The organism is Microbacterium sp., from assembly GCF_041641055.1.
GTDB lineage: Bacteria > Actinomycetota > Actinomycetes > Actinomycetales > Microbacteriaceae > Microbacterium.
Map to the genome: position 1 here is coordinate 55,951 of NZ_JBEPZB010000011.1, position 56,058 is coordinate 112,008.

Sequence of the window (56,058 nt, forward strand, 5' to 3'; positions counted from 1 at the left end):
CGCGACACCGAGGTAGCCACCGGGGACGAGGCGGGGATCGAGGAACGGATACGGGTACCACCAGGCGTTCCCCGTCGACGGGGCCGTGATCAGGTTCGCGCGGATCATCGTGTAGACGGCCCAGACGAGCGGGAAGATCGCGGTGACGGCGACCGTCCGCCAGCCGAGAGCCCGGCGGCGCGGAGCGACCAGCACGTCGATCAGGAGGAAGAGCGGGAACACGACGTGCAGCACCTCGTTCGACCAGGGCACGGTCGTGCCCTGCGGCAGTTCGACTCCCCGAAGAAGGGTGTTGTAGACGACGCCGGTGACGATCATGTAGGTGCTGACGCAGGCGAGGAGCACGGCCAGCCATGTCGGCTCCGGCTCGTCGTCGCGCCGGTGTCGCAGGGCCCAGATCGCCGCGGTGATCAGGACGATCGCGGCGAGCAGGTTCGAGAGGATCGTGAAGAAGCTGAGGAAGTTCGCCGCGACCGTCGGGAGGTGCTGACCCCACTCGGTCGTGGCGGCGAGGGCATTCTCGATGCTGCGGGCGAGCTGGGCGATGATCGCCGCGAGTCCGAGCGCTGCCGCTGCCAGTCGTGCGTAGGGCCACCAGGTCGTCATATTCGCCTCCGGGCACACTTTATCGGTCAGGATGCCCGCGGATGCTAGACCGAAATGCCGGTATGTCGATAGCGTCGGCGCAAGAGCACAGCGCGCGGCGGCCGGAGGGGCACATGAGCGAGGGCACGACGGGGACGACCACCGAGAACAGACGACGGAGATGGCGCGGGAGGGTCGGGCTCAGCATCCAGTCGAAACTGCTCATCATGCTGCTCGCGGTCAGCCTCGTCTCGTCGGTGATCGTCGGCGCGATCGGCTTCCTCAACGGCCGGCAGTCGCTGCACGACTCGGCCGTGGATCAGCTCATCACCATCCGGTCGATGCGCGCGGCGGAGATCACGCATTCGCTGGAGACCGTCAAGCGCGACGCTTCGCTGCATTCGCGGAACCTGAGCGCGCAGACCCTCTCGACCGCGATCAACGCCGGCTTCGAGGCGCTGCAGCAGGAGCAGCCCGAGCCCGGCGAGCGGGAGGAGATCGAGGCATACTACGCCGACGTCTTCATCCCCCAGCTCGAGGCTCGCACCGGGGACCAGTACGGAGACAGCGCCTTCATCCCGGACTCGGTCGCGGGCCAGCACCTGCAGGCGCACTTCACGACGCAGAACCAGGACTTCGACAAGGACTACGACACCCTCCTCGAGGACAACGATCCCGACGACGGCACGGAGTACGGGGCCGCGGCTGAAAGATACGGCGACTACTTCACCCGGCTCGTGCGCGAGGCGGAGTACGAGGATGCGTTGCTGCTCAACCTCGACGGCGACGTGGTCTTCTCCGCCTACAAGGGGCCGGAGCTCGGCACGAACCTGTTCACCGGGCCGTACCGCGACACCTCGCTGGCGAGCGCGTACTCGGAAGCGATCGCCACGAACTCGGTGAGCACCGTGGTCCTCACGGACTTCGAGCGCTGGATCCCCTCGCTCAACGTCCCCACGATGTGGGTCATCTCGCCGGTGGGAAACGACCGGCGCGTCACGGGCGCCATCGCGTTCCAGGTCTCGCTTGCGACCATCAACGGACTCACCACGGGCAACGAGGGCTGGAAGGAGCAGGGACTCGGCGACACGGGCGAGGTCTACCTCGTCGGGCGTGACGATCTGATGCGCAGCAACTCCCGCCGACTGATCGAGAACCCCGACACGTATGCCGACATCGCGATCAACGGCGGCGTGCCGCCGAGCGTCGCCCAGCGGGCTGTCGAGGTCAAGGGCACCGTGCTGCTGCAGCAGGTCAACACGCAGGCGGTGACGGATGCTCAGGCGGGCCGCACCGGCACCACTATCGGCCGCGACTACCTCGGCCGGGAGAGCGTCACGGCGTATGCGCCGCTCGAGGTCGAGGGTCTCGACTGGGTCATCATCGCCCGCATCGACTCGGAGGAGGCGTTCGCGCCCGTCAGTGACTTCACCCGCACCGTGCTGCTGTCGCTGCTCGGCATCCTGCTCGGAGTCTCGCTCCTGTCGCTGCTGCTGGCGCAGGTGTTCACACGTCCCGTGCACCGCCTCGTCGGCGCCGTGCACCGGGTCGCGGAAGGCGATCTCGACGTGCAGGTGCCGCAGGGCTCGCGCGACGAGTTCGGGGATCTCGGCAGTGCCTTCAACGACATGGCGTCGAGTCTGCGCATCAAGCAGGAACTGATCGACGAGCAGCAGGCGGAGAACGAGAAGCTGCTGCTGACCCTGATGCCCGAGAGCGTCGCGGCGAAGTACAAGCAGGGCGACGAGGCGATCTCCGAAGCGCATGAGAACGTGTCCGTCGTGTTCGCCGAGCTGGTGGACTTCGACGAGTACGCGCGCGGTCTGAGCCCCGAGCAGGAGATCGGGCACCTCAACACGCTCATGAGGGGCTTCGACGAGGCGGCGGAGAAAGCCGGAGTGGAGAAGGTCCGCACGCTGCGGGGCGGCTATCTCGCGTCATCCGGTCTCGTCATCCCCCGGGTCGACAACGTGCGTCGCAGCGTCGAGTTCGCGCGCAGTCTGCTCGGCGTCGTCGAGCGGTTCAACGCGCAGAACGGCGCCTCGATCGGTCTGCGGGCCGGCGTCGACACCGGCACGGTCACCAGCGGCCTGGTCGCGCGGACGAGCCTCGCATACGACCTGTGGGGCGATGCGGTGAACCTCGCGTACCGGGTGCGCTCGGTCACCGGTGAACCGGGCGTGTACGTGAGCCAGACGGTCTACGACCGCACGCGCGAGATCTTCACGTTCACCGAGGCGGGCGCCGTCGAGACCCACGGCAAGAGCGAGACCGTCTGGAAGGTGGGCTGACATGCTCGATGACGCGTTCCGCGACGGCTGGGGCTGGTGGGTCATCGCCCTCGCCGTCGGTGTGCCGGTGCTGCTCGTCGTCCTCACCGAGCTGATCAACGGGCTCCGCCGCCGCAACAACCCCCTCGCGGGTCCGCTGCGCCTGCTCCGCAACGGCGTGATCCCGGTCGGGGCGCTCTTCGCGCTGCTGGCCTTCGCGATCCAGTCTCCGGCCGACCAGGTCTGGACGCGTGTCGTCGCGACGATCTTCGGATTCCTCGTCATCCTGCTGCTGCTGTCCTCGTTCAACGTGGCGCTGTTCGCCAACGCCGCCGAAGACTCGTGGCGCAAGCGCATCCCGACGATCTTCGTCGAGATCGCCCGGCTGGTGCTCGTCGCCCTCGGACTCGCGCTGCTGTTCTCCTGGGTGTGGGATGCCGATGTCGGTGGCCTCTTCACGGCCCTCGGCGTCGGATCGATCGTCATCGGTCTCGCATTGCAGAACGCGGTCGGAGGGGTGATCTCCGGGCTGCTCCTCCTGTTCGAGCAGCCGTTCAAGATCGGCGACTTCCTCGACGCGGCCGGGGTGCGGGGGCGTGTGGTCGAGGTGAACTGGCGCGCCGTGCACATCGACACCGGATCGGGCATCCAGATCGTGCCGAACTCCAGCCTGTCGGGGGCGTCGTTCACGAACCTCTCCGAGCCCGAGGGGCCGTACTCGGCATCCACCGACGTGAAGTTCGCGACGGATGATCCCCCGCACGAGGTCATGGCGCTGCTGGTCGAGGTCGCGGACGCGCTGCCCATGCTCGCCGACCGCGAGCGTGCGTCCGTGAGCTATGCGGGCGGTGGCGCCTACGGCGTCTCGATCCCCGTCGCAGGGCCGGCGGATGCGGGACGAGCCCTCTCCACCTACCTGTCGTGGCTCTGGTACGCGGCCCGCCGTCACGGATTCGCGCTCGATGGCGACTCGACCGACCCCATCTCCGAACCGGGGCGGCTCGCGGAGGCGCTGACGACCATCGCCGGCACGCTGCACCTGCACGACGACGACCTGGAGGCGATGCTGCAGTCGTCGCACCTCGAGCGCTACGGCGTCGGCGAGATCGTGCTGCCCAGCGGCGTCGTGCCGGACGAGGTGCGCGTGGTCGTGTCGGGGCGCGCTCTGCTCGCGGTCGAGGTCGACGGCGGACGGGTCGAGTTCGCGGCCGCGGAGAAGGGCGACATCATCGGGCAGACCGCGCTGACCCGGGAGCGCACGCAGGCCGTCACGGTCGCCGGCGAGATCCTGACCGTCGTGGTCCTGCCGCTCGCGACCGTCGACGAGCTGATCCGCACCCGTCCGCGCCTCGCGGCGGAGATCGGCGAATCGCTCGAGCTCAAGCGCAAGCTCGCCACCGAGATGCTCAGCAGCATCGAGGGCACGCGCGGATCGCTTCGCCCGGGGCGGTTCGTGTCGCCGCGCTGAGTCGCGATTCTCGCCGCCGTGGCGGTGGTGCGGGGTCAGTTGTGCATCTGGATCGCGGCTTTGGGGTGCGTATTTGACCACGCACGGTCCGGGTGGGCGCGGGGCGCGAGCGCGGTGTGTGGTGCGGGGATGCGGTGCGGGGTCAGTTGTGCATCTGGAACGCGGCTTTGGGGTGCGTATTTGGCCACGCATGGTTGGGATGGGTGCGGGGCGCGAGCGCGGCCGGTACGGGGATGTGGTGCGTGGTCAGTTGTGCATCTGGAAGGCGGCTTTGGGGTGCGTTTGTGACCACGCACTGTTCAGTCGCAGTGCGGGCGCAGAGCGGCCAGACAGCGAGCGGCCCGACGCGATGGCGCGCAGCCAGAGCCGAGTCAGCGCAAGCGGCGCCCCGGGGCGCATCGCGTCAGCCGGGATGGATCAGGCGCGGCGGCCCCAGCGCATCCGTGTGACGAGCACGCCGAGAAGGCACAGCGCGCCGCCCACGAACATGAGCGGAGTGGGAACCTCGCCGAGGATCGCCCACGACATCAGGATGGCGATCGCCGGGACCACATAGGTCGTGGCGGAGGTCTGCCCGGCGGTGCTGCGCTGCAGCACATAGGCCCAGGTCGTGAACGCGATCGCGGTCGGGAAGATGCCGAGGTAGACGACCCAGAGCGTCGAGTCGAGAGGAGCGGTCTGGAGGGCGCCGATCAGGCTGCCCGTCCACGGGAGCAGTGCGAGGGTGCCGGCCAGCGCACCGAACCAGGTCAGCGTCGTCGCGTCGGATCCGGCGCTGAGCAGATGCTTCTGCAGCAAGGTGCATCCGGCATACATCACCGCCGCGAGCAGGGCGAGGAGCAACCCGGTGATATCCGGTCCCTCGCTCGTGGACGAGTTCATGCCGATCAGCACGACGCCGAGGAAGGCGATCGGCGCCCCGATGATGAGCGGCTTCGGGAAGCCCTCGCGCAGGAACAGCCCGCTGAAGACCACGACCATGAGCGGTGCGAGGTTCACGACCATCGCGGCCGTCCCCGCATCGAGGGTGCGCTCGGCGGCGTTCAGCGCCAGGTTGTAGACGCAGAACCATCCGACACCCCACACGACGACCAGCCACCAGTGCCGCCGGTCGGGAAGACGGATGCCGTGCCGCACCGCGATGATCGCGAGCGCGGCGCTGCCGACGGCCATGCGCAGCAGCGCCAGGGCTCCGGGGTCGAAGTGCGGTCCTGCACCGCGGATGCCGATGAACGCCGACGCCCACAGCACGACCGTCACGATGGCGGCGACGAGCACGAGCGGTCCCTGGCGGCGGGGCTGCTCGGAGTGGAGGATGTCGTCGCGATTCGCGCGACCGGTCTTCGGCATCCTCTGATCGTGCCACCGGCCACGGACATCGGCGATGCGCCGAAGCGACAGCATCCGGTCGATTCCCGCCATCGGTCCGCTTCGCCGTGAGACGAGTGTCCGGACCGCAGCAGTCCGTGGCCCGGACGGCCCGGAACAACCCTTCGATAGGATGGAGCCGCCCGAAGAGGGCCAGCTCATCAGCCGGTGCAAACCCGGCGGAAGCAAGGGGGATACCCATGCCAGGAATCGTTATCGTCGGCGTCCAGTGGGGCGATGAGGGCAAGGGCAAGGCCACCGACCTGCTCGGCGAGCGCACCGACTGGGTCGTGAAGTTCAACGGCGGCAACAACGCGGGCCACACCGTCGTGGTCGGCAACGAGAAGTACGCCCTGCACCTGCTCCCCTCCGGCATCCTCTCGCCCGGGGTCACGCCGGTCATCGGCAACGGCGTCGTGATCGATCTCGAAGTGCTCTTCAGCGAGCTCGAGGCCCTCGGCGGGCGCGGCATCGACGTCTCCCGCCTGAAGGTGAGTGCCAACGCGCACATCATCACCCAGTACCACCGCACGCTCGACAAGGTGACCGAGCGCTTCCTCGGCAAGCGGATGATCGGCACCACCGGACGCGGCATCGGACCGGCCTACGCCGACAAGATCAACCGCGTCGGCATCCGCGTGCAGGACCTGTTCGACGAGAACATCCTCCGCCAGAAGGTCGAAGGCGCCCTCGATCAGAAGAACCACCTGCTGGTGAAGATCTTCAACCGTCGCGCGATCACGGCCGACGAGGTCGTCGAGGACCTGCTGTCGTACGCCGAGCGCCTGCGTCCGATGGTCGCCGACACCGGCTACCTGCTCGACGAGGCGCTGCGTCGCGACGAGGTCGTCGTCTTCGAGGGCGGCCAGGCCACCATGCTCGACGTCGACCACGGCACCTACCCGTTCGTCACGTCGTCGTCGGCGACCGCCGGCGGCGCCTCCACCGGATCGGGCGTCGGCCCCGGCGCGCTCGACCGCATCGTCGGAATCGTCAAGGCCTACACGACCCGCGTCGGCTCGGGTCCGTTCCCGACCGAGCTGTTCGACGAGCAGGGCGAATGGCTGCGCTCGCGCGGCTTCGAGTTCGGCACCACCACCGGCCGCCCGCGCCGGGTCGGCTGGTACGACGCGCCGATCACCCGCTACGCCACCCGCGTGAACGGCATCACCGATCTCGTCCTCACCAAGCTCGACATCCTCACCGGTCTCGAGCAGATCCCGGTGTGCGTGGCGTACGACGTCGACGGTCGTCGCTTCGACGAGGTGCCGGTCAACCAGACCGACTTCCACCACGCGACGCCGGTCCTCGAGTACTTCCCGGGCTGGAGCGAGGACATCTCGACCGCACGCACGTTCGACGACCTGCCGAAGAACGCGCAGGACTACGTTCTCGCCCTCGAGGCCATGAGCAACACCCGCATCTCGGTCATCGGCGTCGGCCCCGAGCGCGACCAGGTCGTCGTGCGCCACGACCTCCTGGACTGAGGCTGACATGACCCGGTTCTGGCTCGGCGGGTACGGACCCGCGATGGACGGCTCTGCCGACGGCATCGGCCTGCTCGCGGGCGACGAGAGCGCGCCGACGGCTCTGGAGTACCGCGGCGCGGTGACGCAGACGCCGTCGCCGTCGTGGCTGGCGCAGCATCCGACCCTCGACGTCGTCTATGCGGCGCTCGAAGGGGATGCCGCGGTGCAGGCGTTCGCGCGCAGCGGCGAGTCGGAACTTCGCCCTCTCGGAGACCCCGTCGAGGCGGGTGACGGAGTCTGCCACGTGGCCGTCTCCTCCAGCGGATCGTTCCTCATCGCGAGCTGCTACGGCGACGGCCGGGTCGTCCGCATCGGCATCGACGGGCAGGGCCGCCTGGTGCCGGATGCCGTGAACAAAGCCGCCGAGCTGCGCGCCGCACTGCTGGGCGAGCCCATCGAAGCCTCGGCTCCTGCGGGGGTCGCCGCCGCGGCATCCGATCCGCATCCGGGCGAGCGCACGGCCACCGGCGAGGAGCGGGCCTCGCACGCGCACTCAGCCGCCTTCCTCGCGGACGGCCGCATCGCGACGACCGATCTCGGATTCGACCTCGTGCGCATCTGGCGTCCGACCGGCGGCGCGCTGGTGCTCGACCACGAGGTCGTTCTTCCCGCAGGCACCGGTCCTCGCCACATGGTCGTGCACCCCAGCGGGCACCTGCACATCGTCACCGAGTACTCGTGCGAGGTCTTCACCCTCGCGGCGGGCCCCGACGGCACCTGGGCTGTCGTGTCGTCGGTGCTGGCGAGTCCGATCGCCGAGATCGGGGTCGACTTCCCGGCAGAACTCGTCCGCAGTCGTGACGGTCAGTTCCTCTACACGGCACTGCGCGGCAGCAACACGATCGCAGCTCTGCGCGTGCGGGGCCAGGGCGAGAGCCTCGAGCCGATCGCCCTCGCCGACTCGGGCGTCGACTGGCCGCGTCATCACCTCGTGCACGAGGGCAAGCTGCTCGTCGCAGGTCAGCGGTCCGACACGATCGCATTGCTCGACCTCGACGAGCGGACGGGGGCCCCGCTCGGCATCCGGCACACGGCCCAGGTCCCGTCCCCCACGCACTTCCTGCCGGCTCGCTGACACTCGGCGCGACCTCGACTTGACCTCAACCTTTGTTGAGGTTCTACGGTCGAGCACATGACCACTGACACCGGCGGGGCGCAGACCGCCCAGGCCACCCCCGGCATCCTGGGCAGCGCCTACGTGTGGATCACGATCGGCGCATGTGCGCTGGTGTTCCTCGGGGCGTTCGAATCCCTCGCCGTCACGACCGTGATGCCGGCGGTGAGCGCCGACCTCGACGGGGAGCGCCTCTACGCCCTCGCGTTCGCGGGGCCCCTCGCCACGGGCGTGATCGGCATGGCGGTCGCGGGCAACTGGGCGGATCGCCGCGGACCCGTTGCTCCCCTCCACGCGTCCGTGGCGCTGTTCGTCCTCGGCCTGGTCGTCGCCGGACTCGCGCCCACCATGGAGGTGCTCGTCGCCGGGCGCTTCGCGCAGGGGCTCGGAAACGGCGGATTGATGGTCGCCCTCTACGTCGTCGTCGCCCGCGTCTACCCGCGCAGTCTGCATCCCGCGATCTTCGCCGGATTCGCCGCCGCCTGGGTCGTGCCTTCCCTCGTCGGCCCGACCGTGGCGGGTGCCGTCACCGAATTGTGGAGCTGGCACTGGGTGTTCCTCGGCGTCGTCTTCCTCGTCGTGCCCGCTCTGCTCATGGTCGTCCCCGCCCTTCGGGGCCTCTCCGGCGACGGTGATGCGACGACGCCGTGGGCCCTCGGTCGAATCGGATGGTCGGTGCTCGCGGCGGTCGCTGTGCTCGCGCTGAACCTGGTGGGTGATGTGCCGATGGCGGGGCCTGTTCTCGCCGTCGTCGCGGTCATCGCCGCGCTCATCGCGGTTCGGGCGCTGCTACCCTCGGGCACCCTGCGTGCCCGGCGCGGACTCCCTTCCGTCCTCCTCGTTCGAGGGCTCGCAGCGGCCGGATTCTTCGGCGCCCAGGTCTACATCCCGTACCTGCTGACCGAGCGCTACGAGGTGTCGCCGACCGTCGCGGGGCTCTCCCTCACAGGCGGAGCGCTGGCCTGGTCGGCCGCCGCCACCCTGCAGGGACGCATGGGTGTCCGACTCTCGAGTGTCGTCGCCGTGAAGATCGGAACGGTGCTCGTCGTCGGGGGAGTCGTGCTGGCGCTCGCCGCCACCGTGCTCACCGCACCGGTCGCCGTGATCATCGTCGCGTGGATCGTCGCCGGTGCGGGCATGGGGCTCATGAGCCCACGGACGAGCGCGCTGACTCTCGAGATGTCGGCACCCGAGAACCAGGGCTTCAACAGTTCGGCCATGACCGTGGCCGACTCCTTCGGCAGCGCGCTCGCGCTCGCGATCACAGGGGTGCTCTTCACAGGACTGGCGGGAGTGGGCGACCCGTTCGTCGCGGTGTTCGCGTTCGCCGGGATCATCGCGCTCGCCGCAGCGGTGCTCGCGCCAAGGGTCGCGCCGCGGGTCGCGCCGCTGGTCGCGCCGCAGGGTGCCTGACCTGGCGTTCACAACTCAGTCCGAATGTGGGCGGCGAGGTCGGAGAGGGGTGTTCCGGGCGGATTCGACACGTTCATGCTGACTTGTGAACCGAGGCCGCGCCACAACTCCGGAGAATCGGCATCGTGTCCCGGGATCGGCCCGGTTTCGGGGGCCAGTCGAGCTGAATTTCCGGAGTTGTGGAGGACGAAGACGCCTGCCGCGGCGCGCCCGGCGACGCGCCGACGGAACAATCGCCCCGTGACTCGACGTTGCTCTTGAGCAAGACTGGGCGACGGAGAGGCGCATCCCATGACTGCTGACAAGACCGACGAATACGACCTGATCGTCCTGGGCGGTGGGCCGGTGGGCGAGAACGTCGCCGACCGCGCCGTGCAGGGCGGCCTGACCGCGATCATCGTGGAGAGCGAGCTGGTCGGCGGCGAGTGCTCGTACTGGGCGTGCATGCCGTCGAAGGCGCTGCTGCGTCCGGCCCAGGCGCTGCGCGCGGCGCAGAACGTCAAGGGGTCGGCCGAGGCCGTGACCGGGAGACTCGACGTGCGCGCGGTGTTCGACCGCCGCGACTCGTTCACGAGCAACTGGTCCGACGACGGACAGGTGAAGTGGCTCGACTCGGCCGGCATCGACCTCGCCCGCGGGCACGGACGCCTCTCGGGCGAGCGCGAGGTGACGGTCACGGATGCCGACGGCGGCACCCGCGTGCTGCATGCCCGCCACGCCGTCGCGATCAGCACCGGATCGGATGCCGTGATCCCGCCGATCCCGGGTCTTCGCGAGTCCTCTCCCTGGACCAGCCGTGAGGCCACCAGCGCGGAGGAGCTGCCTGACTCGCTGGCGGTGATCGGCGGAGGCGTCGTCGCGGTCGAGATGGCGACCGCGTACGCGGCGCTCGGCTCGACGGTGACTCTGATCGCCCGTAGCGGGCTGCTCGGATCGATGGAGCCGTTCGCGGGTGAGCGCGTCGCCGCAGGGCTGGCTGAGCTCGGCGTCGACGTGCGCACCGACACCGGCACGACGAGCGTCTCCCGTGACGGCGACGGGGTGTCGATCGTGCTCGATGACGGATCGACGGTCACGGCGACCGAGGTGCTGGTGGCGACCGGCCGTTCCCCGCGCAGCGGCGACATCGGCCTCGACGTCGTCGGCCTCGAGGCGGGACGGTGGATCACGGTCGACGACACCCTGCGGGTGCCCGGATCCGACTGGCTGTACGCCGTCGGCGACGTGAACGGACGTGTGCTGCTGACTCACCAGGGCAAGTACCAGGCCAGGGCGGCGGGAGATGTGATCGTGGCGCGCGCCCAGGATGCCGAGGTGGACGACGCCGCCTGGGGTCGTCACGCCGCGACGGCCGACCACGCAGCCGCCCCGCAGGTGACGTTCTCGTTCCCGGAGGTCGCCTCCGTCGGTCTCACCGAGGCGGATGCGCGCGCAGCGGGACACGAGGTCGCCGTGATCGACTACGACCTCGGCGGCGTCGCCGGCGCGAGCCTCTACGAGGACGGCTTCGAGGGACAGGCCCGACTCGTGATCGACTCCGAGCGCGACGTCATCCTCGGCGCGACCTTCGTCGGTCCGGAGGTCGCCGAGCTCGTGCAGACGGCGACCGTGGCGATCGTCGGCGAGGTGCCGATCGCACGGCTCTGGCACGCGGTTCCGGCGTATCCGACCATCAGCGAGGTGTGGCTTCGCCTGCTCGAGAGCTACGGGCGGGACTCGGCATGAGCCGCGAAGAGCGGATGCCGCGGGCGGCCATCCGTTCCGGCATCCGCTCCGAACAGGCTGTGAGACCTGGCGCGTCGCGCGCGCCCGGAGCAGGATTGTTTCCCACATTGACGGCATCCGGCGCTCGCTGAGCCGAATGTCGCACACCTCTAATACGCTCGAACCCACCGAGGAGGCAGGACCATGAAGGCTGTACTCGCAGGAACCGTCATCGCTGAAGCAGACGAGAACGATCTCGCGCGCATCGAGGGCAACTGGTACTTCCCACCGGCATCCATCACGGAGGGCGTGCTCGTCGAGAGCCCCACCCCGTACACCTGCCCGTGGAAGGGCGCTGCCCAGTACTTCTCCGTCCAGGCGGGCGGCGAGCTGCACACGGACTACGCCTGGTCGTATCCGAACCCGTACCCGAGCGCCTTCGACCGCGTGGGCAAGGACTTCTCGGGCTTCGTCGCCTTCGACCCGCGGGTCGAGGTCTCTGCATGACCTCTGTATGCCGCAGCCGAGGCGCTGATGCCCGCCTCGTCGATCGATCGACCGGAGAGTAAATCGTGATCGAGTTCCGCAACGTCACCAAGCAGTTCCCCGACGGGACGACCGCCGTCAAGGACTTCAGTCTGGTGCTGCCGTCACGCAAGACGACGGTCTTCGTCGGATCCTCGGGATGCGGCAAGACCACTCTGCTCCGCATGATCAACCGCATGGTCGAGCCGACGTCGGGCGAGGTCGAGATCGACGGCGAGAGCGTGCTGGGCGGGGACCCGGTCGCGCTGCGTCGACGCATCGGCTACGTCATGCAGAACTCCGGCCTGATGCCGCACTTCACGGTGATCGACAACGTCGCCACCGTGCTGCGGCTGACCGGCGTCAAGAAGGCGCCGGCGCACGAGCGCGCGCGTGAGCTGCTCAAGACGGTCGGTCTCGACCAGTCGCTCGCCGAGCGCTATCCGAGCCAGCTCTCGGGCGGACAGCAGCAGCGTGTGGGCGTGGCCCGCGGACTCGCGGCAGACCCGAACATCCTGCTGATGGACGAGCCGTTCGGGGCCGTCGACCCGATCGTCCGCGCTGATCTGCAGCAGGAGACGCTGCGGCTGCAGCACGAGCTCGACAAGACCGTCGTGTTCGTGACGCACGACATCGACGAGGCTTTCCTGCTCGGCGATCAGGTCGTGATCCTCGACAAGGGTGCCCGCATCGTGCAGGTGGGCAGCCCGAGCGAGATCATCGAGAGCCCGGCTGATGACTTCGTGGCGTCCTTCATCGGCGCTGACCGAGGTCGCCGCGCGCTGCACCTCAAGGAGACCCCGCACGGAACCGTCGTGGTCGATTCCGAGGGGCGCACCCAGGGCGCGATCGTGACGGCGCCCGAGAAGTCGGACGGACCTCTCGCCGGACCGGATGCCGCCGCCCTCGGCGCGGTGCAGGGCGGGCTCACGTGAACTGGGTCGTCGACAACCTCGGGCTGATCCTCGAGTTGACTCTGGTGCATCTGCGCCAGAGCATCATCCCGATCATCCTGGGATTCGTGCTGTCGCTCCCGCTGGGATGGGTCGCCTGGCGGTTCCGCCTCGTGCGCGGTCCCATCATCGTGCTCACCGGACTGCTGTACACGATCCCGTCGCTCGCGCTGCTGATCCTGCTCCCCTCGGTCGCCGGCTACTCGGCGCGCAGCGAGGCCAATCTCGTGATCGCCCTCACGATCTACGCCATCGCGATCCTGGTGCGTGCCGTCTCCGACGGGCTCGACTCCGTCGACGACGACGTGAGACAGGCCGCCACCGCCACCGGGTTCGCGTCGTTCCGCCGCTTCTGGGCGGTGGAGTTCCCACTCGCGGGACCGGTGATCCTCGCGGGCCTGCGCGTGACGGCGGTGAGCACCATCTCGCTCGCCACGGTCGGCATCCTGATCGGTGTGACGAACCTCGGGTACCTCTTCACCAACGGACTCGACCGCCGCATCATCGCCGAGGTGTTCGCCGGTGTCATCGCGGTGGTCGTCATCGCGCTGCTGATCGACCTCATCCTGCTGCTCCTCGGCCGGGCGCTCATGCCCTGGACGCGAGCGGCGTCGAAGAAGGCGACGGCTCGCCCGGTGATCGTGGGGGCTCCCGCATGAACCTCTTCGCCGAGGCCTTCGCCTGGATGCTCGCTCCCGCCCAGTGGACGGGCAACTACGCGCTTCCCAAGCTGCTGGGCGAGCATCTCGCGCTGACCGCGATCTCGGTGCTGATCGCCGCGGTCATCGCGGTGCCGATCGGCTGGCTCATCGGACACACCGGCAAGGGTCGGGAGGTCGCCGTCGCGATCTCCGGCGCCGCACGCGCGATCCCCGCGTTCGGTCTCATGATCCTGCTCGTGCTCCTGCTCGGGGTGCTCCGCGTCCCCCAGGCCGCCATCATCACGTTCGTGCTGCTCGCGATCCCTTCGCTGCTCGCCGGTGCCTACACGGGCCTGGAGGCGATCGATCGTCGGGTGATCGACTCGGCCAAGGCGATGGGCATGACCGGCTGGCAGATCTTCTGGAAGGTCGAGGTGCCTCTCGGGCTGCCGCTGCTCGTCGGCGGCATCCGCTCCGCCCTCCTGCAGGTCATCGCGACCGTCACGATCGCCGCCTACGTGAATCTCGGCGGACTCGGATGGCCGATCATCCAGGGCATCCCGCTGCAGAAGTTCGACCAGGTGCTCGCCGGTGCGATCCTCGTCGCCGCGCTGGCCCTCCTCGTCGACCTGATCCTCGCCGCCGTGCAGCACGCTGCAGTCCCGGCAGGACTCCGCACCGGTCGCCCGACCGGCCGCCGCTCACGCGACCTGAACCCCGCCGCCGCGCCCGTCACCGCGTGAGCCACCCGCAGATCTCCCCGTCCCCACAGCAGTCCCAGAGAAGAGGAAAGTCCATGTTCACAGCACGAGGCAAGCGTTCTGTCTTCGCCGTCGGTCTTGTCGCCGCGGCCGCACTCGCCCTGTCCGCCTGCTCGTCGAGCAACCCGCTCGACGAGCCGTCGTCCGACTCGGGCGAGGGCTCGGGCAACGGCGAGACCATCGTCGTCGGCTCGCAGGCGTACTACTCGAACGAGATCATCGCCGAGATCTACGCCCAGGCGCTCGAGGCCGCGGGCTTCGACGTCGAGAAGCAGCTCAGCATCGGCCAGCGCGACGCGTACATGCCCGACGTCGAGTCCGGCGACATCGATGTCTTCCCGGAGTACACGGGCAGCCTGCTCGAGTACATCTCGGATGACGAGATCGACGTCACCAGCCCCGACGACGTGTACGCCGCGCTGCAGGATGCGCTGCCCGAGAGCCTCACGGCGCTCGACTACGCCGAGGCATCCGACCAGGACTCCTACACGGTGCTGAAGAGCTTCGCCGAGGAGAACGATCTGAAGACCATCGGCGACCTCGCCGACGTGACCTCGCCGGTGACGATCGGTGCGGCTCCCGAGTTCGAGCAGCGCCCGTACAGCCCGGCCGCCGCCAAGGAGGTCTACGGCGTCGACCTGACGTTCTCGGCCACCGGCCCGACGACGCTCGAGTCGCTGCTCGCCGGCCAGATCCAGGTCGCCGACATCTACACCGCCGACCCGGCGTTCGAGACCGAGGACATCGTGGCCCTGGAGGACCCCGAGAACCTGATCATCTCGTCGAACGTCGTGCCGATCGTCTCGAGCGACATCGCCGATGACGTGTCCGACGTCCTCAACGCCATCAGCGCCAAGCTGACCGCCGAGGAGCTCGTATCCCTCAACGTGCTGAGCACGGTCGAGGAGCAGTCGTCCGCTGACATCGCCAAGAAGTGGCTGGAAGACAACGACCTGGTCTGATCCGGAGTCAGCTGCATCCAGAAGTGCCCGGCCCCTCAGGGGGTCGGGCACTTCGTCGTGCGAAGGGCGCTAGACCCTGGCATCCTGCCGGGGCACGAGCACCTGCTTGATGATGATGAGGATGGATGCCGCCACCGGCACGGCGACGAGCGCGCCGAGCAGACCGAGCAGGGTTCCGCCGGCGAGGGCGCCGATCACGACGAGCGAGCCGGGGATGGCGATGGCGCGGTTCATCACGCGTGGGGTGATCACGTACGCCTCGATCTGCATGTAGACGAGGTAGATGAGCGCGAAGACGAGCGCGGCGATCGGGTCGGTGAAGAGCGCGAGGCCGGTGCCGATGATCCAGAACAGGACAGACCCGACCAGTGGGATGAGCGTGATGCAGAACGCCACGGTCGCCATCAGCGGGGGGAACGGCAGGTCGAGGAACAGGTAGAGCAGGAACGCGAGAAGGGCATTGCAGAACGCGAGAACGACCATCCCCATGACGTAGGCCCCGACCGAGTCGGTGATCTGCTCGGTGATGTCGGCGGCGCGTGCGCGGTCGCGTGCGGGGGCGAGACGCAGCAGGCCCGACTTGATCGACGGCAGCGTCGCGACGAAGTAGAGCGTGAGCACCAGGACGACGATGATCCCCGAGATGGCGTTCGCGATCGAGGCTCCGACCTGCAGGGCGCCGCCGCCGATCGCGGCGATGTTGCCCGGGTCGGTGAGGAAGGTCTGCACGTCGGCGACGAGCGACTCGAACTGGTCGCCGAACTGGTCCTCGAGGGTCGCGTAGACGTCGCTGCGGGTGAATTCCTGGATCATCCCCGGCACGGATCGCACGAAGCCGGAGATCTGCTCGATCACGACGGGCAGCACCATCCAGAGCACGAGTCCCGCGGCGACGATGAGGGCCAGGATCGCGACGACCACGGAGATCGCCCGCGAGAGGCCGCGTCGTTCGAGGAAGCGGACCGTGGGGTCCAGGCCGAGGGCGGCGAACAGAGCGAGCGCGATGTAGATCAGCACCGTCGACAGGTTCGCGACGGCCAGCCCCAGCACGAGGGCAGCGAGGCCGCCGAGCGTGACGAGGAAGCCGAACGCGAAGGGGCGGTCGATGCGGGTCCAGAACGAACGACTGGGCGTCATCGGCTCGACGAGCACCGTGCGGGGCGCGGCCGGCGCCGGCGCGACGGCCGGAGGGCCGACAGGCGCTGCGGCTTCGCCGGAAGGCGCGACCGTCTGCTCCACCGTCTGGTCCCCTGCGGTGACGGCGTCGGATGCGGCAGCGGACGCGCTCGGAGACGGTTCCTGCTCTTCTCGGCTCATCTGCTCACGATAGCGTCCACCTGCGCGCCCACCGCGTCGTCCGAGGTCGGCGGAACGGGTGCTCGAGCCGCGTGTTTCCGTAGAGTAGGGGGCATGACCGCTGCCGAAGACCCCCGGGCTGAACTCCTCAGACTCCGCTCCAGCATCGACAACATCGATGCCGCACTCATCTTCATGCTGGCCGAGCGTTTCCGGGCCACGCAGCAGGTCGGCCAGCTCAAGGCCGAGCATGAGATGCCGGCATCCGATCCCGGCCGCGAGGAGCAGCAGGTCTCGCGACTGAGGGCCCTCGCCGAGGAAGCTCATCTCGACCCGGAGTTCGCCGAGAAGTGGTTCAACTTCGTCGTGGCCGAGGTGATCCGTCACCACACGGAGGCTGCGGAAGGACGATGATCCGGCCTTCCGGGCGAGTGACAGTGTGTGCAGCACTCACTCGCCCGGGGGCCGAACTAAGTTTATTGAATAAACTATGACCGAGGGTACGCACGACATCCTCGTCTGTCAACCGAATCCGATACCGGGACCCGATCCATGCTGAACGGCGACGACGCACTCGACACGCAGGCGTCGGTTCGTCGTGCGAATCTGCGGCGGGCGCTGCAGCTCGTGTTCCGCGCCCCGGGCGCGCAGACCCGGGCGGGAATCGCCCGCGGCACGGGACTCACCGCCGCGACAGCCTCCTCGCTCGTCGCGGAGCTCATCGAGCTCCGCCTCATCGTCGACGGTGAGCAGGCCGCGAGCACCGGAGGGAAACGGGCGACGACGCTGAGCATCGACGCCGACCACCACCTGATCGTCGTGATCGTGATCCGCCCCACGGACGCGCGGATCGCACTCGTCGCCCTCGACGGCACCGAGGTCGAGACGCACCGGGTCACGTACACCGAGAAGACCAGAGACCGGATGCTCGACGAGGCCGTCGCAGACCTGGCGCGCGAGCACGCCGGCCGGCTGCTCGTCGCGGGAGTGCAGCTGCCGGGGACGACCGACGGACGCCGCGTCTTCGAGAGCGTGCAGCTGGACTGGACCGACGTGCCGCTGGCCGATCGCTTCGAGCGGCTGCTCGCCGTACCCGTGCTGCTGGTCAACGACGTCGATGCCGAGGCCATCGCGGAGGCGGCCAGGGAAGACGAGTCCGCCGGGTATCGGCTGTTCATCCACATCGGCACCGGGATCGGCGCTGCGGTCACCCTCGACGGTGAGCTCGCGCCGGGGCCCCGCGACCGTGCGGGCGAGATCGGTCACGTGCAGGTCGTGTTCAGTGATGACGCGCGCACCTGTCGATGCGGACGCGTGGGATGCCTCGAATCCGTGGCGTCCATGACGGCGATGCTCGGGGACGACTTCGACGATGCGCTGGACGACGCGGCCATCGCCGGCCTGGCCGCCGCTGCCGATCAGGCCGGGCTGGCCGACGGCGCCCGCGCGCTCGCGCGCACGATCAAGCTCATCGCCGCGGTGCTGGATGCCGCGGAGGTGGTGATCGGGGGCCCGGCTCGTGCTCTCGGCGCACCGTTCCTCGAGCTCGTCCAGGCGGAGATCGACTACACGGCGACCGGTACGACGCGGGTCCCCGTCCGGTTCGCCGACGCGGGAGCATCGATCTCGACCGGCGTCGCCCAGGTCGCGCTGTCCAGCGCACTGGGAGTCCGGTGGAGTCCGGCGCAGCTGCGCGCGGCATCCGCTCTCCGCGACTGAGTCGCCCGCCCGCCGCCCCTGCCCGCCCCCGCCCCTGCCCGTTCTCGGCCCCTGCCCGCCCGCCCGCCGGAGCGCTCGCGCCGGTCCGTGCGGGGTCAAGAACGCACCCGGAATGCCCGATTCGGATGCGAAATCGACCACCGCACAGAGGGCGCGGACCGCAGGCCCGACTTCCCGCCGAGCCGCGCGGCACCTTCGACCAACCCGCGAACGCGAATTGTTGACCTTCGTCCAAAAATAGGTCAACGTTCGGCGGATCGCGTTGACTCGTCCTCGCGAGCGCCGTTACGTTGAGCGAGCTTCGGCACCGTCGGCGACGCAAGGATGCTCACCGATCGGCCGGAGCCCGCTCGCCGATCAGGCGCGCGGAATCGCTCTGCAAAGGACACCGAAGTGCGAATCATGAGAAACCTTGCGCTCGCCGCCACCGCGGCCGCAGCGCTCTGCCTCGGCACCGTCATCCCGGCCGCCGGTGCGACACCCGTTCCGGACGACAACGGCGACGTTCCCTCCTACCAGGAGTTCGCGGCGTCGACCTATCGCGACGTCGACGGCGCCTACGTCGTCAACGGAGACGAGGTGATCTCCACCAAGCGCGAGCTGCGCGAGTTCTACGAGCAGCTCCTCGGCCCCGAGACCATGAATGACGGCCTCATCGTCAATACGGTCAACAGCGTGGATGACAAGTGGTCGGCCAGCCGCGCGGCGAACCTCACCTACTGCGTGAGCACCAAGTTCGGCGCCCGTCACACGGATGTCGTGAACGCGATGGCCAGCGGCGCCGCACTCTGGGAGTCCGCGTCGTCGAAGATCAACTTCGTCTACGTCCCGAGCGCCGACGGCAACTGCACGACGCGCAACAACGCGGTGCTGTTCTCGGTCGAGCCTGTCCAGACTTCGCAGTACATCGCACGGGCGTTCTTCCCGAGCACGCCGGACCGTCAGCAGAACGTCCTGATCGATGACTCGATCTGGTCGTCCGGCTCCTGGACCCCGACGAACATCATCGGCCACGAGCTCGGCCACGTGCTGGGCTTCCGTCACGAGCACACCCGCCCCGAGGCCGGGACCTGCTTCGAGGACAACAACTGGCGTCCGCTGACCCCGTACGACTCGTCGTCGGTCATGCACTACCCGCAGTGCAACGGCACCTCGGACGACCTGTCGATGACCAGCGTCGACGTCGCCGGTGTGGTCGCCCTCTACGGGAACTGACACCGCGCGCCTGAGCACAGACACGCAGCACAGACACACAGCACAGGCACACAGAGGGGTCCGGTCGATGTCGACCGGACCCCTCTTCGCTGTCAGTGCCTCGCGCCCTACTTCACGCTGCCGGCGGTGAGACCGCCGACCAGGCGCTTCTCGATGAGCATGAACAGGATGACGACAGGCAGGATCGCGACGATCGAGACGCCGAACACGTACTGCCAGCTCGTCTCGTACTGACCGACGAACTTGGTCAGCGCCACTGAGAGCGGCTGGTTCTTGTCGGTGGACAGGATCACGAGCGACGCGGCGAACTCGTTCCAGCAGGCCACGAACGTGAAGACGATCGCGGTGACGATGCCGGGCCAGACGAGCGGCAGGTTGATCTTGAACAGCACCGTGAAGCGTCCTGCTCCGTCGATCTGCGCGGCCTCGTCGATCTCCTTCGGGATGCCGGCGAAGAACGAGTGCATGATCCACACCGCGAATGACAGGTTGAATGCCGCGTTGATGAAGATCATCGCCGCCCACGTGTCTCCGAGCCCGAGCACCGTGAACTGCCGGAACAGGCCGGAGGTCAGCACGGCCGGCTGCAGCATCTGCGTGACGATCACGAGGAACAGGAACACCATGCGACCGGGGAACTTGAACCGGGCGGTGTAGTACGCGGCCGGCAGTGAGACGAGCAGCACGAGCAGCGTCGCGAAGACGGCGATGATGATCGTCGAGATCAGGTTGTACGGCAGCGGCGTCTCGGGGGTCGACCACATCGAGATGTAGTTCTCCCAGTGCCACTCGATCGGGAAGTAGGTCGGGTCGACCGAACGGATCTGCGGCTTCGTCTTCACGGAGCCGAAGAACATGATCAGGTACGGCAGCACGAAGATCGCGAGCACGAGGATGCCGGCGGCCATGCGGAGGATGACCCGGGGCAGCGTCACCTGGTCTTCGGTGTACCGGCGCTTGCGGCCGGGGATGCGGGGAGCGGCGTCGTCACCGGCAGTCGTGACGAGGGCGGTCTCGGTCAGGGTCATGATCAGACCTCCTTCATGGGCTTGACGGCCTTGACGTAGATCGCGACGATCACGATCACGATGAGGAACGCGACGACCGACAGGGCGCTGGCGACGTCGACCTTCTTCTGCAGCTCGATGTACTTGAAGATCATCGTCATGATCGTGTCGGCGCCGTAGCCGGGGATCGACCCGGTCATGACCTTGAGGATCGGCAGCGAGTTGAACACGTTGATGATGTTGATGAGCACCGCGACGGCGAGGGCGCTGCGCAGTTGCGGGAGCACGATCGTCCAGTAGGTGCGGGTGGCGCCGGCGCCGTCCATCTTGGCGGCCTCGAGGGTGTCGGACGGGACCGTCTGGAGTCCGGCCAGGATCGTGTAGGTCGTGAAGGGCAGCGAGACGAAGATGGCGATCACGATCGACCAGGCGAACGCGGTCGCGGGATTCTTCGTCCAGCCGTAGCCGACCGCGTCATCGGACAGTCCGATGTCGTAGAGGAACTTGTTGAGGACCCCGAAGTACGGCTCGAGGCTGTAGTAGAAGACCATCGTCGTCATCACGACGGATGCCGCCCACGGCACGATCACGGCCATGCGCACGATCTGGCGGCCGGGGAACGCCTTGTTGAGGATCTGCGCGAGTCCGAGCGAGATCATCACGGTGAATCCGACGACCACCACGACCCAGACGACCGTGCGGAAGATGATCGGCCAGAACTCGGCGAACGTGAAGACGGTGACGAAGTTGTCGAAGCCGACCGATCCCTTGTCGAGACCGGACAGCGAGATGTCACGCGTGGAGTTGAAGAACATCACTCCGGCGGGGAACAGCACGACGCCGATGATGAGCAGGAGCGCCGGGGCGATCCAGGGCAGGGCCTGCAGGAGGTCCTTGCCCCCCGGCCTGCCCCGCGTCGCCTTCGCAGCGCCCGGGGTGCGGGGGCGGCCGGTGGCCGCCCCCGCGAGGTTCGGGGATTCTGTCGTCTGGCTCATGGGAATATCCGAACCTCTCCGTCGGCGGGGCTCAGCCCGCGTCGACCTGTGCCTGGATCTCGGTCAGCACGTCCTGTGCCGACTTCGTCTGGAGCTGACCGAACAGCGACTTGAACGCACCGTCGGTGGCGGACCACTTCGGGTTCGTCGACGGGTAGAACTGGGCGTCGGGCAGGACCTCGAGGAACGGCGCGAGCGCCTCCTCGCCGGCGAGCTGCTCGGCACCGGACTTGGTGACCGGCAGGAAGCCCTCCGCCTGCACCCACGGCACGTACACGTCGGCCGAGTAGTAGTAGTCGAAGAACTTGGTGATCGCCTCCTGCTTGTCGCCGTCGTTCTGGAACGCCATCAGCTGGTCCATGACGCCGAGCGTGAACGGCGAGCCGTCCTCGGTCGGGATCGGGACGATGGAGTAGTCGAGCTCGGGGTTGCCCTCCTCGATCTGGCCCACCGTCGGCGGCAGACCGACCTGCATGCCGATCTTGCCCTGGATGAAGATGTCCATCAGAGGGGACCGCTGGGTGGAACCGGGGTCGGCCTGAGTGGCGCCCGCGTCGATCATCTTCTTGATCTGCTCGGCACCGGCGAGGTTCTCGGGGGTGTCGATCGTGATCTCGGATGCGTCACCGAAGGATCCGCCGCCGCCCCACAGCCACACGGCTGCCTCGGCCTGCGCCTCTTCAGAGCCGAGCGGCATGCCGTATCCGGCGACACCGCCACCGAGAGCGGACACCTTGGTCGCGGCATCCAGCAGCTCGTCCCAGTCGGTCGGCGCCTCGACGCCGGCCTGCTCGAGCAGGGCGTTGTTCACGAACAGCGCGCGAGCGGATGCGATCAGCGGCAGTGCGTATGCGGTGCCGTCGACCTCGGCGTTCGCGAGGAACGACTCCTGGAAGTCGGCGAGCGTGTCCTCGGACACGACGTCGGAGACCGGGTAGAGCAGCTCGTCGGAGACGAATCCGGCGAACGGACCTCCGTTGTAGATGTCGGGTGCCTCGCCCGCCTGGATCTTGGTGGAGACGACCTTCTCGAGGTTGTCCCAGGACTGCACCTCGAGGTCGACCTTGATGTCGGGGTTCTCCTTCTGGAAACCGTCGATCACGTCCTCCCACAGCCCCTTGGTGGCGTCGGAGTAGCTCGGCACGAGGAGGTTGAGCGTGGTCTCGCCGTCGGCGTCGCCTCCGCCGCCTCCGGTCGTGCCGCCGAACCCGCACGAAGCGAGCGTGAGCGTGGCGGTGGCCGCAAGAGCGGCGGCGCCGAATCGCAGTGACTTCTTCATGTGTATTGCATTCCTCACTGTGTAGGTGGTGCACAGTCGCAAGCACAACACGCGACGGTGCGTGTGACCGCCTCCCCCGGTGGAGGGACGATCGGGTCAAGCCGGGTCGGCTCGGGGAACCCTCCTTGGACCGGATCGCCGGAGGGGGCGTGGAACTTGTTCGATTATTTGTCAGGAGAATAAACAAATCAAGAGGAACCTTGCAACAGTTCCTTGTTTCGAAATACTATGATCGAATAAGCCTCTAAACAATCACAAACCTGCAACATCTGGTCCGGAGGGTCCGACATGACTGAACTTCTGCCCGGCGCACACATGCGCGAAGAGCTCACCTCGCAGCCCGAGACCTGGGCGCGCGCGGCCGAGCTGCGCACCGAGCAGGCGCTGCTGCCGGCATCCGGAGCACGGGTCGCGGTCGTCGGCTGCGGCACCTCCTGGTTCATGGCGCAGTCGTACGCGTTCCTCCGCGAGAGCTCGGGGCAGGGCGAGACCGATGCCTTCGCCGCCTCCGAGTCGTTCGTCGATCGCGGCTACGACGCTGTCGTCGCCCTCACCCGATCGGGGACCACCACCGAGGTGCTCGAGCTCGTCGACCGCATCCGCGGTCGCGTCCGCACCATCGGCGTGATCGGCGATGAGACCTCCCCGCTGGTCTCGCTCGTCGACGACGCGGTGCTGCTGCCCTTCGCGGACGAGAAGTCTGTCGTGCAGACGCGCTTCGCCACCACGGCACTGGCGCTCTTCCGCGCCTCGCTCGGTGAGGACCTCACCGGGGCGATCGACGACGCTGCCGCCGTGCTCGCCGCCTCTGACGACGATGATGAGCTCCGCGATGCGGAGCAGTACTCGTTCCTCGGTCGCGGCTGGACCGTGGGCCTCGCCCACGAGGCGGCTCTCAAGATGCGCGAGTCGTCGCAGTCGTGGACCGAGTCGTACCCGTCGATGGAGTACCGTCACGGCCCGATCGCGATCGCCGCTCCCGGCCGCGTCACCTGGCAGTTCGGAGAGGCTCCCGAGGGGCTCGCCGCACAGGTCGAGTCCACCGGAGCGCGCTTCGTGCAGCATCCGATCGACCCGCTCGCCGACCTCGTGCGCCTGCACCGCGTGGCGCTCGACAGGGCGGTCGCCCGAGGCCTCGACCCCGACCAGCCGCGCAACCTCACGCGATCCGTCATCCTGGATGCATGACCCGAGCCACCTGCGGAGCAGCCGATGACCATGCCTGAGGACGCCGCGCGCATCGACGACGTCCTGCGCGACGCATCGGGCGAGACGCTCGCCGCCGCACGGACGATGGGGGCCGGTGCCCCGGTGCTCGCCTTCGACGTGGGCGGAACCGACATCAAGTCGGCGCTGTTCGACGCCGACGGCGTGGCCCTCGGACTCCGGCGCACACCGACTCCGGTGGCCGACGGCGATCGCACCGAGGTGCTCATCGAGCGACTCGGGGTGCTGGCCGCCGAGCTGACGGCCGACCACCCCGACGTCGTGCCGCAGGCCGCCGGACTCGTCGTGCCCGGCATCGTCGACGCGGAGGCGGGGCTCGGCGTGTTCGCCAGCAACCTCGGGTGGCACGACTCCCCGCTCCGTGACCTCGCCTCCGCGAAGCTCGGGCTGCCCGTCGCCTTCGACCACGACGTGCGGGCGGCCAGCTGGGCCGAGCACCGTCTCGGCGGGGCGAGGGCCTACGCGAACTCGGTGGTGCTGGTGATCGGCACCGGGATCGCCGGGGCACTGCTCGTGGGGGGAGAGCCGTACACGGCGGGCGGGTACGCCGGCGAGATCGGCCATTCGCCGATCGCCGACGGGCCCGTGTGCGCGTGCGGGGCTCGAGGCTGCCTCGAGATGGTGGCGTCCGCCGGCGCCATCGCGCGACGGTACCGCGAGGCGACGGGTGTGAACCCGGACGGTGCGAAGGACGTGATCGCCCGGGCCGCCGCGGGCGACCGGATCGCCGCCGAGATCTGGAACTCGGCCCTCGACGCCCTCACCCTGTCCCTCGCCCAGCTCACGGCGGTGGTCGCGCCGGAGGCGATCGTGATCGGCGGAGGACTCTCCCGAGCCGGGGGCGCTCTCTTCGACGAGCTACGCGCGCGCCTGGCCGAACGGCTCAGCTTCCACCGCATCCCCGAGCTGGTCCCCGCGGAGCTGTCCGGCAACGCCGGCATCCTGGGGGCGGCGCTGCGCGCCAGGGAGCTCGCATGATCCTCACCGTCACCCCGAACCCCGCGCTCGATCTCACCTGGCGCATCGACCGGCTCGTGCCAGGCGCGACGCACCGAGCGGATGCCGGGGTGGTCCGTGCCGGCGGCAAGGGCCTCAACGTCGCCAGAGTGGCGCACGCGCAGGGCGCCTCGGTACTGGCCGTGTCGACGGCGGGCGGTCGCAGCGGCATCGAGCTCGCCGCCGAGCTCGCGACCAGCGGCGTGCCGCACCGGCTCGTCCAGGTCGCCGGAGCCACCCGGCAGAGCATCGCCCTCGTCGACGAGTCGCTCGGCGACACGACGATCGTGAACGAACGCGGCGTGAACCCCTCCGACCCCGAATGGGCGGCCCTGCTCGGCGAGGTCGTCGACGCGCTCCCGGGCGCGCAGGTGCTGGTCGTGTCCGGCAGTCTTCCGCCCGGTGCGCCGGGGACGCTCCTGCCGCTGCTGATCGGCACCGCACGGGATGCCGGCGTGCCGGTGATCGTCGACACGTCAGGACCCGCCCTGCTCCAGGCGGCGGATGCGGGAGCATCCGTCCTCAAACCCAACGCCGCCGAGCTGGTCGAGGCGACCGGGATCGCCGACCCGATCGACGGCGCCCGCTCGCTGATCGCCCGCGGCGCCGAGCTCGTGCTCCTCTCGCTTGGAGCAGACGGCATGCTCGCCGTCACCGGATCGGAGGCGCTGCACGCGCGCCTGGACGCGCCGCTGTCGGGCAACCCGACCGGCGCGGGGGATGCCGGTGTCGCCGCGTGCGCCGTGCTGTACGCCGACGGCATCCGCGATCCCGAGACTCTCCTGCGTCGAGCGACGGCCTGGTCGGCCGCGGCCGTGCTGATGCCGCTCGCCGGCGAGATCTCCGACGACTGGGTGGCGTTCGAGGAGCGTCTGGTCGTCGCTCCCTTCCCCCGCACCGTTCGAGAGGACCCCCTGTGACCCTGGTCTCCGCCCGTGAACTCGTGACGGATGCCGCTGCCCGCGGCATCGGCATCGGCGCCTTCAACGTGATCCACCTCGAGACGGCCGAAGGACTCGTGCGTGCCTCGGCCGAGGCCGGACTGCCGGTCATCCTGCAGATCTCGCAGAACTGCGCCGACTATCACGGCGGACTCGAGCCGATCGCGCTCGCGACCCTGGCGGTGGCCAGACGGGCCGAGACGCCCGTGGCGGTGCACCTCGATCATGCCGAGCGCCCCGAGCTCGTCGATGAGGCGATCGCTCTGGGATTCGGCTCGGTCATGTTCGACGGCGGTGCGCTGCCCTACGACGAGAACGTCGCCGTCACGGCGGCGGTCGCCGAGCGCGCGCACGCGGCGGGCGTCTACCTCGAGGGCGAGCTGGGCGAGGTCGGCGGCAAGGACGGAGCGCACGCGCCCGGTGTGCGCACCGATCCCGACGAGGCCCGGGCGTTCGTCGCGGCGACCGGAGTCGATGCGCTCGCCGTGGCCGTCGGCTCGTCGCACGCGATGACCGATCGCACGGCATCCCTCGATCTCGACCTCATCGCCCGCCTGCGGGACGCACTCCCGGTGCCCCTGGTGCTGCACGGCTCGTCCGGAGTGGCCGACGCGGTGATCGCCGACGCCGTGCGGGCGGGCATGACCAAGATCAACGTGTCGACGCACCTCAACGGATTCTTCACCCGCGCCATCCGCTCGACGCTCGATGCGGATGCCAAGCTCGTCGACTCGCGCAAGTACCTGTCTCCGGCCCGCGCCGCGCTCGCCGGAGAGGCCGCACGACTGCTGCGCCTGTTCGCGCTCGACGACGTCCAGGTGCCGACGTGATCGCGGTGCCGAGGTGATGGTGGTCGGCGAGCCGCGATCGACACCGGCAGGATGGTGACATGAAACGCGCCGCCCGTCTGAACGCGATCCTCGACCTACTGGCCGCGGACGGCGAGGTGAACGTCGACGAGCTCGTGGAGCGCTTCGCGGCCTCCGCCGCGACCACCCGGCGCGACCTCGACTCGCTCGCCGAGCAGCGTCTGCTCACGCGCACGCATGGAGGGGCCGTGGCGCATTCGGTCGCCTACGAGCTGCCGATCCGCTACAAGAGCCACCAACGCAGCCAGCAGAAGGAGAGCATCGCTCAGGCGGCGGCGGGACTCGTCGCCCCGGGCATGGTCGTCGGGCTCTCCGGCGGCACGACGACCACGGCCATCGCGGCGGCGCTCGCCGCGCGGGACGACCTCTCCGTCGGACCCGGGATCACGGTGGTCACGAACGCCGTGAACATCGCCGCACAGCTCGCGACGCGACCGGACATCAAGGTCGTCGTGACCGGCGGGGTGATCCACTCCCGCAGCTACGAGCTCGTCGGTCCGTTCGTCGAGCAGCTGCTGCGCGGCGTGCGACTCGACATCGCCTTCATCGGCGTCAACGGGATGGATGCCACGGCCGGCGCCACCACGCAGGATGAGCGCGAGGCGGCGGTCAACCGCATGATGGCCGAGCGTGCTCGCCGCGCGGTCGTCGTCACCGACAGCAGCAAGATCGGCACAGTCGCGTTCGCGTCGGTCGGCGGTGCGGAGCTGTTCCCCGTGCTCCTCACGGACGACGGTGCCGGGGCGGCTGCCCTCGCGGAGCTGCGCGCGGCGGGCTACGAGGTCCTGACGGCCTGACGCCCCCGCGTCGCCGTCCGGACCCCGCCCGGGCTTCCGGCCATCCCCATGGCCGGACTCCTGGTGGGGATGCCGCGACCCTTTCTCGCGACATCCCCGGAGTAGATGGTGTCTGTCGTCCTCACACTCCCCAGTGCACGAGGTTCCCCAGTCGACTGCGCCTCCCTCGCGCTTCGTTTCCGAAGCCCTCCGCGTGGCACCTTCTGGAGATAAGGAGCGGGGCACCCCCGATCTGATACATCGTCTGGAGAAAAAGTTCAAAGCCCGCTGCCGTGGCACTGGAACGGGGCGGTGAGGCCGGTGCTCACGGCCGCCGAGGCCAGTGCCTCCGCGGGCAGTACGCCTGCCGCGAGCTCTTCGTGCACGGCGCCGAGGAGTTCGCAGGCGACGTCATCCGCCACCACCACCGGAGCCGCGATGACGCAGCGGGTGCCCGCGTGCAGCCAGACCCTGGTCATGCCCAGTGCCTCCTCGCCCCAGCGCACCGAGGAGCGGCCGAGCTCGCAGGCGGAGAGCACCACTGTGTCGGGCGCCCGGGAGATCAGATCGACGTCATAGCCGAACAGCGTGCCGTCGACCAGCTCGAATCCCGAGAACAGCGGGTTGTCGACCGCGTGACGGCCGTGCGCGGCGATGTGCAGCACGTCGACCCGCTCGGCGAGACCCGTGACCGCAGACACGCGGGCCTCGTCGCCGTGGAGGACCGCCGCACCGTTCCAGGCGGCAGCCGCGCGCCGCACCTCCTCGTCGGCCCTCGCCACCCGGGGTCCGGCGGCGAATCCCGCGGTGCGAGTCGCGCGGGTGGGCGCCGTGTCGCCGAGCCAGCGCGACACCGAGGTCGCGAGGGTGAACGGCGTGCCGACGAATCCCGGGAGCATGGCCCAGGGGATGCCGGCGAGGATGCCGGGCGCTGTCACCGCGAAGCGCGTCGCGCCGCCCGCCGCCGCCACGGCCGGGGACAGCAGCGCCTCGTCCAGCACGCGCAATCTCTCGTCGAGCGACCGCGCCACGACCTGCGCCATCGGGCCGCCGCGGGTGAGGGCGGAGACGTCGAGGTCGGCGCGGAGCCCGTCGAGCGCCGACTGGATGCGCGGCCACGACAGCTCCACGATCGATGCGGTCGAGCGGGTCACGACCACGCACAGCAGCGCCGTGCGCGTGTACACGTAGGCGAGGACGGCGGTGTCCTCGTGGAGCTGGGACTGCGTCTCGGCGAGGCCGAGGCGTTCGCGGCTGCGCCCCGCACCGGTCATCGACCACTGGCGGTCGCGCACTCGGTCGCGCAGCTCGCGCACGCGCGCATCCGTCGTCCAGTCCGAGCCCGCGAGGTCGGCGCGCAGCATCCGCAGCTCTGCCAGATCGGACGAGAGGTCGGCGTCGTGCGGAGGCCTGACCGGAGCTACTTGCTGGCTCAGGTGCCGGGCGCGCTCCGACCATTCGAACAGCACCTCCGGGACGCGCGAGCGAGCTGCCGCAGCGAGACCGGTGAAGACCAGCTCGGTGCCGTGCATCGCCACGGACGCCTGCAGGTCGAGCGCGCCGAAGGACTGCTGCCAGGTCGTGAGCAGGTCGAGCCCGTCGGAGGCGGCACGGCGGGCCTCGGCATCGCGACCCGCCGCGAAGGCCCGGGCGGCGCGCACTTCATGGGCGCGCAGACGCAGGGGTGTCGGGGCGTCGGCGGTGAGCCGCGGCATCCGTCCGCCGTCGCTCAGTCGTGCCGTCAGCGCGAGTGCGGCCGCCTCGGTGCGGTAGCCACCGCGACCGAGCGCCTCGACCGTTCGGGAGAAGTCGGCGGCGGACGGCGGGTTCTTCGGGGTGGCGCGCTGTCGGGCCTCGAGCCGCACGGCTTCGGCGCGAGCGGCCCATCCTTCGCTGCCGAGCGCGGCGAAGCGGCGGGAGGCCCGCGCCGCCGCGCGTTCGGCGGCGACGACGTCGTGCCTCAGCAGCGACCGCGCGAGGTGGAACTCGGCTTCACCGCGCGCCTGCCGCATCCGCTGCACGCCGAACTGCACGGCCACCGCGCCGAGCAGCTCCTCTGCCTCGGTGGTCAGACCGGCGTCGCGCAGCACTTCGGCGCGGTCAAGGTCGCTGATCGCGGCAGCCAGGTCACTCGTCGCGGCGAGGATCGGCCTGGACTGCGTCATGAGCGCGAGAGCGGTGACGAGATCGCCGCCGAGCAGTGCGGCGTAGCCGAGGTTGTGGCGGGCCTCGGCGAGCGGTTCGTCGGCTCCGTGCGCGTCGTAGGCGGCGATCGCGCGCTGCAGATCGGCGGTGCAGTCGTCGAGCCGGTGGCGCTGCATGGCCACGATCGAGCGGCCCATCAGGCAGTTCGCGCTCTCGATCGATCCGTCGTCGAGCCCGTCGATCGCCGCGGTGAGCAGCGCATGTGCCTCGTCGAGCCGGCCGCCGTGCATGAGGAGGGTGCCGAGCTGCCCCTGCAGGAGCGCGATCGTCTCGGCGTTGAGCCCCGGTCGCCGCAGCGCGTCACGCGACAGCGACTCCGCATCGGTGGGTTGGCCGGTCTGCGCCAGGACGTACGCCGTGGTGCCGTCGATGCGCGCCCGCAGGTCGGCATCCTCGGTGCGGGCGGATGCCGCAGTCAGGGCGCGTCGCGCCTGAGCGAACCTCCGCGCGTTGGCCGCATCGACGCCGCGCTGGTGCAGCTCGACGGCAGACAGGGGCATCTCACCAGAATGCCGGTCAGGTCGGTTGCAGGGAAGGTGTGCGGCCGCATCCGATTCCCGCATTGCCCGGGGGTCCGCTTCCGGTCGCTCGGCTCCGTGCTCCGCACGAATGCATGCCGAGAAGACAGGTGCAGGCCCGAATCAGGGGTTTCGGGCCTGCAGGTGTGATCTGGGCATGCAAGTGGAAGAGGAGGGACGGAGGTGTGTACGGTGGGCGGAAGGACGGACGCCGGGGCTACCGCCCGACCGGAGAGGGCAGGGTCTTGAGCACGGCGGCGACGGCCTGGGCTGCGGCATCCGATGCGACACCCCGTACGGGAACCGTGCCCAGCTGCGCGGCGATCCGGCCGGCGACGTACGGAGCCGCGAACGACGTGCCGCTCCAGATCGCGAAGCCGCCCCGGTAGTCGTCGGGATCGATCGTCTCGCGGCGCAGGCCCTCGACGTCTGCTCTCGTCGACGCCTGCTCCCCGCCGACGAACGCAGGGGAAGTGCTCACGACCGCGGCCCCGGGCGCGTAGACCTGCACCCACGGTCCGACGTTCGAGAACAGGGCGACGGAGCGGGCCGACGGGTTGAGCGCTCCGACCGACACATGCGGGGCATCGTCATCGACGGGGATGCCGTTGTCCGCACCGGGCCAGGGCCAGAGGGATGCCGGGAACGACGGCCGGTCGATCGCGTCGTTCCCCGCGGAGCAGACCACCACGCATCCGAGTTCCCGGGCCGCCGTGAGCAGCGCGTGGAGCGTGGTGCTGAACTGACCGTCGACCGGCGTCTCGTGGTAGTACCCGAGCGACAGGTTGAGCACGTCGATCGGATGCCCGGTCGAGGGGTCCTCGCGGTGTCGGCGCAGCAGCTCGACGACCTGGGCGACCGTGGTGAGGAACGTGCTCTCATCGATCACCCCGAGCGCCCCCGCCATGCGGATCGACAGGATGTCGGCCTCGGGAGCGGTCTGCCGGATGATGCCGGAGATGAACGTGCCGTGCCCCGCGACCGCGTCGATCTCGCCGTCGAGCTGACCGTACAGATCGGGATACCGCTCGGGATCGGCGTCATCGGTGAGGCCGACGGGCACCCCGTCGAGTTCGACGTGCCGGGTGACGATGTCATCCGGCAGCCAGTCGTGCACCCCGCAGCCGGTGTCGAGCACCGCGACCACCGGGCGACGGCCGCGCTTCGGAGCGGCGGCGCGTCGCGGTGCCGGGCCGACCCACGTCACCGGCTGCCGAGCGCCGCGCCCCGGTTCGAGGTAGTCGTCGCTCCCGCCCGCCCCTGCGCCGCGGACCGGGTTGGTCCGGCTGAAGGGATTCGTGCGGCTGAAGGGATTCGTGCGACTGAAGGGGTTGAGCCCCACCGGATCGATCGACAGCACGTGCTCGAGGCTGGTGCGCGGCATGGGGGTGCCCGAACTGCGCCGGGCGCGCTGCAGCACCCGCCACGCGTCCGGGGGCACGGGGGACTCACCGCGGGTGGGCTCATCGGGCGTCGTGAGGCGTGCCCGCAGGAAGCCGGGGACGCCGGGGAGCAGTGGAGCGGCGGAGCGCGCAGCATCCGGACTCTCGATCTCGAGATTCCAGCCGAAGGAGCCGGCCGCCTCGCGCAACTCCCGGATCTCCCGGTCGTAGGCCTCCTGGTCGGTCTCCTGATCGTGCGTGATCAGCAGCCGCTCCTGCAGATACGCGGTCGGGAACGCCCGTACCCCGTCGACCTGCTCGATCGACGGGTCGAGTGCGGTCCCCCGCCTGATCGATCCCTCTGCGCGGTCCTGCCAACTCCACCCCTGGGGCTGCTCCATCGTCGGTCCTCTCCGTGCGGGCGGACCCGCGTCGTGTGCGGGCGGACCCGCGTCGTGTGCGGGCGGACCCGCTGTGTGTGCGGGCGGACCCGCGATGTGTGCGGGCGGACCCGCTGTGCGATGTGTCGGTCACTCCGAGGTGCGGTGCACCCGGTGGTGTCACGGGATCCCCTCGTGCGGTCGTCCCGTGGTGCGGGATCGCCCGCGTTGCCGCGGACTTCCCCTCGTGCGCGCGGCGATCGCCGCGCGGTGGATCACAACTCGAACTGCGGTGTCGACAGCGTGCGCTCCGCGTCTCCGACCGTGGCCGTCAGACGTACGCGTGTCAGACCGTCCGGCACGTCGTCGAACACGAACCGACCCGTGTCGTTGGGCGAGGTCGTGCGGGTGCGATCGCCCTGGGCGAGCTCGATCTCGCCGGTCACCGTATCCACCCAGCCGTCGATGCGGTGCGCGCCGGTCGCGGAGCGAGTCACATGGAGCAGGATGCTGGTGGTGCCGTCGCTGAACTGCAGCGTCAGCGCATCGGCGTCGCCGCGCACCGCTCCGAGCGGATCCTCCACGAGCGTGAGCAGTGCGTACTCGTCCGAGAGACCCTCGGCGGCGACGGCCGCGATCATCCGATCGACGAGCGCTGCGGGCATCGGGTCGACGTCGCGCCACAGTGAGCGCAGCTGGGCGAACAGCTCGGCATCCTCGTGGTTGTCTCCGCCGTTGACGCGGTCGTTCTCACTCATCAGGAGCCCTCCGTCCGTGGTGAGGGCGCGTCCAGCAGATCCCGCAGCTTCGCGAGGCAGCGCTGCCGCGTCGGTCCGATGCTGCCCACCGGCATCGCCAGGTCGGCGGCCAGTCGTGCGTAGTCCGGGCGCTCCTCGAAGGCGATGACCCGCAGCAGTCGCTGGCATCGGTCCGCGAGGCGCTGCACGGCGGCCCAGAGCCGCCTGCTCTCATCCCCGGTCGCGGCGTGGTCCTCGGCGGATTGCTGCGCGGGCAGCAGAGCATCGAGAGCATCCGCTTCGGTCGTGTCGATGCGACCGTGGGCTTTGCCGGCCCGCCACGCCTCGCGGCGAGCGGTGGTGGTGAGCCAGGCCGACACCGCACGCGGATCGGAGATCGAGCGGTGCCCTCGGACCAGCCGCAGCCAGGTGGTCTGGATGACGTCTTCGGCCAGGGTGCGTTCCAGGCCGTAGGCGCGCACCACATGCCAGAGCACAGGCGTCATCAACCGCACGAGGTCATCCATCGCGCGGCTGTCGCCGTCCCGCCATGCGTCGAAGAAGTCGGCGGCACGCCTCCAGCGTGCCGCGCCGTCGTCCGGTGCAGGATCGAGGGCGGCGCCATCGGGTGCGCCGTCGATCATGAGTCCCATTGTGATCACACTGATCAGGAGCGCGGCAAGGGGTTCCTGATACATGGACTCGGTCAGTTTTTCCGGAGTCCTGCAGACGGCCGGCATCGACCGACGGCGTCAGGCACGAGACGAGCAGGGCATTAGCGTGGAGGGGTGATCGCTCTCGCCGTCGTGCTCTTCCTCAACGCCGCCTTCAACGTGCTCGTGTGGCCGCGCTTCTACAAGCGCGTCTCGACGGACCCTCGGGCTCGGGATGCCGACGGAAAGGCCACCGCATTCCTCAAGGTTCACGCGGTGCTGATCGCGATCGCCCTCGTTCTCGCCCTCGTCTCGGTGATCGTCGGCGTCGCCGCGCTGGCCGGAGCGCTATGACGGTCAGGAGCTCGCCACCGGCTGCTGCAGTTCGGTGACCCAGTCGGCCTGGTCTTCGGACTCCGACTGCAGATAGACCTCGCGGCACGCCCCCAGGGCCGTCGACCCGTTGGCGACGATGGCCTGATTCACGGCGTGCCAGCTGTCATCGATCGTCTCCATGGTGCCGAGGTGAGTGGCGGTGAAGGCCGCGTCGGCCGCCGGCAGCTCGACGATGACGATCCCGTCGACGGCGGGACCGTCGTAGACGAAACCGGCTGTGATCCGCACGCCGTGCTTGTTCATGTCGTACTCCGCGATCGGCAGCCCCGGCTCCCCGCCGGAGGCGATGATCGCATCCGCCACCCGATCGAACAGCGGGCCGACGACGGCCGCGACCTCGGGTTGCGACGCGACGGTCTCGGTCAGCGCAGCGAGGCGGACGTACGGGAGCGGTTTCTCGGTGATCTGCATGGCGGACATCATCGTCTCCTCGGGTCGTGGGTGCGTGCCGCCGATCCTACGCGCGGGGCCCGACATCCGTCACGGGCGCTCGAGCGTCGGTGGCCGCCATGACTCGTCAGGGCCGATCGCGGCCGAGATCCTCTGGCTGATCGTGCGCAGCTGGCGACGCTGAGCAGCGGTCAGGCTCTCGAAGACCAGTTCGCGCACCAGCGCATGATGCGCAGGGGTCGACTCGGCCACCTTGTCGTGCCCGCTCGGGGTGAGGATGCCCAGGGTGAATCGTCCGTCGGTCGGGTCGGTCGCGCGGCGGACCCATCCTTTGGCCTCCAGTCGGGAGACCGCCCGGGAGAGCCGCGAGAGGGTGCAGCTGGCGTAGCCGGCGAGGATGCTGAGGCGCAGTGTGCGATCGGGGGCGGAATCGAGCGCGTACAGGATGCCGTGCTCGAAGTGGGTCAGCCCGCTGTCGCGCTGGAGCTGGGCGTCGAGTGCGGTCGGGAGTCGCTCGAGCAGCGTCGCGACGGGTGCCCAGATGTCCAGTTCGTCCGCGCTCAGTGGACCGGCGATCGGATTCTCAGACATGGTGCGAGCATACTCCACCGATGGCTTTTCACTTGCTCACGCAAGTCATCCCCTGTACCGTGACTTGCTCAAGCAAGTAAAGACGCGCTGACGAACGGCGCTGAAGAGGAGCGGTGATGGATCTGGTACTGCAGGGCAAGAGGGCGTTCATCAGTGGCTCAAGTCAGGGGATCGGGTATGCCGTGGCATCCGCCCTGGCGGCCGAAGGCGTGGAGGTGGTGCTGAACGGGCGCGACGTGGGGCGCCTCGATCGGGCGGTGGAGCGGCTGCGCGACGAGCAGCCGGGTGCGCGAGTGTCGGGTCTCGTGGTGGACTTCTCGCAGGCGGCAGAGGTGACCGCTCTCACCGAGGCGCTGGGCGATGTGGACATCCTGGTGAACAACGTCGGTCTCTTCGGCCTCGCGGACTTCGCGTCGATCGCCGATGACGAGTGGACGCGATACTTCGAGGTCAACGTGATGAGCGGTGTGCGGCTGTCCCAGGCAGTGCTCGGCGGGATGCTCGCACGAGGGTCCGGCCGGATCATCTTCATCAGCAGCGAGTCCGGTGTCAACGTGCCGGCGGACATGGTGCACTACGGGATGACGAAGGCCGCCATGCTCGCCGTCGCGAACGGGCTGGCGAAGCTCACCCGCGGGACCTCGGTCACCGTCAACACCGTCCTCGGCGGACCCACGTTCTCCGACGGAGTGGCCGCATCCGTGGCGGCGGTGGCGGAGGCGCAGGCGCTGCCCGTGGAGGAGATGAAGAACGCCATCATCAGCCAGAACAGGACGACTCTCCTGGAGCGCTTCATCGACCCGAGGGAGATCGCGAACCTGGTCGCCTTCCTCTCGAGCCCGCTCTCCTCGGCGACGAACGGTGCCGCACTGCGCGCGGACGGCGGTGTGCTCACCGCGATCCTGTGAGGCGAACGCCGAGCGAGCGCTCAGGCTGTCTCGTACTGCCTGGCGTGCTCGGCCCACCGCGACTCGACCGGCAGGGCGCGCAGCGCGCGGTTGCCCAGCGCGAGCGCGACGGCGATGACGCAGAGGGCCGCGCAGACGAGCATGGTCCAGTCGCGGCCGAGCCAGGTGAGCCCGAAACCGGCGATCAGCGGCGCGAGGGGCAGCGCGCCCATGCCCAGCACGCCCGCCGCGCTGTTCGCCCGTCCGAGCAGCTGCGTCGGGGTCGCGACCATGAAGTAGCCCATCATCCCGGCATTGAGCGAGGGCAGCAGCAGCACGGACGCGCCGAGCACCACGACGATCGCCGACGGTTCGGTGACCATGGAGAGCACGATCGCGCCGATCGCCACGACGGAGAGCCCGCTGATCGCCAGCACTCCTGCTCTGATCCGTGGCACGAGGAGCGGGGCGACCACCGCTCCGACGAGCATCACGGCTCCGACGGCGGCGCTGAGGCTGCCGATCAGCAGTTCCGAGTATCCGGCTTGCTGCAGGGCGTAGATGACGGTCGTGATCGCGGCATTGAAGCCGAGGTTGATGATGGTGATGATCAGCAGCACGCCGCCGAGGTCGGGTCGCGAGAGCAGCCATCCGAATCCTTCACGCAGCTCCGCCCATGCGCTGGTCCCGCCCGCATCCGTCTCGGCATCCGTCTCTGCGTCCGTCTCAGTCGGCGGAAGACCCAGACCGTCTGACGGATCCACGGCGAGTCCCGCTGCGACAGGCCGATCGCCGAGCGGATGATCCGGGTTCTCCGGGTGGATCCCCGCGCGGCGGGCCTGGCGATGCAGCATCCATGCGGTTGCTGCGGCGATCCCGTGGCAGAGCGTCATCGCGACTCCGACGAGCCACCCACCGGCGCCGAGCAGCAGTCCGCCCAGCGGGCCGCCGGCGAGCTGCAGCGCGGCGTCGCGCCCCTGATTCGCCGCCTGCGCGCGCCCCATCGCGTCGTCGGGGACGATCTCCTTGATCGCGCTCTCGCCGGCGACGTCGAAGAGTCCGCCGCGGGCGGCGAGCAGGATGTTCGCGGCCAGCAGGGTGCCGAAGGTCAGCGCATCCAGGAGCGCCAGCACGGTGAAGGCGCCGGAGAGCAGGATGCCGGCGAGCGCCCCGATCAGCATCAGGACGATGCGCGGATGCCGGTCGGCGATGACCCCGCCCGCGAGCGTGAACACGAGACGCGCGGCCATGCCCGCGCCTCCGATGATGCCCGCCTGCGCGGGGTCGTTGGTCACGATCAGCGCGAGCAGCGGGATCGCGAACGCGAACAGAGCCGCGGCGAGTCCCTTGCTCGTGTCGCTCACGAGCCAGGTCAGGTAGCGGGCGTTCTGCCACAGTCGATGCGGCGCCGTCACGGTCGTCATGGTCACCACCATAATTGCGCAAGAACTATTGCGCAATACTCATTGCGCAAGTTCCGGTGCGGATACACTCGACACATGGGTGAGCCGCAGCAGGATGCCGAACAGGTCTGGATGACGTCGGCGATGCTCAAGGCCTACGCGCATCCGCTGCGGCGTCGGATGATCCGCCTCTTCGCCCGCCGTGACCACCTACGCGCCGCCGATGTCGCCGCCGACCTCGACGTCCCGGCGAACAGCGCGAGCTTCCACCTGCGGGTCCTCGCCGACGCCGGCCTCATCGAAGAGGCCCCGGAGCATGCACGGGATCGTCGTGATCGTGTGTGGAAAGCCTGCAAGGGCGCCATCAACGTGGGCGGACCCGAGCATCCGGTTCCCGACGAGGCGCTCGGAACGGCCATGGTGCGCTCACTGGCCGACGACCACCAGCAGATGATGGCGCGGGTGGTCGCCTGGACGCCGGAGTACCTGTCGGGCCGCACGACAGAAGTACACGCCACGTTCTCGCAGCGCATGGTCAGACTCACCGAGGTCGAGTTCGATGCGGTGATGGAGCGGATCCACGAGGTCATCACCGAGGCCGTCGACGCGCACGACTCGTCGGACCCGGCCGGTCGCCCGTGGCAGATCGACATCCTCGCCGCCGACGACCTGATCTGACGCCGCGGCACTGCGCGCTCGCCTCGCAGGAGTGCGGGTCGGAGGAGGGCGGGTCACCGGAACTCCGGTTCGTCCTCGCCCTTCGGATCCTCCTCGCCCTCCCGATCGTCCTCGGCGGGCGCCTCCTCCTCTGGCTCTCGGTGCCCGCTGACGATCAGGATGCGGCGCAGGTGCATGGCGGTGAGCACTCCGGGGCCCATCGAACGACGCGCGGCGAGCGTGCGGTCGTCGACCGTCTCGAGCAGCAGCCGGATGGCTCGGGCGGCCTCTGCGCGCTCGCGATGATCCTCCGACGTCGCAGGGTCGTCCTGTGCGATGACCTCGGCGACCGCATGGCACGCGGCCGACAGCGGGTCCGGCAGTGCAGGGTCGAGCACGAGAGCGCCCGGCCGATCCCAGATCGTGTCGGCGATCTCGTCCGAGATGTCCCGGATGAGGTGCGCGATCCGGTCGAGCCGCCCCAGTTCCTCGTGGATGTGCGCGGTCTCGCCGCGCCGTCCGCGCGCCCGGGGGTTGCCGCGCCGACTGTCGTCCGCCTCGGACAGGGCCGCGCGCAGAGCGGCAGTCGTGTCGGCGAGCGAGGCGGCATCCTCCGCCCACTGCTGATGCTCAGGGGGCCAGGACTCCGAGACGGCGGCGCCGATGTCGTGCAGATGCTCGCTCAGCTGCAGCCGGAACGCCTCGACCCTGGCCGCCGCGGCCAGGGTGAGCGGTGCGGGCGCGATCACCACGTTCACGACGAGCCCGACGACCACGCCGACTCCCATCTGCACGAGGTATCCCAGCGAGTACTCATCGGCGTTCTGGCCGCCGATGATCAGCACGAAGAGCGCCGCCATGGGCACGTACTCGCGACCGGCTCCGAACCATCCGGTGCCGGAGACGAGCACGCCGATGCCGACCACCGCGGGGATCGTCCACCAGGTCGGACCGACCGTGAGCACCACGATCGCCGCCAACCCGATGCCGGTGGCGAGTCCGAGGAGCGTCTGCAGCCCCGATCGCACCGACCCCATCAGCGTGGGATACATGCTGACGAGCGCCCCGAGGGGTGCGTAGTACGGGTACTCGTCGGTGACCCCCGGCATGTGCGGCGCGAGGGTCCAGGCGAGTCCGACGGCGAGCGCCGTCTTCGCCACCAGGAGCAGGCGCGCCGGTCTGACGGCGTCATGCAGAGCGCGCACGATCCCCGTGCGCCGAGGACCGAGGCGGGTGATCAGGTTCGTCACGGCATCCTTTCGTCATCCTCCCTCGCAGGGTGACGTTAGCCCTTCCCGTCCCCGCGCAGCACCGGGTTGATTCCGGCGCCGACGACGGGTAGCGGACGCGACGACGCCGGCCACCCCGTGGGGCGACCGGCGTCGGGCGACGAGCGGATCAGGGGGTGGCGCGGCGGAAGGCGAGGAACGAGACGGCGCTGAGCACCACCACGCCCACGAGTCCCCACAGCGCGAGGCCGACTGCGCCCGCGTCGAGGATGCCCGTCCACACCTCGTCCCACAGCTCGAGCCGCGTCGCGAGGAACGCGAGACCCACGAGGATCAGGGCGAGTCCGACTCCGACGATGGTGAGCGCGGTGGGACCCCAGCTCTTGTAGATCGTCGCCCCGGTGAAGCCGACGACGAACAGGAACAGGGCGAGGGTGAAGTAGACGATGAACGCGCCACCCGGGCCCGCCTCCCACAGCCACGGCAGGTAGAAGACGTAGCCGTTCACCCCGTACCCGTCGGTCAGCATCTCGATGCCGCCGCCGATCAGGAACACCACGCCCATGAAGGCGCTGCCGAGGATGGCGGTCAGCAGCGTCCCGAAGAAGAAGTCGCGACGGGTGATGCTCATGGCCTGCGAGAACGGGAAGGTCAAGGTCATGGCCGAGATCCCGATGGCGAAGAAGTACCAGAGCGGAGCCTGTCCGCCGCCGCCGTACTTCGGGGTGTCGACCGGGATCATCGCGTAGATGAGCACCGAGATCACCACGGCGGAACCGAGGATGATCAGCGGGACCCAGATGAAGGTCTGGCGGTTGATCAGCTGCAGCCGGATGACGTTGAGTGTGCGTCGCATCAGCGCACCTCCTCCTTCGCGAGTGAACCTCTCGTGGCCGAGTCCGCCTCGGCCTTCTGGGTGAGTCGGACGATCAGCTGCTGCAGTGACACCGGGGCGAGATCCAGACCGGATGCCGTGACCTCGGCCCGCTCGGCGGCGGACAGCGCGCCGAGCACGGTGACCGATGCCACGCGTCCGAGCGCCTCCCGGTGCAGCACCTCGCGGTCGGACGCCCAGGCGTCGACCTTCGCGGCGTCGCCGACGACCGTGACGGCGCGGTCGCGGACGGCATCCGTGTCCTCGTTGAGGAGGATGCGGCCGTTGTCGATCACGATGACCTTCTCGATGAGGTTCGAGACCTCGTCGATGAGGTGCGACGACAGGACGATCGTGCGCGGATGCTCGGCGTAGTCCTCGAGCAGGCGGTCGTAGAAGATCTGCCTGGCGACCGCGTCGAGCCCGAGGTAGGGCTCGTCGAAGAAGGTGAGCTCGGCGCGCGAGGCGAGTCCGATGATCACCCCGACCGCCGACAGCTGGCCGCGGGAGAGCTTCTTGATGGTCTGCTTCATCGGCAGCTGGAACTGCTCGACGAGTTCGTCGGCGAGCTCCTGGTCCCAGTTGTCGAAGAAGAGGCTCGCCGCACGGAACGCGTGACGCGGGTAGGCGTCATCCGGATACTTCTGGCTCTCGCGGACGAAGCAGATGCGATTGAGGACGCGGGCGTTCTCATACGGATGCTCGCCGAAGACCCTGACGGTTCCGGATGACTCGAAGTTCTGCGCGGTCAGGATCGACATGAGCGTCGTCTTGCCGGCCCCGTTGCGGCCGAGCAGCCCGTAGATCGCTCCGCCCTCGAGGCTGAGCGACACATTGTCGAGTGCGCGCTTGTCCTTGTATCGCTTCGTGAGGTCCTGCACCTCGATGACGGCGGTCATGCGGGGTCCTTCCCTTCTGTCTGTGTGGCCTGTGGTGACTGTGGTGACTGTGGTGACTGTGGTGACTGTGGTGACTGTGCTGCCTGTGGTGACTGTGGTGTGTGGGCCGCGCGCTCGCGGAGCAGCGCGGCGAGGTCGTCGGCGCCGAGGCCCAGGGTGCGGGCCTCTGCGAGGAGCGGGTCGATATAGCGGTCGGCGAACGCGGCGCGGCGCTCGCCGAGGAGCAGATCCTTCGCCCCGGCGGCGACGAACATGCCGATGCCGCGGCGCTTGTACAGCACTCCCTTGTCGGTGAGCATGGCGACTCCCTTCGCTGCGGTGGCGGGGTTGATCCGGTAGAAGCCGGCGAGCTCGTTCGTCGAGGGCGCCTGGGTCTCCTCCGGCAGTGAGCCGTCGAGGATCGAGTCCTCGATCTGCTCGGCGATCTGGAGGAAGAGCGGCTTGCCTTCTTCGATCACGAGTCCTCCGCATGGTTGATGGGTTAGTTGCTCGACTAGGTAACCACCGAACCTGGATCGTGTCAACCGGTGTTTCTGCCGGACTCGGTGGGGTGGTGCGGGGTCGATTCCGCATCCGAGAGAGCCCGATCGTCCGGTGCGGGGCCAAAAGGGCATCGGAAAGCCGCAGTTCGGGTGCGTTATTGACCCCGCAGCGGGGGGGGGCTCACCGCTCGCGCGGGCACAACTTCGGAGACGGCGGACGACACCCCGAGCGGGGAGCGAACGGCGGGGCGTGTCGTCCCCGAGTTCCGAAGTTGTGCCCGTGTGTGAGGAAGTGTGGGGTCGCGTCAGCCGCGCAGATCGCGAGAGCGCAGCGCGAAAGTCGACGCCGCGACGAGCGCGAGGGCCAGGCCCCAGGTGAGCGCGAGTCCTGCGGGATCGACGCCCTCGCCGAGCGGCGACTGGCGGTACACCCACGCATACGGCGACAGCGCGTTGAGCCACTCGAGGTCGTCGGACTGCTTCGCCACGGCCTGCAGGATGTATCCGACCACGGCGATGCCCGCGCCCGCGCCTGTCGCCCAGAGTCTCCGACCCGTCGCGGCGCCGGCGAGCAGAGCGGCGGATGCCGTGAGGAAGGCGAGACCGGTCAGGGCCGCACTCGCCCCGACGATCCGCCAGCCTTCGAGCCCGAGTTCGGCCGGATCGTTGAGCGCCCACACGACCAGCCCCGAGAAGGCGCCGAGCCACACCAGCCGGACGAGCACGGCCAGCGCCGACTCGAGCGCGTACTGCGCGCGGCCGATGCCGTGGGCGAGATCGAGTTCGGCGCGTCCGCTCTCCTCCGCGCCGGCGAGCGCTGCGGATCCCCACAGGACGGCGGCGATCGTGAGCAGCAGGAAGCCCATCAACCCGTAGAAGGTGCTCTGCGCGTATCCGGCGCCCGTCGCGATCTGGTCGTAGCCGAGTGTGTCGACGAGTTCCTTCGGCAGCGACGAGATCATTGCCTCCAACTGTCCGTCCCCACCGAGACTGGGGAACAGCGGCAGGTAGAGGGACAGCACGGCCGCGAGACCTACCGTCCAGCCGAGCAGGCTCCGCCAGGACTCGCGAAGGCTGCGCCGGAACACGGGAAGGATGCCGCTCATCGCCGATCCCCCCTCTCGCGCCGTGCTCGTCTGCTCGGCGGGGCGCCCTGGTCCGTGGCCGAGTCCGCGTCCCGGTCGATGCGGGAGGCGATTCGCAATGCGGCGCCCGGCTCGTCGTCGGACTCCGCGCCAGGCTCGTCGTCGGACCCTGCGCCAGGCTCGTCGTCGGACTCCGCGCCAGTTCCCGCACCGGACTCGGTACCGCGAGCCGCCCTCGCCCCGGCATTCCCGTACAGGCGCAGCACCGACTCCTCGAGGTCGGGCTCCTCGACCGTGAGGTCGCGCACTTCGAACGGAGCGAGAGCCTTGATGAACGGGTCGATCGCGCCGTCGATCGTGCCGGCGAGCTGCAGCGTGCCGTCGCCCGCCTGCACCTCGAGTCCGGTGAGACCCGGTACCCGGTCGAATCCGGTCGCTGCGGCCGCGGCATCCTGCGTGGCGATCTCGGCCCGCACCCGACGGATCGACCCCAGCCGCAGCGAGGCGACATCGCCGTCGGCGACGACCCTGCCGTTCGCGAGCACTGCGACCTCATCGGCGGTCTGCTGGATCTCGCTCAGCACGTGCGAGCTCAGCAGCACGGTCTGCCCCGCATCCTTCGCCTCGCGCACCATCTGCAGGAACTCCCGCTGCACGAGGGGGTCGAGACCGCTCGTCGGCTCGTCGAGGATCAGCAGCTCCGGCCGGTGCATGAAGGCCTGGATGAGCCCGATCTTCTGCTTGTTGCCCTTCGAGAGCGTGCGTACCGGGCGCGACAGATCGACGCCGAGACGGTCGGCGAGGTCGCGTGCGGTGCGCAGCGTCGCGGCGGAATCGTGGTCGCCCGACACCTGCGCGTAGAACGCCAGCATGCGATGTCCGCTCGACCGGCCCTCGAGATGCAGTTCGCCCGGCACATATCCGATGCGGCGTCGCAGGGCGGCGCCGCCGCGACGTGGTTCGACTCCGAGGACGCGCACGGAGCCCGAGGACGGACGGATGACGTCGACGAGCGTGCGCAGCGTCGTGGTCTTGCCCGCCCCGTTCGGGCCGATGAGGCCGAACACGGTCCCCGGCCGCACGGCGAGATCGAGTTCGTGGAGTGCGATGCGGCTGCCGTAGCGCTTGTGCAGTCGGTCGATCTCGATGGTGGAGGTCATGAGGGGTCTCCCTTCGCGTCGGCCTGTGCGGCCAGCGCCTCTCTGGCGCCGTCGAGCAGCGCCGTCGTGGAGTAGATGCCATGTGTGAGCAGCTCGAGTGTCGGCAGGGTCGTGCGCAGGAGCCCCGCGGCGCTGAGCTGGTCGGCGCCGAGCGTGCGCGCGATCTGGGCGCGCATCACGACGGGCCCGAGTCCGATCAGAGTGACCAGGAGGACCGTCATCTCGGGATCGCTCATCGGCTCGAGCATCCCCGCCGCACGCTGCTCGTCGAGCACGTCCCTGGTGCTCGCGAGGAAGCTGTCGAACAACCGGTCGGAGGCGGGGGAACCGTCGACGAGCATGCGCGCGAGGTAGTCGAGGTACGGGCCGTAGCGGTCGAGATCGTGCAGTGCCGTGCGGATGCGGTCGCTGGTCGGCGCCGTGATGAGGTCGTGCTCCTCGTTGATGAAGACCGAGACCACGTAGTCGTCGCATTCGGTGCGGAGCGCGTTCTTGTCGCCGAAGTGATGCACGATCAGGGCGGGACTCACCCCCGCCTCCTGGGCGATGCGGCGCAGGCTCGCTCCGTCGTAGCCGTCGCGGGCGAACGCAGCGATCGCGGCGTCGCGGATGCGGGCGCGGGCGGTGAGGTCATCGGATGCTGAACGCATGTACAGCAGACTAAACGTGTGTTCAGTCGGGGTCAAGAGGGCGCGCTCCTAGGCTGGAGGCGTGGACTTCCCCTTCAGCAGCCTGCGGCGGTGGCCCGACGTCGAGGCCGACAATCTGCAGGCGTACGACGCGACCGACCTGCTGCTCGTCGACCGCGCGCTGGCGTCCGGTGTCTCGGGTCGCGAAGTCGCGGTCATCGGCGACGAGTACGGCGCGATCACGCTGGCGCTCACCCACGCCGGGCTGAACGGTGTGCGCGTGCACCAGGATCTGGCGACCGGCCGACGGGCGCTCGCCCGGAATGCAGGCGAGCTGGGCATCGAGGGGTTCTCGTCCCACGAACTCGACGCGATGCTGCTCGACGGTGCGCGCCTGGTGCTGCTGCAGCTGCCGAAGGCGCTCGCCGAGCTCGAGGAGATCGCGGATGCTGTGGCTCGCTGGGCCGCTCCCGACGTGGTGCTCGTCGCCGGCGGACGCGTGAAGCACATGACGATCACCCAGAACGAGGTGCTGGCACGGAGCTTCACGCAGGTGCAGGCCGAGCGGGCGGAGCGCAAGTCCCGTCTCGTCGTGGCCTCGGGGCGTCGACCGGTTTCTCCCGAGCCTCCGTTCCCGGTGACCGCGCAGCACGACGGACTGGTGCTGGTGGCGCATGGCGGCGCCTTCGCGGGGGCGCGTCTCGACATCGGAACGCGGTTTCTGCGGGAGGTGCTCGGCCTCGACGGGTCACAACTCCGGAGAACCGGTGCTGAAGCGGCGGAAAGCGCCCCGACACAGCCCGTTGCCGCGCGCATCTCCGGAGTTATGGAGAGTGAGCGGTCGAGCCCGGCCCCGCTCGTCGTCGATCTGGGCTGCGGCACCGGCGCGCTCGCCGCCTCCTATGCCCTCGCACACCCCGAAGCCCGCGTGATCGCGACCGATCGATCGGCGGCAGCCGCGGCATCCGCTCGCGCGACCATGGCAGCGAACGGCGTCGCGGACCGGGTCGCCGTGATGCACGACGACGCCGCATCCGAGCTCGCCGACGCGAGCGCCGATCTCGTGCTGCTGAACCCGCCGTTCCACCTCGGCAGCAGCGTCCACACGGGGGCGGCGACCAGGCTGTTCGAGGCCGCCGCCCGTATCCTGCGTCCAGGAGGAGAACTCGTCACGGTGTTCAACTCGTCCCTCGGGTATCGCGGTGAGTTGACCAGACTGATCGGCCCGACCGAGCAGGTCGGACGCACCTCCAAGTTCACGGTCACGCGCAGCATCCGCCGCTGACCGCGGGCGCCTCGGAAGTCCGAATGCGCCCGGCAAGTCCGTCTGCCCGGCATCCGGACTGCGGAGGCGCACATGGCCTTCCCAAGCGCGACGCAGCATCCGCCGCTGACCGTGGGCGCCTCGGAAGTCCGAATGCGCCCGGGAAGTCCGTCTGGCCGGCATCCGGACTGCGGAAACGCATAGCGACTTTGGAAGCGCGACGCAGCATCCGCCGCTGACCGCGGGCGCCTCGGAAGTCCGAATGCGCCCGGGAAGTCCGTCTGCCCGGCATCCGGACTGCGGAGGTGCACAGGGCCTTCCAACGCGCCCGGCAGGCGTCGCGAAGCTGCCGGATCGACCCCCGGAACGCCCCCACCCGACGGGGCCGACGCCACGTCCGAAACCCGCGCAATCCCCCGGTCAGCATGCGAAACTGAACGGCATTGGGAATAGCGGATTTGCCCCTGACCGGCCATTTCGTTACGTTGGTTGGTGGGCCTGACGGCCCGAAGACCAGTCCGCGACCACGTCCTTCTTTCGAATGTGCTGTGCTGCGAAGAGGCGTGGACGTACGGTCGATGCTCTATCGCGGTGGATCCGAAATCCGCCGTCCGCGCCGCCACAGCACCACGTCGAAACGGCCGGGAGGATCACCCGGGCGCAACCGAAGCAGGCTCAGCCGCACTCGGCGAGCCGCAGGGGAAACGTGTCCGATATCGCTCTTGAAGCGCGCAATCTGTACAAGGTGTTCGGGAAGAATCCGAGCAGTGCCGTCCGTCGACTGAAGGCCGGTGAGAGCAGATCCCAGGTCGGCGATGCAGGGACCGCCGCCGTCATCGACGCCAGTTTCACCGTCAATCGCGGCGAGATCTTCGTGATCATGGGGCTCTCCGGCTCCGGCAAGTCCACCATCATCCGCATGCTCAACGGCCTGCACGACGCGACAGACGGATCCGTCGTCGTGAACGGCGACCCCATCACCGGCATCCCGTCGTCGCGACTGCGGGAGATCCGCCGCGACCGCATCTCGATGGTGTTCCAGCACTTCGCGCTGCTGCCGCACCGCACGGTCGCCGCGAACGTCGCCTACCCGCTCGAGCTCAAGGGCGTCGGCAAGGAGGAGCGCCTGGCGAAGGCCGAGGAGATCCTCGCTCTCGTCGGACTGGAGGGCCAGGCGGAGAAGCTCCCGTCCGAGCTCTCCGGCGGGATGCAGCAGCGTGTCGGCATCGCCCGCGCCCTCGCCGCCGATTCCGACATCCTGCTCATGGACGAGGCGTTCAGCGCCCTCGATCCGCTGATCCGTCGCGAGATGCAGGAGCAGCTCCTCGAACTGCAGGAGAAGCTGCAGAAGACCATCGTCTTCATCACCCACGACCTCAATGAGGCGATGTTCCTCGGCGACCGGATCGCCGTGATGCGCGATGGCCGCATCGTGCAGATCGGCACGCCGGAAGACATCCTCACCGACCCCGCGAACGACTACGTCGAGCAGTTCGTGCAGGACGTCGACCGCGCCCGCGTGCTCACCGCCGCGAACGTCATGGAGCGCCCGCGCCCCGTCGTCCCGGAGAGCGCCGGACCCCGTACGGCGCTGCGTCAGATGCGCGACGCCTTCATGTCGGCCACCTACGTCACCGGTCGTGATCGCCGCCTGCTCGGCATCGTCACCGATCGGGATGCCGTGAAGCTCGTGCGCCAGGGCGTGTCGACCCTCGCATCGATCATCAAGCCGGTGCCGCAGAGCGTCAGCAAGGACGAGGTCCTCATGAACCTGTTCATCCCCTCGGTCGAGTCGCCGCTGCCGCTTGCGGTGGTCGATGCGGAGAACCGACTCGTGGGTGTCATCCCGCGCATCACCCTGCTCGCAGCCCTGGGCCCCGGCCCCGGAGCCACCGGCGAGCTCACCCTGCCCCTGCTGCCGATGCCGCAGGCGGAGATCGATGCGGTGCTCGACGACGGGTGGACCGCCGACCCGGCGGACGCCGCGACGGCAGGGGAGGTGCGCTGATGGACGGCTTCCGCATCCCCCTCGGCTCCTGGGTCGCCACGGGCGTCGACTGGATCAAGACGAACCTCGACGGTCTGCTCGACGTCATCTCGTTCGTCGTGAGCTTCCTCGTCGACGGCCTCACCCGCGCCCTGCTCAGCCCGCACTTCGTGGTCATCATCCTGATCGCGGCGTTCATCGCGTGGCTCGTGCGCTCGTGGCAGCTCGCGATCGGGACGGTCGTCTCGTTCGCCCTGATCGTCGCCATGAACCTCTGGGTCCCCGCGATGCAGACCCTCGCCCTCGTGCTCGTCGCCGCGGTCATCGCGGTGCTGATCGCGGTGCCGCTGGGCATCTGGTCGGCCCGCAATGCCACGGTGCGCGCGGTACTGAAGCCGGTGCTCGACTTCATGCAGACGATGCCCGCCTTCGTCTACCTGATCCCGGCCATCGTCTTCTTCAGCATCGGTGTCGTTCCGGGTCTCGTGGCGACCGTGATCTTCGCACTGCCCCCTGGCGTGCGACTGACCGAGCTCGGCATCCGCGGAGTCGACTCCGAGACCGTCGAGGCAGGTCAGGCGTTCGGTGCCAAGCCGGGTCAGATCCTGCGCGGCATCCAGCTGCCGCTCGCGATGCCGACGATCCTCGCCGGCGTCAACCAGGTCATCATGCTGGCCCTGTCGATGGCGGTCATCGCCGGCATGGCGGGCGCCGACGGCCTCGGGAAGATCGTCGTCGAGGCGATCTCGACCATCAACATCGCCAAGGGCGTCGAGGCGGGTCTGGGCGTCGTGCTCATCGCCGTCTTCCTCGACCGCGTCACCGCGGCGCTCGGCGATCTGGGCAGCAACCGCTCGTCGCTGCTCGGGATGCTGGCGCGCCGCCGCACGCAGAAGCGCCTCGCCGCGGCATCCGCTTCCGCCTCCGCGCCGACGCCGGCAGCGACCCAGACCGCAGCGGCCCCCGCGCAGGATGCGGCCGCCGAGGCCGAGGCCGAGGCATCCACGCGTACCGCCGTCGGCGGCGGCGTGCACTGACTCATCCCTTCCGCACAAGAGAACACCGCAGTACACAGCACCACAGCACACATATATACGGAACGAGAGAGACACACATGAAGAAGAAGCTCCTGACCATCGCGGCGATCGGCGCCGCAGCCACCCTCACCCTCGCCGGCTGCAGCGGCGACGGCATGGGCGGCACCGGCGGCGGCGACGCCGGCTCGGATTCCGGCTCCGGCTCCGGTGACAAGGGCACGATCACGCTCGGCTTCCTGCCGTCGTGGACCGACGGCCTGAGCACCGCATACCTGCTGCAGGACCAGCTCGAGAAGATCGGCTACACGGTCGAGATGAAGACGCTCACCGAGGCGGGCCCGCTGTACACCGGCCTCGCGCAGGGTGACGTCGACATCTACCCGTCGGCCTGGCCCGAGCTGACCCACAAGTCGTACATGGACACCTACGGCGACGACATCGAGGATCTCGGCGCGTATTACGACAACGCCAAGCTGACGCTCGCCGTCCCGGAGTACTCCGACCTGACCTCCATCGAGGACCTCGCAGGCAAGGGTGCCGAGTTCGACGGCAAGATCTTCGGCATCGAGCCGGGTGCCGGTCTCACCGCGCAGACCCAGAAGATGATGCCCGAGTACGGCCTCGACTCCGAGTACGAGCTCGTCACCTCGTCGACCGCGGCGATGCTCACCGAGCTGAAGTCCGCGACCGACAAGGAAGAGGACATCGTCGTGACGCTGTGGCGTCCGTTCTGGGCCAACGACGCCTTCCCGCTGAAGGATCTCGAAGACCCCAAGGGCGCGATGGGCGAGGCCGAGCGGCTGCACTTCCTCGGCACGAAGGGCTTCGCCGAGGAGTTCCCCGAGGCCGCTGAGCTGATCGAGCAGATCAAGCTCGACGACGAGCAGTACGGCTCGCTCGAGGACCTGGTCGTCAACGAGTACGGCGAGGGCAAGGAAGCGGATGCCGTCGACGCCTGGCTCGAGGAGCACGGCGACGACTTCGACTGGGCCGTCAGCTGACCTGACCCCTGTGAGCCGCCCACACGATGGGCGGACTTCTCCCCGATGGGCGGAGGATCTGTCACGGATCCTCCGCCCATCGCGGCGTTCGCAGCCTGTCAGGGCGATGCGCAAGCCCCTCTTTCGCCGAGTGGGGCGGGGCGTAGCCTGTGCCCATGGAGGGGTTCGCGGCGGTCGACTTCGGGTTCGCCCGTGAGGTGCTGCAGCGGGGGATCGCGGCGCTCTACCTCGTCGCCTTCGTCTCGACGCTGAACCAGTTCCGGCCACTCCTGGGCGAACGGGGGCTCCTCCCGGCGCCGATGCTGCTCGACTGGGTCGGGACGAAGAAGTCGCGACGGCGGATGCTGCATCCCACCGTCTTCCTGTACCTCCGCTACTCGGATCGGCGCCTCCTGCTGCTGTGTGTGGCGGGCATCGTGGTCGCGGCGGCGCTCGTCGTCGGCATCCCGCAGCTCGGCCCGCCGTGGGTGCCGATGCTGTCCTTCCTGGTGCTGTGGCTCGGATACATGTCCGTGGTGAGCATCGGGCAGACGTTCTACTCCTTCGGATGGGAGATGCTGCTGCTCGAGGCCGGCTTCCTGGCCGCCTTCCTCGGTTCGGCCGACCAGCCGCCGCCCACGGTCGTGATCGTGCTGTTCTGGTGGCTGCTGTTCCGCGTCGAGTTCGGTGCCGGGATGATCAAGATCCGCGGCGGTCGGGAGTGGCGCGACCTCACGGCACTGAACTACCACCACGAGACGCAGCCGATGCCCGGCCCGCTCAGTCGTCAGGCGCATCTGCTGCCGCGATGGTTCCACCGGATCGAGGTCGTGGGCAATCACTTCGCGCAGCTGGTCGTGCCGTTCTTCGTGTTCGCGCCGCTGCTCTCGATCTGGATACCGGGCCCTGTGCCGCAGATCGTCGGGGCGGTCGCCGCGGCGATCATGATCGCGACCCAGGTGTGGCTGGTCGCCACCGGCAACTTCGCGTGGCTGAACTGGGTGACGATCGTGATCGCCTTCTCGGCGATCGGGATGCCGGGAATCGGCGCCGTGGAGGCGACGGAGAAGCAGGTCGGACCCCCGCAGGGTGGGGCGGAGTGGCCGCTCTGGCCCGGCATCCCGCTGTACTGGCTCGTGATCACGACCGCCGTGGGTCTGCTGGTCGTGGCCCTCAGCTGGCCTGCACTGCGCAATCTCTTCGCGCACCGTCAGCTGATGAACGCGAGCTTCAACCGCTGGCAGATCGGCAACGCGTACGGAGCCTTCGGCACCGTGACGAAGGAGCGTGTGGAGATCGTCGTCGAGGGGTCGGTGGATGACGACGGCCTGCTGTGGCGGGAGTACGAGTTCAAGGGCAAACCGGGTGATGTGCGCCGCATCCCCCGCCAGTTCGCTCCGTACCATCTGCGCCTCGACTGGCTGATGTGGTTCCTGCCGCTCGGACGCTCACTCGACGACTGGTTCACGGTGTTCCTGCTGCGGCTGCTGGAGGCAGACGCTCCGACCCTCGCACTGCTGCGCATCGATCCGTTCGAGGGTCAGCCGCCCCGCTGGGTGCGCGCGGTGTCGTACCGCTACCGCTTCGCGACCAGGGCAGAGCGCCGGGAGGGCGCCGGGGTCTGGGTGCGCACACGGCAGGCCGTGGTGCTCGGCCCTCTCGGGCTGCGGTAGGCGCGCGGGGCGCGGGAGATCACGCGGTTCGGAGCAGATCACGCGTAACGAAGGAGATCACGCGTGAGGAGATCACACGCAACGAAGGAGATCATGCTCAACGAAGGGTGGATGCGGTGATCTGGGCCTTCGGAGCGTGAGATCTCCTTCGCTGCACGGGGGCAGTGGACCGGCCGGGCGACAGACCGTCGCCGAGCAACCGACGCCGAGCGCGGCGAAACGCCCCGGCCGGGCGCGGGGCCCGGACGGAGCGTTCCGTCTCACTGCAGACGTTCAACTGACCTTCTTGCGGTAGGCGATGATCGCGAACACGTAGGCGACGACCAGGATGCCGACGCACCATGCGAGTGCCACCCAGATGTCGCTGCCGACCGGCTTCTCGGCGAACAGCGCCTGGATGCTGTTCACGATCGAGGTGACCGGCTGGTTCTCGGCGAACCACCGCACCGGTCCCGGCATCGTCTCGGTCGGCACGAACGCCGAGCTGATGAACGGGAGGAAGATCAGCGGATACGAGAACGCCGTGGCTCCGTCGATCGTCTTGGCGCTGAGGCCGGCGATGATCGCCAACCAGGTGAGCGCCAGGGTGAAGAGCAGCAGGATGCCGATGACGGCCAGCCACGCCAGGGGACCGGCTCCGGTGCGGAATCCCATCAGGAACCCGACCGCGAAGATGATCGCCAGGGTGATCGCGTTCGCGACGAGCGAGGTGAGCACGTGCGCCCACAGCACGCTCGATCGGGCGATCGGCATGGAGTGGAACCGCTCGAAGATGCCGCTCTGCAGATCGTTGAACAGCCGGAACGCCGTGTAGGCGATGCCGGAGGCGACCGCGATCAGCAGGATCCCGGGGAGCAGGTAGTTGACGTAGTTCTCGGAGCCGATGCTCTGCTTGAGTGCCCCTCCGAAGACGAACACGAACAGCAGCATCAGCGCGATCGGGGTGACCGCCGTGGTGATGATGGTGTCGGCGCTGCGGAAGATGTGCCGCATCGAGCGGCCGGTGAGCGTCGCGGTGTCTGCGACGAAGTGCGTGCTCATGCTGCGTTCTCCTTTCCGGTGGACGACCCCGCCTGCGGGCCGATGAGAGTGAGGAAGATCTCCTCGAGGGTGGGCTGCTTCTCGACGTACTCGACCTTGGCGGCCGGCAGCAGCCGCTTGAGCTCGGCGAGGGTGCCGTTCGCGATGATCCGCCCCTCGTGGAGGATCGCGATGCGGTCGGCCAGCTGCTCCGCCTCGTCGAGATACTGCGTGGTCAGCAGCACGGTGGTGCCGGTCTGCGCGAGTTCCTTGATGACGCTCCACACCTCGATCCGGGCCTCGGGGTCGAGGCCGGTGGTGGGCTCGTCGAGGTAGATGACCTCGGGGTGTCCGACGAGGCTCATCGCGATGTCGAGACGGCGCCGCATCCCTCCGGAGTACGTGCCGACCTTGCGTGCGCCGGCATCCGTCAGGCGGAACGTCGCCAGCAGATCGTCAGCCACCCGATCGGCATCAGGAAGGTGGCGCAGCTTCGCGACGAGCACCAGGTTCTCACGCCCGGTGAGGATCTCGTCGACGGCGGCGAACTGGCCGGTGAGGCTGATCCGCTGACGCACGGCGAGCGGATCGGCCGCGACGTCGACACCCTGCACGGTGGCGGTGCCGGCATCCGATTTCAGGAGCGTCGAGAGGATGCGGACCATGGTGGTCTTCCCCGCGCCGTTCGAGCCGAGGAGGGCGAAGATCGACCCTTTCCGGACCTCGAAGTCGACTCCCCGCAGCACGTGCAGGTCTTTGTAGGACTTCTCGATGCCGCGCACCGAGATGGCTGCATCCGTCATGATTCCTCCTTCTTCTTCGCGTCGTCGAACGCCTTGATGAGGCGGGCGCGCTCCTTGTCGATCCACTGTCGGCCGCCGTACGCCGCGGCGTAGTTCTCGGCGAACTCGACAGGGTCGTCGCCGACGATCGCGCTGACCGGGGTGCCGTCGATCGCGGCGCGCTCCCACAGGTCGGCGATGTCGAGGAACATCTTCACGATGACGTCGCCATCGGTGACCCCGCCGTAGTACATGTTGTAGCGCTGCTGCGCCTTCGCCATCTCGCGGTACGGCTCCGGGAGGGCGTTGATGCGGGACTGAGCCTGCTTGTACTGCTTCTTCTCTTCGAGCGATCCGGTGATCGCTTCGATCCACTTGGCGGCCATTGTCAGTTCTCCTCGGTCTTCGTGGGGGTGGTCGTGCTCGTGTTCAGCTGTTCGATGTGCTGCACGAGGAAGCTCCAGGTCTTCCAGAACTCCTCGAGCTCCTGTCGGCCCGTCGCGTTCAGGGTGTACACCTTGCGGGGCGGACCCTTCTCGCTCGGGACCTTCTCGACATCGACGAGGTGCTTCTGCTCGATGCGCACCAGCAGGGCGTAGATCGTGCCCTCGGCGATGTCGGTGAACCCGTTGTCTCGGATGCGTGTGGTGATCTCGTACCCGTATGCCGGCTGCTCGGCGAGGAGGGCCAGAACGATGCCCTCCAGAGTGCCCTTGAGCATCTCGGTCATCTGCTTGCCCATCAGGTCCTCCCTTCGTTTCGGTTGGTACTCAGTGTTGCTGGGTACCGGTACAAAGTAACACTGAGTACCGGTACTTAGCAACACCGAATACCGAACTTTTTTGAAGGAGCTCGGTGAGGCTGCGCGCCACAACTCCGGAGATCGCGTGCGGATGCCGCGGTACGCCCGCGGTTCACGCCGATCCGGCTGCTGTCTCCGGAGTTGTGGAGGCGGGAGGAGTTGGAGAAGCGTCAGGCGCCGAGGCGCGCCATGGCGACGCGCGCCTCGAGCAGGGGCAGCGTGCGGTCGGCGCCGGGCTGCGGGCAGATGCCCAGCGCGTTCGCGAGTTCGAGCGCGAGCGCGGCGTGGCCGGCGGCGTTCGGGTGGAAGGGGTCGCCCATCAGCCCCCATGGCACCCCGCCGTGGCCCCACTCGGTGAACCGGGCATGCTGGTCGACGAGCACGACGTCGTCGGTCGCCGCCACCTCGCGCACCGCGTCGGCGAACTCCGCGATGCGCTCGCGGCCCGGGGCATTGGGGATGTCGATCGAGGGCGGCGTCTGCAGCACCGGGATGGCGCCGACCGCCCGCACCCGCGCCACGAACTCCCGCAGTGACGCGGCGAAGGCTGCCGGCTCGACGGTGTCGCTGCCGGGACCCGTGGCGAGGTCGTTCGTGCCGATCATGAGGGTGACCACATCGGGACGCCACGAGTCGATGCGCCGCTCCCAGTCGTCGAGGATGTCGGTCAGTCGGTGTCCACTGATCGCGGTGTTGACGACGACGTCGCGCGTGCGCCCCAGCTCGCCGCGGATCAGCTCGTGCAGATGCTCGGGGTAGCTGCGCTCGCCCTGTGTGTGCACCAGTCCGTGCGTGATCGAGTCGCCGGTGATCACCCAGTTCAGCGGCTCGGCGCCGGTGAGGAGGGCGGCGAGGCGACCGAGATCGGCGGCGGCTGATGCGGATGCGGCGGATGCGGCGGATTCGACGTTCGACACGCCCAAGATCCTAGTGGCGGCGCACGGGCCGGCTGCGATCGCGACCGGCCTCGCCGCACTCATCGCCGCGATCGCGATCCGGCTGCCCGGCGCCTCGGGCGCCGCCGCTCAGCCGCGGAGGTAGGCGAGCACGGCGAGCACCCGACGGTGTCCGCTGTCGCTGGTCGCGAGGCCGAGCTTGGCGAAGATGTTGCCGATGTGCTTGCTCACCGCCGTCTTGGTTCGCCATTGGGTACGAGATCCGCGATCTGACCCTGGACCCGACCGCGCTCGAGCAGGTCAAAGCCCTCAGCCACTTCCAGGCGCCCGTCGTCATCACCGGGGAGGGGGAACATTGGGCGGGGTTCCGCCCCGAGGATCGACGAGCCCGTCAAAGCAAGGGAGGGCGGGGTTCCGAATCGGAACCCCGCCCTCCCGTGAACCAGCGGTGTCAGAACCTGGCTGTAAGCAACGTTAGGGAAAGGGCAACGCAGACGATCGCCCCCGCGATCGCGAAGGCCATGAAGAGCTTCCGCTTCATCCCGTGAGTTACAACTGCGAGAACCCCGTTCACCAAAGCTAGCGCCACCCCGACCGGGAGCGCGAGGACTGCCGAGCCGAGGGAGATCACTCCCCAGAGAACAATCGCTGCGTGGATGAGCCCTGCGTATGGGCGGCGCGGTGGGTGGGTTGTTCCAGCCATGGTGATGACCTTAGTAGATCGAGCAGATGGTGGACGCGGTCTTGCCGCCGCTCGCGTTCCCGTTCAGGCGCAGGCAAGGCTGGTAGGTCTGCACATCCCATCCGCCAGCGCCAAAAATCATCTTTCGCTGTGCCCAGATCCGTGCCTGTCCGCTCACCACCCCAGACCCCTTACCGATCTGCCCGGCATCACGCCACCCGATGACACCAATCGTCGACCACGACCGGGAGAACGATGCAGAGGTAACGCTGCTCCCGTTGCTGCACCACGAACCCTCCGTGTAGATGTCGTAGAGAGCGATGTTCACCGCGGAATAAGCGGTCCTCTTGACGTACCCGCCGTAACAGCCCTTCGCGGCCGCGACCGCAGTCTGAGCAGCTTCCGTCGAAGCGTATTCCGAACTGACCGTCCCCTCGTCGAGCGCAGCAGCACTCGACGCATCCAGAGGCGTCACCGTGACCGAAACTTTCTCACTGACCGGCAGGTAGTAGTCCGTGAAAGCAGCCTGATCCTCTGCGGGCAACGACTCGAAAGTCACCTGGGAACGCCGGTGTGGCAGTTGTCCCGGTTGCGGATGACATCGCATCGCGCACGCGTCCGATCGAGGAGATCGGGTCGCGACAGTGAAAGACTGGATGCATGACCTCGGCACTGCTCGACCACCTTCTCGCCCGCATCGTCGACTCAGGCCTGCTCGATGAGCCGGTCGCCGAGAACGGCCTCGTCTACGGACGGGCGACGATC

Annotated in this window: 54 protein-coding genes and 2 pseudogenes (2 of these 56 cut by a window edge); 28 read left to right on the forward strand and 28 right to left on the reverse strand. The window is 68.9% G+C overall.

The genetic code is table 11. The annotated features are described in order from the left end of the window. A protein-coding gene (locus ACESK8_RS09110) for a Pr6Pr family membrane protein (protein ID WP_372968298.1) crosses the window boundary here: on the reverse strand, positions 1–606 show its 5' portion. The gene continues 99 nt to the left of window position 1, outside the view; 606 of the gene's 705 nt are visible here — the first part of the coding sequence; its start codon is at positions 604–606; its stop codon lies off the left edge, out of view. 113 nt (positions 607–719) lie between these two features. Here ACESK8_RS09110 and ACESK8_RS09115 point away from each other — a divergent pair, with 113 nt between their 5' ends. Together ACESK8_RS09115 and ACESK8_RS09120 are read left to right on the forward strand one after the other, a co-directional pair. After that, positions 720–2,876, forward strand: a complete 2,157-nt coding sequence (locus ACESK8_RS09115) for an adenylate/guanylate cyclase domain-containing protein (RefSeq protein WP_372968299.1) — start codon at positions 720–722, stop codon at positions 2,874–2,876. Between the two features lies 1 nt (position 2,877). Further along, positions 2,878–4,323 (forward strand): mechanosensitive ion channel domain-containing protein, encoded by a 1,446-nt coding sequence (locus tag ACESK8_RS09120; RefSeq protein WP_372968300.1) that lies wholly within the window; start codon positions 2,878–2,880, stop codon positions 4,321–4,323. Between the two features lie 417 nt (positions 4,324–4,740). Here the strand turns inward: ACESK8_RS09120 and ACESK8_RS09125 are convergent, their stop codons facing one another. Beyond that, the gene (locus ACESK8_RS09125) at positions 4,741–5,673 is read right to left on the reverse strand and encodes a DMT family transporter (RefSeq protein WP_372968301.1); all 933 of its coding nucleotides are present in this window, start codon (positions 5,671–5,673) and stop codon (positions 4,741–4,743) included. Positions 5,674–5,891: 218 nt separating this feature from the next. Here ACESK8_RS09125 and ACESK8_RS09130 point away from each other — a divergent pair, with 218 nt between their 5' ends. From ACESK8_RS09130 to ACESK8_RS09170, 9 genes are all read left to right on the forward strand, one after another. Further along, positions 5,892–7,178 (forward strand): adenylosuccinate synthase, encoded by a 1,287-nt coding sequence (locus ACESK8_RS09130; RefSeq protein ID WP_372968302.1) that lies wholly within the window; start codon positions 5,892–5,894, stop codon positions 7,176–7,178. A 7-nt stretch (positions 7,179–7,185) separates the two neighbouring features. Further along, positions 7,186–8,295, forward strand: coding sequence for a lactonase family protein (locus tag ACESK8_RS09135; protein ID WP_372968303.1), 1,110 nt, complete (start codon positions 7,186–7,188; stop codon positions 8,293–8,295). 57 nt (positions 8,296–8,352) lie between these two features. Further along, positions 8,353–9,747, forward strand: a complete 1,395-nt coding sequence (locus ACESK8_RS09140; RefSeq protein ID WP_372968304.1) for an MFS transporter — start codon at positions 8,353–8,355, stop codon at positions 9,745–9,747. A 291-nt stretch (positions 9,748–10,038) separates the two neighbouring features. Beyond that, entirely contained in the window at positions 10,039–11,472 is a 1,434-nt protein-coding gene (locus ACESK8_RS09145) for an NAD(P)/FAD-dependent oxidoreductase (RefSeq protein ID WP_372968305.1), read from the forward strand. Positions 11,473–11,655: 183 nt separating this feature from the next. Further along, positions 11,656–11,958, forward strand: coding sequence for a DUF427 domain-containing protein (locus tag ACESK8_RS09150; RefSeq protein ID WP_372968306.1), 303 nt, complete (start codon positions 11,656–11,658; stop codon positions 11,956–11,958). A gap of 65 nt (positions 11,959–12,023) precedes the next feature. After that, on the forward strand, positions 12,024–12,911 hold the full coding sequence (locus tag ACESK8_RS09155) for an ABC transporter ATP-binding protein (protein WP_372968307.1): 888 nt from the start codon (positions 12,024–12,026) through the stop codon (positions 12,909–12,911). Then, positions 12,908–13,588 (forward strand): ABC transporter permease, encoded by a 681-nt coding sequence (locus tag ACESK8_RS09160; protein WP_372968308.1) that lies wholly within the window; start codon positions 12,908–12,910, stop codon positions 13,586–13,588. Before ACESK8_RS09155 ends, ACESK8_RS09160 begins: the two co-directional genes overlap by 4 nt. Further along, positions 13,585–14,313, forward strand: coding sequence for an ABC transporter permease (locus tag ACESK8_RS09165; protein WP_372968309.1), 729 nt, complete (start codon positions 13,585–13,587; stop codon positions 14,311–14,313). The genes ACESK8_RS09160 and ACESK8_RS09165 overlap by 4 nt, the downstream gene beginning before the upstream one ends. A 53-nt stretch (positions 14,314–14,366) precedes the next feature. Continuing rightward, positions 14,367–15,293: an ABC transporter substrate-binding protein gene (locus tag ACESK8_RS09170; RefSeq protein ID WP_372968310.1), complete on the forward strand. Its 927-nt coding sequence runs from the start codon at positions 14,367–14,369 to the stop codon at positions 15,291–15,293. A 69-nt stretch (positions 15,294–15,362) separates the two neighbouring features. On the opposite strand, the gene ACESK8_RS09175 is transcribed toward ACESK8_RS09170, so the two are convergent. After that, complete coding sequence (locus ACESK8_RS09175) at positions 15,363–16,610, reverse strand: AI-2E family transporter (RefSeq protein WP_372968311.1); 1,248 nt, start codon at positions 16,608–16,610, stop codon at positions 15,363–15,365. Between the two features lie 93 nt (positions 16,611–16,703). Between ACESK8_RS09175 and ACESK8_RS09180 the strand changes: the two genes are divergently transcribed. From ACESK8_RS09180 to ACESK8_RS09190, 3 genes are all read left to right on the forward strand, one after another. Next, entirely contained in the window at positions 16,704–17,003 is a 300-nt protein-coding gene (locus ACESK8_RS09180; RefSeq protein ID WP_372968312.1) for a chorismate mutase, read from the forward strand. Between the two features lie 138 nt (positions 17,004–17,141). Beyond that, the gene (locus ACESK8_RS09185) at positions 17,142–18,308 is read left to right on the forward strand and encodes an ROK family protein (RefSeq protein ID WP_372968313.1); all 1,167 of its coding nucleotides are present in this window, start codon (positions 17,142–17,144) and stop codon (positions 18,306–18,308) included. Positions 18,309–18,710: 402 nt separating this feature from the next. Next, complete coding sequence (locus ACESK8_RS09190) at positions 18,711–19,523, forward strand: M57 family metalloprotease (RefSeq protein WP_074731515.1); 813 nt, start codon at positions 18,711–18,713, stop codon at positions 19,521–19,523. 107 nt (positions 19,524–19,630) lie between these two features. Here the strand turns inward: ACESK8_RS09190 and ACESK8_RS09195 are convergent, their stop codons facing one another. The 3 genes from ACESK8_RS09195 to ACESK8_RS09205 are packed head-to-tail and all read right to left on the reverse strand — an operon-like array spanning position 19,631 to position 22,804. Further along, positions 19,631–20,551, reverse strand: a complete 921-nt coding sequence (locus tag ACESK8_RS09195) for a carbohydrate ABC transporter permease (RefSeq protein ID WP_174521391.1) — start codon at positions 20,549–20,551, stop codon at positions 19,631–19,633. A gap of 2 nt (positions 20,552–20,553) precedes the next feature. Beyond that, positions 20,554–21,525, reverse strand: a complete 972-nt coding sequence (locus ACESK8_RS09200) for a carbohydrate ABC transporter permease (protein WP_372968314.1) — start codon at positions 21,523–21,525, stop codon at positions 20,554–20,556. A gap of 31 nt (positions 21,526–21,556) precedes the next feature. Beyond that, the gene (locus tag ACESK8_RS09205) at positions 21,557–22,804 is read right to left on the reverse strand and encodes an extracellular solute-binding protein (protein WP_372968315.1); all 1,248 of its coding nucleotides are present in this window, start codon (positions 22,802–22,804) and stop codon (positions 21,557–21,559) included. A 288-nt stretch (positions 22,805–23,092) separates the two neighbouring features. On the opposite strand from ACESK8_RS09205, the gene ACESK8_RS09210 reads away from it, so the two are divergent. From ACESK8_RS09210 to ACESK8_RS09230, 5 genes are read left to right on the forward strand one after another with little or no spacing between them, the layout of a single operon-like run. Next, positions 23,093–23,992 carry an SIS domain-containing protein gene (locus tag ACESK8_RS09210; RefSeq protein ID WP_372968316.1) on the forward strand — a complete coding sequence of 300 codons (900 nt, stop codon included), beginning with the start codon at positions 23,093–23,095 and terminating at the stop codon, positions 23,990–23,992. Positions 23,993–24,016: 24 nt separating this feature from the next. After that, positions 24,017–25,009 (forward strand): ROK family protein, encoded by a 993-nt coding sequence (locus ACESK8_RS09215; protein ID WP_372968317.1) that lies wholly within the window; start codon positions 24,017–24,019, stop codon positions 25,007–25,009. Beyond that, entirely contained in the window at positions 25,006–25,947 is a 942-nt protein-coding gene (locus ACESK8_RS09220) for a 1-phosphofructokinase family hexose kinase (protein WP_372968318.1), read from the forward strand. Before ACESK8_RS09215 ends, ACESK8_RS09220 begins: the two co-directional genes overlap by 4 nt. Beyond that, positions 25,944–26,798, forward strand: coding sequence for a ketose-bisphosphate aldolase (locus tag ACESK8_RS09225; RefSeq protein ID WP_372968319.1), 855 nt, complete (start codon positions 25,944–25,946; stop codon positions 26,796–26,798). The genes ACESK8_RS09220 and ACESK8_RS09225 overlap by 4 nt, the downstream gene beginning before the upstream one ends. A gap of 59 nt (positions 26,799–26,857) precedes the next feature. Further along, entirely contained in the window at positions 26,858–27,634 is a 777-nt protein-coding gene (locus tag ACESK8_RS09230; RefSeq protein WP_372968320.1) for a DeoR/GlpR family DNA-binding transcription regulator, read from the forward strand. A gap of 257 nt (positions 27,635–27,891) precedes the next feature. On the opposite strand, the gene ACESK8_RS09235 is transcribed toward ACESK8_RS09230, so the two are convergent. The 4 genes from ACESK8_RS09235 to ACESK8_RS09250 form a co-directional block, all read right to left on the reverse strand. Then, positions 27,892–30,318: a CHAT domain-containing protein gene (locus ACESK8_RS09235; protein WP_372968321.1), complete on the reverse strand. Its 2,427-nt coding sequence runs from the start codon at positions 30,316–30,318 to the stop codon at positions 27,892–27,894. A 235-nt stretch (positions 30,319–30,553) separates the two neighbouring features. Next, the gene (locus tag ACESK8_RS09240) at positions 30,554–32,119 is read right to left on the reverse strand and encodes a S8 family serine peptidase (protein WP_372968322.1); all 1,566 of its coding nucleotides are present in this window, start codon (positions 32,117–32,119) and stop codon (positions 30,554–30,556) included. Positions 32,120–32,373: 254 nt separating this feature from the next. Continuing rightward, on the reverse strand, positions 32,374–32,856 hold the full coding sequence (locus tag ACESK8_RS09245; RefSeq protein ID WP_372968323.1) for a hypothetical protein: 483 nt from the start codon (positions 32,854–32,856) through the stop codon (positions 32,374–32,376). Beyond that, entirely contained in the window at positions 32,856–33,479 is a 624-nt protein-coding gene (locus tag ACESK8_RS09250) for an RNA polymerase sigma factor (protein WP_372968324.1), read from the reverse strand. Before ACESK8_RS09250 ends, ACESK8_RS09245 begins: the two co-directional genes overlap by 1 nt. Before the next feature lie 144 nt (positions 33,480–33,623). Here ACESK8_RS09250 and ACESK8_RS09255 point away from each other — a divergent pair, with 144 nt between their 5' ends. Further along, positions 33,624–33,842 carry an SCO4848 family membrane protein gene (locus ACESK8_RS09255; protein ID WP_372968325.1) on the forward strand — a complete coding sequence of 73 codons (219 nt, stop codon included), beginning with the start codon at positions 33,624–33,626 and terminating at the stop codon, positions 33,840–33,842. A 3-nt stretch (positions 33,843–33,845) separates the two neighbouring features. Here ACESK8_RS09255 and ACESK8_RS09260 read toward each other — a convergent pair whose 3' ends face one another. Both ACESK8_RS09260 and ACESK8_RS09265 read right to left on the reverse strand, forming a co-directional pair. Further along, entirely contained in the window at positions 33,846–34,304 is a 459-nt protein-coding gene (locus ACESK8_RS09260; RefSeq protein ID WP_372968326.1) for a GyrI-like domain-containing protein, read from the reverse strand. Between the two features lie 60 nt (positions 34,305–34,364). Further along, positions 34,365–34,865 (reverse strand): MarR family winged helix-turn-helix transcriptional regulator, encoded by a 501-nt coding sequence (locus ACESK8_RS09265; RefSeq protein WP_372968327.1) that lies wholly within the window; start codon positions 34,863–34,865, stop codon positions 34,365–34,367. Positions 34,866–34,981: 116 nt separating this feature from the next. Here ACESK8_RS09265 and ACESK8_RS09270 point away from each other — a divergent pair, with 116 nt between their 5' ends. Beyond that, positions 34,982–35,773, forward strand: a complete 792-nt coding sequence (locus ACESK8_RS09270) for an SDR family NAD(P)-dependent oxidoreductase (protein WP_372968328.1) — start codon at positions 34,982–34,984, stop codon at positions 35,771–35,773. 20 nt (positions 35,774–35,793) lie between these two features. Here the strand turns inward: ACESK8_RS09270 and ACESK8_RS09275 are convergent, their stop codons facing one another. Beyond that, positions 35,794–37,176 carry an MFS transporter gene (locus tag ACESK8_RS09275; protein ID WP_372968329.1) on the reverse strand — a complete coding sequence of 461 codons (1,383 nt, stop codon included), beginning with the start codon at positions 37,174–37,176 and terminating at the stop codon, positions 35,794–35,796. A gap of 75 nt (positions 37,177–37,251) precedes the next feature. Here ACESK8_RS09275 and ACESK8_RS09280 point away from each other — a divergent pair, with 75 nt between their 5' ends. Continuing rightward, the gene (locus ACESK8_RS09280) at positions 37,252–37,833 is read left to right on the forward strand and encodes a helix-turn-helix domain-containing protein (RefSeq protein ID WP_372968330.1); all 582 of its coding nucleotides are present in this window, start codon (positions 37,252–37,254) and stop codon (positions 37,831–37,833) included. A gap of 53 nt (positions 37,834–37,886) precedes the next feature. Here ACESK8_RS09280 and ACESK8_RS09285 read toward each other — a convergent pair whose 3' ends face one another. From ACESK8_RS09285 to ACESK8_RS09315, 7 genes and pseudogenes are all read right to left on the reverse strand, one after another. Next, entirely contained in the window at positions 37,887–39,062 is a 1,176-nt protein-coding gene (locus ACESK8_RS09285) for an aromatic acid exporter family protein (protein WP_372968331.1), read from the reverse strand. A gap of 148 nt (positions 39,063–39,210) precedes the next feature. Beyond that, entirely contained in the window at positions 39,211–39,897 is a 687-nt protein-coding gene (locus ACESK8_RS09290) for a hypothetical protein (protein ID WP_060928256.1), read from the reverse strand. Continuing rightward, entirely contained in the window at positions 39,897–40,814 is a 918-nt protein-coding gene (locus tag ACESK8_RS09295; protein WP_372968332.1) for an ABC transporter ATP-binding protein, read from the reverse strand. Before ACESK8_RS09295 ends, ACESK8_RS09290 begins: the two co-directional genes overlap by 1 nt. Positions 40,815–40,912: 98 nt before the next feature. Further along, positions 40,913–41,272: pseudogene (locus tag ACESK8_RS09300) on the reverse strand (GntR family transcriptional regulator); the annotation flags it as partial. Between the two features lie 329 nt (positions 41,273–41,601). After that, entirely contained in the window at positions 41,602–42,402 is an 801-nt protein-coding gene (locus tag ACESK8_RS09305) for an ABC transporter permease subunit (RefSeq protein ID WP_372968333.1), read from the reverse strand. Beyond that, a complete protein-coding gene (locus ACESK8_RS09310; protein ID WP_372968334.1) occupies positions 42,399–43,541 on the reverse strand; it encodes an ABC transporter ATP-binding protein in 1,143 nt (380 codons plus the stop codon). Before ACESK8_RS09310 ends, ACESK8_RS09305 begins: the two co-directional genes overlap by 4 nt. Next, entirely contained in the window at positions 43,538–44,191 is a 654-nt protein-coding gene (locus ACESK8_RS09315) for a TetR family transcriptional regulator (RefSeq protein ID WP_372968335.1), read from the reverse strand. The genes ACESK8_RS09310 and ACESK8_RS09315 overlap by 4 nt, the downstream gene beginning before the upstream one ends. Positions 44,192–44,252: 61 nt before the next feature. Between ACESK8_RS09315 and ACESK8_RS09320 the strand changes: the two genes are divergently transcribed. The 5 genes from ACESK8_RS09320 to ACESK8_RS09340 all read left to right on the forward strand — a co-directional run bounded on the left by ACESK8_RS09320 (position 44,253) and on the right by ACESK8_RS09340 (position 51,111). Continuing rightward, a complete protein-coding gene (locus ACESK8_RS09320) occupies positions 44,253–45,455 on the forward strand; it encodes a class I SAM-dependent methyltransferase (RefSeq protein ID WP_372968336.1) in 1,203 nt (400 codons plus the stop codon). 685 nt (positions 45,456–46,140) lie between these two features. Next, the gene (locus tag ACESK8_RS09325; protein WP_372968337.1) at positions 46,141–47,442 is read left to right on the forward strand and encodes a glycine betaine/L-proline ABC transporter ATP-binding protein; all 1,302 of its coding nucleotides are present in this window, start codon (positions 46,141–46,143) and stop codon (positions 47,440–47,442) included. Beyond that, a complete protein-coding gene (locus ACESK8_RS09330; protein ID WP_372968338.1) occupies positions 47,442–48,458 on the forward strand; it encodes an ABC transporter permease in 1,017 nt (338 codons plus the stop codon). The genes ACESK8_RS09325 and ACESK8_RS09330 overlap by 1 nt, the downstream gene beginning before the upstream one ends. Positions 48,459–48,535: 77 nt before the next feature. Next, positions 48,536–49,459, forward strand: coding sequence for a glycine betaine ABC transporter substrate-binding protein (locus ACESK8_RS09335; protein ID WP_372968339.1), 924 nt, complete (start codon positions 48,536–48,538; stop codon positions 49,457–49,459). 155 nt (positions 49,460–49,614) lie between these two features. Next, a complete protein-coding gene (locus ACESK8_RS09340) occupies positions 49,615–51,111 on the forward strand; it encodes a lipase maturation factor family protein (RefSeq protein WP_372968340.1) in 1,497 nt (498 codons plus the stop codon). Between the two features lie 273 nt (positions 51,112–51,384). On the opposite strand, the gene ACESK8_RS09345 is transcribed toward ACESK8_RS09340, so the two are convergent. The 8 genes and pseudogenes from ACESK8_RS09345 to ACESK8_RS09380 form a co-directional block, all read right to left on the reverse strand. Beyond that, positions 51,385–52,152 carry an ABC transporter permease gene (locus ACESK8_RS09345; RefSeq protein WP_372968341.1) on the reverse strand — a complete coding sequence of 256 codons (768 nt, stop codon included), beginning with the start codon at positions 52,150–52,152 and terminating at the stop codon, positions 51,385–51,387. Continuing rightward, on the reverse strand, positions 52,149–52,934 hold the full coding sequence (locus tag ACESK8_RS09350; RefSeq protein WP_372968342.1) for an ABC transporter ATP-binding protein: 786 nt from the start codon (positions 52,932–52,934) through the stop codon (positions 52,149–52,151). The genes ACESK8_RS09345 and ACESK8_RS09350 overlap by 4 nt, the downstream gene beginning before the upstream one ends. Further along, positions 52,931–53,299, reverse strand: a complete 369-nt coding sequence (locus ACESK8_RS09355) for a DUF1048 domain-containing protein (RefSeq protein WP_372968343.1) — start codon at positions 53,297–53,299, stop codon at positions 52,931–52,933. The genes ACESK8_RS09350 and ACESK8_RS09355 overlap by 4 nt, the downstream gene beginning before the upstream one ends. A 2-nt stretch (positions 53,300–53,301) precedes the next feature. Then, a complete protein-coding gene (locus ACESK8_RS09360; RefSeq protein ID WP_372968344.1) occupies positions 53,302–53,655 on the reverse strand; it encodes a PadR family transcriptional regulator in 354 nt (117 codons plus the stop codon). A 230-nt stretch (positions 53,656–53,885) separates the two neighbouring features. Next, complete coding sequence (locus tag ACESK8_RS09365) at positions 53,886–54,632, reverse strand: SGNH/GDSL hydrolase family protein (protein WP_372968345.1); 747 nt, start codon at positions 54,630–54,632, stop codon at positions 53,886–53,888. A gap of 108 nt (positions 54,633–54,740) precedes the next feature. Beyond that, positions 54,741–54,845: pseudogene (locus ACESK8_RS09370) on the reverse strand (DNA-binding response regulator); the annotation flags it as partial. Between the two features lie 217 nt (positions 54,846–55,062). Then, positions 55,063–55,314 (reverse strand): hypothetical protein, encoded by a 252-nt coding sequence (locus ACESK8_RS09375; protein WP_372968346.1) that lies wholly within the window; start codon positions 55,312–55,314, stop codon positions 55,063–55,065. 10 nt (positions 55,315–55,324) lie between these two features. Next, positions 55,325–55,852 (reverse strand): hypothetical protein, encoded by a 528-nt coding sequence (locus ACESK8_RS09380; RefSeq protein WP_372968347.1) that lies wholly within the window; start codon positions 55,850–55,852, stop codon positions 55,325–55,327. Between the two features lie 101 nt (positions 55,853–55,953). Here ACESK8_RS09380 and ACESK8_RS09385 point away from each other — a divergent pair, with 101 nt between their 5' ends. Next, positions 55,954–56,058, forward strand: partial view of a cytochrome C5 gene (locus tag ACESK8_RS09385; RefSeq protein WP_372968348.1) — the 5' end (the start) only. 441 nt of this gene lie beyond the right edge of the window; only the first 105 of its 546 coding nucleotides appear in the window; it begins with the start codon at positions 55,954–55,956; its stop codon lies off the right edge, out of view.

Bases quoted from the DNA above. Each gene is read 5' to 3' on its own strand.
- ACESK8_RS09115 (WP_372968299.1), top strand. From the start codon at position 720: ATGAGCGAGGGCACGACGGGGACGACCACCGAGAACAGACGACGGAGA.
- ACESK8_RS09120 (WP_372968300.1), top strand. From the start codon at position 2,878: ATGCTCGATGACGCGTTCCGCGACGGCTGGGGCTGGTGGGTCATCGCC.
- ACESK8_RS09125 (WP_372968301.1), bottom strand. From the start codon at position 5,673: ATGCCGAAGACCGGTCGCGCGAATCGCGACGACATCCTCCACTCCGAG.
- ACESK8_RS09130 (WP_372968302.1), top strand. From the start codon at position 5,892: ATGCCAGGAATCGTTATCGTCGGCGTCCAGTGGGGCGATGAGGGCAAG.
- ACESK8_RS09135 (WP_372968303.1), top strand. From the start codon at position 7,186: ATGACCCGGTTCTGGCTCGGCGGGTACGGACCCGCGATGGACGGCTCT.
- ACESK8_RS09140 (WP_372968304.1), top strand. From the start codon at position 8,353: ATGACCACTGACACCGGCGGGGCGCAGACCGCCCAGGCCACCCCCGGC.
- ACESK8_RS09145 (WP_372968305.1), top strand. From the start codon at position 10,039: ATGACTGCTGACAAGACCGACGAATACGACCTGATCGTCCTGGGCGGT.
- ACESK8_RS09150 (WP_372968306.1), top strand. From the start codon at position 11,656: ATGAAGGCTGTACTCGCAGGAACCGTCATCGCTGAAGCAGACGAGAAC.
- ACESK8_RS09165 (WP_372968309.1), top strand. From the start codon at position 13,585: ATGAACCTCTTCGCCGAGGCCTTCGCCTGGATGCTCGCTCCCGCCCAG.
- ACESK8_RS09170 (WP_372968310.1), top strand. From the start codon at position 14,367: ATGTTCACAGCACGAGGCAAGCGTTCTGTCTTCGCCGTCGGTCTTGTC.
- ACESK8_RS09175 (WP_372968311.1), bottom strand. From the start codon at position 16,610: ATGAGCCGAGAAGAGCAGGAACCGTCTCCGAGCGCGTCCGCTGCCGCA.
- ACESK8_RS09180 (WP_372968312.1), top strand. From the start codon at position 16,704: ATGACCGCTGCCGAAGACCCCCGGGCTGAACTCCTCAGACTCCGCTCC.
- ACESK8_RS09185 (WP_372968313.1), top strand. From the start codon at position 17,142: ATGCTGAACGGCGACGACGCACTCGACACGCAGGCGTCGGTTCGTCGT.
- ACESK8_RS09190 (WP_074731515.1), top strand. From the start codon at position 18,711: ATGAGAAACCTTGCGCTCGCCGCCACCGCGGCCGCAGCGCTCTGCCTC.
- ACESK8_RS09195 (WP_174521391.1), bottom strand. From the start codon at position 20,551: ATGACCCTGACCGAGACCGCCCTCGTCACGACTGCCGGTGACGACGCC.
- ACESK8_RS09200 (WP_372968314.1), bottom strand. From the start codon at position 21,525: ATGAGCCAGACGACAGAATCCCCGAACCTCGCGGGGGCGGCCACCGGC.
- ACESK8_RS09205 (WP_372968315.1), bottom strand. From the start codon at position 22,804: ATGAAGAAGTCACTGCGATTCGGCGCCGCCGCTCTTGCGGCCACCGCC.
- ACESK8_RS09210 (WP_372968316.1), top strand. From the start codon at position 23,093: ATGACTGAACTTCTGCCCGGCGCACACATGCGCGAAGAGCTCACCTCG.
- ACESK8_RS09215 (WP_372968317.1), top strand. From the start codon at position 24,017: ATGACCATGCCTGAGGACGCCGCGCGCATCGACGACGTCCTGCGCGAC.
- ACESK8_RS09220 (WP_372968318.1), top strand. From the start codon at position 25,006: ATGATCCTCACCGTCACCCCGAACCCCGCGCTCGATCTCACCTGGCGC.
- ACESK8_RS09230 (WP_372968320.1), top strand. From the start codon at position 26,858: ATGAAACGCGCCGCCCGTCTGAACGCGATCCTCGACCTACTGGCCGCG.
- ACESK8_RS09235 (WP_372968321.1), bottom strand. From the start codon at position 30,318: ATGCCCCTGTCTGCCGTCGAGCTGCACCAGCGCGGCGTCGATGCGGCC.
- ACESK8_RS09240 (WP_372968322.1), bottom strand. From the start codon at position 32,119: ATGGAGCAGCCCCAGGGGTGGAGTTGGCAGGACCGCGCAGAGGGATCG.
- ACESK8_RS09245 (WP_372968323.1), bottom strand. From the start codon at position 32,856: ATGAGTGAGAACGACCGCGTCAACGGCGGAGACAACCACGAGGATGCC.
- ACESK8_RS09250 (WP_372968324.1), bottom strand. From the start codon at position 33,479: ATGATCGACGGCGCACCCGATGGCGCCGCCCTCGATCCTGCACCGGAC.
- ACESK8_RS09260 (WP_372968326.1), bottom strand. From the start codon at position 34,304: ATGTCCGCCATGCAGATCACCGAGAAACCGCTCCCGTACGTCCGCCTC.
- ACESK8_RS09265 (WP_372968327.1), bottom strand. From the start codon at position 34,865: ATGTCTGAGAATCCGATCGCCGGTCCACTGAGCGCGGACGAACTGGAC.
- ACESK8_RS09270 (WP_372968328.1), top strand. From the start codon at position 34,982: ATGGATCTGGTACTGCAGGGCAAGAGGGCGTTCATCAGTGGCTCAAGT.
- ACESK8_RS09275 (WP_372968329.1), bottom strand. From the start codon at position 37,176: ATGACGACCGTGACGGCGCCGCATCGACTGTGGCAGAACGCCCGCTAC.
- ACESK8_RS09280 (WP_372968330.1), top strand. From the start codon at position 37,252: ATGGGTGAGCCGCAGCAGGATGCCGAACAGGTCTGGATGACGTCGGCG.
- ACESK8_RS09290 (WP_060928256.1), bottom strand. From the start codon at position 39,897: ATGCGACGCACACTCAACGTCATCCGGCTGCAGCTGATCAACCGCCAG.
- ACESK8_RS09295 (WP_372968332.1), bottom strand. From the start codon at position 40,814: ATGACCGCCGTCATCGAGGTGCAGGACCTCACGAAGCGATACAAGGAC.
- ACESK8_RS09305 (WP_372968333.1), bottom strand. From the start codon at position 42,402: ATGAGCGGCATCCTTCCCGTGTTCCGGCGCAGCCTTCGCGAGTCCTGG.
- ACESK8_RS09310 (WP_372968334.1), bottom strand. From the start codon at position 43,541: ATGACCTCCACCATCGAGATCGACCGACTGCACAAGCGCTACGGCAGC.
- ACESK8_RS09315 (WP_372968335.1), bottom strand. From the start codon at position 44,191: ATGCGTTCAGCATCCGATGACCTCACCGCCCGCGCCCGCATCCGCGAC.
- ACESK8_RS09330 (WP_372968338.1), top strand. From the start codon at position 47,442: ATGGACGGCTTCCGCATCCCCCTCGGCTCCTGGGTCGCCACGGGCGTC.
- ACESK8_RS09335 (WP_372968339.1), top strand. From the start codon at position 48,536: ATGAAGAAGAAGCTCCTGACCATCGCGGCGATCGGCGCCGCAGCCACC.
- ACESK8_RS09340 (WP_372968340.1), top strand. From the start codon at position 49,615: ATGGAGGGGTTCGCGGCGGTCGACTTCGGGTTCGCCCGTGAGGTGCTG.
- ACESK8_RS09345 (WP_372968341.1), bottom strand. From the start codon at position 52,152: ATGAGCACGCACTTCGTCGCAGACACCGCGACGCTCACCGGCCGCTCG.
- ACESK8_RS09350 (WP_372968342.1), bottom strand. From the start codon at position 52,934: ATGACGGATGCAGCCATCTCGGTGCGCGGCATCGAGAAGTCCTACAAA.
- ACESK8_RS09355 (WP_372968343.1), bottom strand. From the start codon at position 53,299: ATGGCCGCCAAGTGGATCGAAGCGATCACCGGATCGCTCGAAGAGAAG.
- ACESK8_RS09360 (WP_372968344.1), bottom strand. From the start codon at position 53,655: ATGGGCAAGCAGATGACCGAGATGCTCAAGGGCACTCTGGAGGGCATC.
- ACESK8_RS09375 (WP_372968346.1), bottom strand. From the start codon at position 55,314: ATGGCTGGAACAACCCACCCACCGCGCCGCCCATACGCAGGGCTCATC.